Consider the following 57671-nt stretch of genomic DNA (forward strand, 5'->3'; position numbering starts at 1 on the left):
ATTTTTCAGCAATGATCCAACCGTTGCCACTAAAAACTTACCTGCCAATTCGGTGGATAAAGTTCAGGTTTACAATAAAAAATCCGATGAATTTGAATTGTCGGGGATTGATGATGGCAGCTATTCAAAAACCATTAACCTGATCTTGAAAGAAGGTAAAAAAACAGCCTATTTTGGAGATGTAACTGCAGGATACGGATCCGATAACCGTTATCAGGTTGGCGCGAAGTTATTTCGCTTTACTAAAACACATCAGTTCGCTGCTTTAGGAATGTTAAATAATATCAATAAATCAGGCTTTTCATTTCAGGATTATCTTGAATTTCAAGGCGGGCTACAAAGCCTGATGTCAGGCGGTGGCGGATCTGCTCATGTTGGACTGGATGATGATAGTGGCATCCCGGTAAATTTCGGACAAAGTGTAAACGGACTTGTAAACACAGGTGCAGCAGGTTTAAATTTCACACGCGAAGCACGATTAAACAACCGATTTAATATTAGTTATTTGGGTAACGGTTCCAATAAAAAATTGGAAGAATCTACTTATACCCAAAACTTTTCAGAAAACGGAAATTTCATCCAGAACGGTGAATTGGATCAGGATACAAAAAACCGAGTTCACCGGTTGAATTATAACTGGAGAAATCGCATTGACAGCACTCAAAACCTCACCATGTTTGGCGGTGTTAGTTTGAATAATGGGTCGGGTAATAAAAATTCATTTACTGAAAGTTTTAAGGACGATATTCTGATGAACGACCTATCCAGTTTAAGTACAGATAAATCGAACGGAATGAGTGCCAATACCAGGGCAACCTATCTAAAAACAGGCAATGGCAATTGGAAGCTTTTTAAATTCAATGCAAATGTTTCGCACAGCCAAAGTCTTTCTGAAACTGAATGGGAAAATATCACCCGTTTTTTGAGTGTTAACCAACAATCTCTTGATAACCGTTATCAGGAAGATGAAACTGCAAAAACCGACTATTCTGCAAATGTATCCGGAACTTTAAAACTGAGCAGCTTATTGTATTTGGTACCAACAATCGTAACCGGGGTAACCGATGAGTCCATCAATCGTATTCTTGCACTCACTGATGCGGATGATGCAATCGCTGAACTTAGCCCTGATTTTAGCCGAAAATACATGTATTTTCGTCCGGGTCTTTCCTTTAAAAGAAATACGCAGAAAACACAACTGGATGTGACAGCCAGAGTTGAAACTTTGAAATTAAAAAACACCCTCAATACTGTTGTAACAGAGGATAACAACTATTTTTATTTTCTGCCAACTTTCTCATGGCAATACGAATATAGTACAGGTAAAAGACTATCATTCAATTACAATTCCAGTTTGAATACCCCTTCGGCTCGTCAATTATTACCGGTAGCAAATACTTTCAATACGCTGCAACAATCATTTGGAAATAGTAAATTGATACCTGAATACACTAACAATGTGCGTTTTAGTTGGCTGATGTTCGATCAGTTTTCTCAAACCTCGATTTTTGCCAGTGCGAGTGGAACTTATACCCGCGATAAAATTAATTTTTCCAGAACTATACTTGAAAATTTATCACAAAAGATCAATTTAATCAATGTTGATAATGACTACAGGGCCAATGCCAATCTCGATTTTTCAACTCCAATCAGGAAACTTGGGATTGATATTAATGCACGCATAAGTGAAAGTTGGAATCGGGGAATTAGTTATGTGAATGAAGTTGAAAATGTAAACACAAATTTCAGCCACACCTTTAGTCTTACAATTAATAACCGTAAAAAGGAAAAATGGGACTTAATGATTGGTGGTCGGATCCAGATTTCAGACGCAAAATATTCTGTTCAGGAATCATTGAACCGTACCTACACAAATATGAGCGCATATTCAGATTTAGGCTTTAACCCGAGTGATAAATGGCACATTTCATTTTCAGCCGATATCACCCGTTATAATGAGGAAAGCTTTGGAGATGCCGTTAATATTCCAATACTCAGATCAGAAATCAGTCATTATTTCTTAGCTAACAAAAGAGGTTCATTAACCCTTGAAGTATTCGATATACTAGATAAAAACAAAGGATTGGAGCGAATCAGCGAACTAAATTATTTGCTTGAACGTACCACCAACGTGTTAAGAAGATATGCCATGTTGACCTTCAAGTACCGACTCAATAAAGCTGAGAAACCGGATTCAGGAATTCACATCAGAATGAATAGAAGATAGAAAAAAGGCCTTAAGAAATTATAACGGGTGACACCCTGAGGGTGTCACCCGTTTGCCACGTTAATACCCTGTTGTCATCCCGGCCGAAGTGCCGGGATCTTTTTTGTACACTTAGATTCCGGTATTCCGCTTCGCTTCAACCGGAATGACAATCAATATTTATAGTTTGGCATTTCGTTTCATCTCTCCGCTCAATGTTACAAGTTTTTGAATATGTTGTCTTTTTAGACCGACTCCTTTTTATGCACGTTAGTTTATTGATACACCTTCGTAAAATCTAAAAAAATTGTATATTTAGTCCTTCTTTTGCACCAAAGAAATTTTTCTGCCTGATTAATTTAACCTAAATAAAAAGCAATGATTAGAAATTTTTTATTGGTGGCCTTTCGTAATCTCTGGAAAACCAAATTATTCTCACTGATCAATATTCTCGGACTAACAATTGGAATGACTGCCTGTCTTCTGATTCTGGTTTATGTTCATTACGAAAAAAGTTATGATCGTTTTTATGACAGAAGTAGCGAAATTTACAGACTGCGGTATGAACGTGTCAGCGAAACAGGTGAAGCAGTGCGCTTTGCTTCGTGCTGCCCTCCGGCTGCACCAAGAATGCGTGAGCGATTCCCGGAAGTAGAAATTGTTGCACGCTGTTTTACCCGCCAGGCTACTTTCACCTACGATGATGAACATAAGTTTATTGAAGATAATAACTATTTTGTTGAGCAAGAATTCTTTGACATTTTTAATCTTGAATTTATTGCCGGCGATCCAAAAAAAGGGATTAGTGAAGCCAACACATGCTATATTTCCGAATCGATTGCTTTAAAGTATTTTGGCGACCAAAATCCCATTGGTAAAACGCTGAGCCGCGACAATAAACTGAATTTTAAAGTTACCGGTGTATTTAAAGATTTCGCAGAAAACTCCCATATGAAAATTGACATTGCCTTGTCATATCCTAATTTATGGGACGTTTATGGCAGAGATATTGAGAACTCGTGGGGTGATAGTGGATTTTATACTTTTTTCATTTTGGTTCCAGGTACCGATATGGAGGCTTTTAAACTTAAACTTGCCAATTTGGTGGAAACAGAATTCGGGGAGGCTTTACGGCACTACAAACTTACCTGTGAACTAATACCACAAAAGCTTACCGACATCCATCTAAATTCAAACTTTCAACAGGAATTAAAAGTGAATGGGGATAAGCAAACGGTAAATTTTCTTTTCATCATAGCGCTATTCATTATTATCATAGCTTGGGTCAATTATATTAATTTATCAACTGCCCGATCTTTAACACGTGCAAAAGAAGTAGGTCTGCGAAAAGTGGTCGGTGCAGCAAGAGTTCAATTAATGGGTCAGTTTTTTGTGGAAACACTGATTTTAAATTCAATAGCCCTGATATTGGCAGTTGGCTTAATGGAAATTCTTCGTCCGGTATTTAGCCAAACCACAACAATCCCAATAAATTTTATCCTTTTTAACCAAATTTGGTTTTGGATTATTTTAATCATTCTGTTTTTTGTAGGAGTATTTCTTTCCGGATTATATCCTGTTTTGGTACTAAGTTCATTTAAACCAATTTTTGCATTAAAAGGGAAAATTGGCATTTCAACCAAAGGGATCAATCTTCGAAAAGCCTTAGTTATATTTCAGCTCATCATGGCTTTAATATTGATTACCTCAACCCTGACCGTTTTTAAGCAAATTTCTTATATGCAAAATCAAACATTGGGAATTTCGATTGAAAATGTTATTGCAGTTAGGGCTCCTCGAATTAGGGACAATGCAAGTATCGGTACAAAGATGGCTTCGTTCAAGGAGGATTTAATTAAAAACCCAAACATTCGCAAAGTAAGTGTGGTAACGGAAATACCGGGCCGACAAATTTATTGGGATGCAGGAGGAATTATGCCTGCCGGGACACAGGATAGCAAGAATTATCAAATTGTTGGCATTGATTATGATTTTGCGGATCTGTTTGAAGTTGAACTCGCGGCGGGCCGGAATTTTTCAAAAGATTTCGTTACCGACGAAAACCAGGCATTAATTTTTAATGAAACTGCCGTTAGATGGATGGGATTTGCTGATGCGGAAAGTGCAATTGGACAACGGGTTGATTATTGGGGGAACATTTATAATATCGTGGGCGTATTCAAAGACTACCATCAACAATCGCCTAAGCAGGATTATGAGCAGCATATTTACCGATACTTACCAACAGGTAGGGATGTAAGAGGAATGATTGCGATCAAAATCGGGGATCAAAACGTCAAGGAAACAATTAACTATATCCAGAATCTATATGATGAATTTTTCCCCGGCAACCCATTCGAAGTTGTTTTTGTAAAAGATTATTATGAAGAACAATACAAGTCGGAACGCATGTTTGGAACCGTCTTTGGCATTTTTGCAATACTTGCGATATTCATCACCGCCATGGGGATTTTAGGACTGACCTCTTTCATGATTGAACAAAGGACCAGGGAGATTAGTATTCGAAATGTTCTGGGTGCAAGTCTTTCTCGTATCCTGATTTTATTTGGGAAAGAATTTCTGATTTTAATCCTCGTTTCATTCGTAATAGCTGCTCCGCTTAGTTATTGGGGTCTTTCGACCTGGCTTGATGCTTTTAGTACCCGCATGAACCTGGGTTTTGTTTTATTCATTATTCCTTTACTGATCACTTTAATCATTACAGGTGGTACCATCGGATCACTGGTATTTTATGCATCGCGTAAAAATCCTGTAGATACGCTGAAGTATGAATAGAAAGTGGATTGGTGAACTGGTGAACTGGGGGATTGGTAAATTGGTGAATTTGTGAATTTGGTGTATAAATACTAGAATATCACCTGTTTAATGAACTACCCCGCAGCAAAGCTGCGAGATATCCGGAATATAGAATACAGTAGTCAGAAGTCAGAATTTTTTTTTTGATATTTTAATCCCTCTTCTGAATTCTAAATTCTTACCTCGAAGCAGAGCTTCGAGGAATACTTTTGATTAAACCTTTTTTAGAGCAAAATCTAAGGTGTATGCACGGGCAACGTATCCTCCATCCATAAAATAATCATAACTTTGGATGAGATGTCATGGATATTACATAATGACCCTTACATTTGTACTCAGTAGCTAGTAGATTAGTCATTTATATCAAGAGTTAGCATCATAATGACACACATTAAAATAAAACGATCTATGTTTTTAATTTTTTCATTATGAGCAGGCATCATTCACATCTCAATTCAGCGGTGGCCATATTGTCTTCTTATGATGGAACTGTCCCTTTTGCGCAAGCACTAAGGCGTTTTTTTGCAGATCAAAAGAAATATGGTAGTACCGACCGTCGTCAAATCGGGCATTTGTGTTATTGTTATTTTAGGGCACTTAGAATTTTGGCTGACGATATGAGCCTCAACGAAAAAATACTGCTAAGCCATCTTCTTTGCACATCCGAACCTGATGCGTTTATAGAAACATTAAAACCTGAATGGACCCAATACATCGGACTTTCGGTGGACGAGAAGTGTGGCAAATTTGGCTTAGATTTTAATAACATTTTCCCAAATATTGAGGCTGCTGAGGATTCCATTGAGAAAATAAAGTTTAGCTTATCTCATTTCGTTCAACCCGATTTGTTTCTCCGCATCAGACCGGGAGAAGCTGAAAAAGTCAAACAAAAACTGGACAAAGCGATGCTCAATTATCAACAGCTTGATACCGATTGCTTAGTACTGCCAAATAAAACGAAAATTGAAGAACACCTGCATGTCAACAAACAAGTTGTGATCCAGGACTATGCTTCACAAAGAGTTGGCAAGCTGCTCGACAGAGTTAGGAATCTAACCCCTTCTTCGATTGCCAAGCTCAAGGTCTGGGATTGCTGTGCAGCGAGTGGCGGAAAATCTATCCTGGCTATCGACAAGTTGGGTCCAATAAATCTTACCGTAAGTGACAATCGCGAAACGATATTGCACAATTTAAAAACAAGACTTCATCAGGCCAATATCCGGGATTACAATTGTCTGAATATAGACCTGACTGATCAAAAAATGATCGAAGATCTTGATTCATTTGACTTGATCATAGCTGACGTGCCATGCAGCGGTAGTGGCACCTGGAGCAGAACTCCCGAACGATTGCATCAATGTTCGATGAATGAAATAACGAATTTTGCCGCCTTACAAAAACAAATCACATCCAATATTCAATCAAAATTGAAACCCGGCGCTTTTTTACTTTACATCACTTGTTCGGTTTATAAACAAGAAAATAGTGAAATCATCAGCCATTTGACATCTCAACATTGTTTAAAGCTTATTGAATCTCAGATGTTCGCAGGTTATGAACATAGATCAGACACGATGTTTGCGGCGCTTTTGCAAAAAAGTAGCAGTGGTGGAATGGTAAACTGGTAAATTGGTGGATTGGCAGATTGGTGGATTAGGAAATTGGTTAATCACATTAACACGTAAACACATTAACACGATAACACTTAAACACGTAAAAACTTAAACACCTTAGCACCCAAACACATTAACACGATAGCATGTAAACACATTAAATTGTACATATTTCGAATTAATGCTGCGACAATGCAACATGCCTGACGGTATAGTCAGGAATGCCACCTTAGTATAGACTCAAATGATGCTTTTGCCCAAATACTTTACCTAACGAATATTTGTTTTTATTTCTAAATGTAGCTATATTTGACAATAAAAAGAAATAAATGAAATTTCTGGAATTTAAAAAGGCCTTAAAAAATAAAACAATATTCAATAATAGTGATATCCGGAAAATTGCTCCCACTTTCCATCGCAAACGTCTTGTTGATTGGCAAAAAGCCGGTTATATCATAAAAATCAGAAATGGATACTATTGTTTTAAAGAACAAGCTGAAGGGGAACACTTTTTCTGGCACATGGCCAATCAGATCTACAAACCTTCTTATTTGTCTTTAACCACGGCACTGTCGTATTACAACCTTACCCCTGAAGCTGTATTTACTCAATCGTCTATCAGCACACTAAAAACAGCTTCATTTAAAACTGCCTATGGTAATTTCGAATACAAAAATACCAAGCCTGCTTTATTTTTTGGGTATCGCCTAATAAAGCTAAACGGTTTAACGATAAAAATGGCAGAACCGGAAAAAATGATACTCGATTACTGTTATCTTATAAAACCTGAGAGTATTGAACATTTTAAATCCCTCAGAATAGATTGTTCTGCAGCAAGGAAACTAATTGATTTCGACAAACTTGATGCTTACTTATCAATCTACAGTTCCAAAATAATGAACCTGAGGGTAAAACTCTTTAAAACCTATCTCAATGCTTAGCCTCGATAACATAAAAAGCTATTATTCAGAAAACTTATGGGGTTTCGAAAGGTTTATCCTCAGAGAATACCTGCAATATAAAATACTTGAAATTATTTATGATGGTCCCCATGCTTCCAAACTTGTTTTTATGGGCGGAACGGCCCTAAGAATCGTGCATGAAAATACCAGATTTTCAGAAGACCTTGATTTTGATAATTCTGGCCTAAAAGAAAATGATTTTGAAAACATTACACAGGACATCAGCAAAAAAATGCAGTTAGAAGGGTTTGAAGTTGAACTTCGTAATGTATTTAAGGGTGCATATCACTGTTATATCCGGTTTCCACAAATGTTAATGAAATTAGGATTATCCGGACATGGTGAAGAAAGGATTTTGATAAGGCTAGACACAGAAAACCAGCATTACGAATTCAATCCCGAGAGGAAGATTATTAACAAATTTGATGTGTTTACACAAATAGCCATTACACCCCCTGAAATTTTATTGGCACAAAAACTTTATGCAGTCATCAACAGGCCGCGAAATAAAGGACGTGATTTTTTTGACATCGTATTTTTATTGGGCAAAAATATTAAGCCGGATTACGGGTACTTAAAACAAAAACTAAATATTTCAACTGCATCCGACCTAAAGGATAAAATAAGCCATAAACTTAAACAACTAAATATGAAAGAAATGGCAGATGATGTAAAACCCTTTCTTTTTAATCCGACCGATGAAAAAAAAGTCCTGGCTTTTGAAAAATACTTTGAAAGTGTTTTCATTTAATATTTTTGACTTTGCAAAACTTATCAGTAAAATGCCTGTTTTGAAAAAAATGAAGCTCAATTAACCAGTAATTACACAGAATCCTTTCAACATAGCTACTTGATCATTGGTTAGTAAACCTGTGGATTGGTGAATTGGCGGATTGGTAGAATGGTGGAATGGTGGAATGGTAGATTGGTGAAATAAGAAATTGGTTAATCACATTAACACGTAAAAACTTAAACACATTAACACGATAACACTTAAACACGAAAAAACTTATACACGTTAACACCCAAACACATTAACACGTAAACACCAGAACATCCTACATCGAAAATCATTCAACAAAAAAACCCTCACTCAAAAAGAGCAAAGTTGCAATCAGTGCCTTCACAATTAAAATTCATTATTTACTTAAAACCCTCAAGGTTTTGAAAGATTCAGACAAAAATTAATTTCTGAAATTCTTTAAAATTCTGTCTGCAGCTAACTTCCCTGTCAAAATTGACATAGGCACACCTGCAGGACTAAACACCCATTGTCCGGCTTGAAAGATTGAAGGTATTGGAGTCAATACTGAACGGTCGGAGAATTGCATTTTATGTACAACTGGAATGGGGTTTTCAAACGACCAACCTGTGATGGCACCTTCAGAACTACCCACCCTGTTTTTTATGCTTAATGGGGAAAATGAAAATTGCCCAATAACTTTTTGTTTTAGCATTGGATAAATTGAATCTGTAAGAACATTAATCATGCGATTTTCCAGTTCCGTTTTAAATTCCTTATACCAGCCATTTTTTTCTACCCTCTCAAACAAATTATACTCTGCAAGGAAACTGATAATCATACCGGTCTTCCCGGGAGGTACTAAATTGGGGTCTTTTAATCCTGGAATAGATATTTCATAGGTATTAAGCTTGGTAAATTTGTCTAACCATAACATGAGCTCTTCTCTTGTTATATTTTTCCAATTTTCAATCAAATTACTTAGTTCACCCCAATGTGTTTCTCCTAATCCCAATTTTGATGGCGTATAGAAAAAATGTCCATGGGCAATCTTTCTGAAACTCTCCAAAGGTTCATCTAATTCCAGATATAAACTAAAGACCGAATCTCCACCACGTGTTTTCTGCATTTGAGATTTCAGCTTTGAAAAATCATCTATAATTTTAAGAGGCAATCCTGCCGTATTCGTAATACCATAAAGTGTTTTGATATCTGCTGCCCAAATAAGACTTTCGTATCCATATGCCTCCCCATTCTCAACATTTACAGTGCACTCATCGGCAAGTATTTCAATAACTTTGTTTTCTGTTATTATTTCACCATTACATTCTCTTATTTTATTTTCAAGAGCTTTAGCCAGTTGTCCCACTCCCCCAACCGGATAGAAATAATCGAGATACAAGGAAAAATAACTAAGAGCAAAAAAAGTAGGTGTATTCTTAAAGAAATGCTGAGAAATAACATCAATAAGTGAAGGATTTGTTATAATTGTTTTAAGGTAGCCCTCAATTGGCATATTCATTCGGTTTATTTTTCCAACCGTAAAAATAAACTTGGGCAACCATGGTAGGAGCTGTCTAAAAAGGTAGGCTTTATCACGTTTCAAGTCTTTAAAAGCTGGGTTTTCAACTCCATACAAAACATCCATGTGTTTCATTATTTTTCGAATAACTTTTAAAAGCTTTATGATCTCAGCTTCATTTTCCGGAAATAATTTTATGAGCAGGTTTTTGTATTCGTGTAAACTATTTAAATCTTTGATGTTTAGTACTTCGTTTTCAATACCAATTGAAACCGGACTTTTCACCACCTCAAGTTCAATATCCAAATCTTTCAACATTGTGAAAATTATACCTGCGTCTTCCAACGCTCTCACGCCAGCTTCAAATTTAAAACCATTTCGTTGAAAAGTATTTACTAAGCCACCTAGTTCTTTATTTTTTTCAATAAGCAAAACTTTTTGCCCGGCACGCGCCAGATATACTGCAGAAGTTAATCCTGCAATGCCACCACCAACCACGATGCTATCGTATTTCTGTATACTCATTTTTGATTTTTAAAATTTAATTAAGTTGAGAACGTTGTTAAATTAATCAATATTAATTTTGCTCAGTTCCAGGCTTTTTACCCAAAGTTCTTTTGCTACTTCATAATCTAACGCCGGCGGTGCAGGCTCTTCTTCAGTCGTTAAGTTGAAAAATTTACCACTTATGTTTTCAAGGTCTTTTGAAACACCAAGATAATAAAGAGCTTCAGCAGAAATATCAGCCGATTTTAATGCTTTGTCGAAAAAATTTCGTTTAAACCATCGGTAAATGGGACCATTATCCTGCCCAGTCTCAGTTTTGACAGCTCCGGGATGCATCGCATTTATGATTAATCCAGAATCTTTGGTATGCTCCTTAAAAATTAGCATGGATAATAATTGGGCTAATTTAGCTGAGCCATAACTCTTCAGCCCAGAATATGATCTTCTGTCCCAGTTAAGATCATCTATTTTTAGTCCCCAGGCAGCAAACCTGTGTCCTTCAGAATTAACTAGGATGATTCTGGCATTTTCCTGAGCTTTGAGCTTTTTCATCAACACATAATTGATAATAAATGATGAAAGATGGTGAACGACAAATACCTTTTCAAGCCCATCAGAAGTCAGCTCTCTTTTTGTAAGATAAACCCCTGCATTATGAATGATGACATCAATCGGAGTTTCAAGTTCTAACAGTTCATTTGCAACCCGATGAATATCTTCCAGTTTGCTCAAATCCGCAATCTTGTAATCACATTTAACCCCAAATTTTTTTTCAGTTTCCCGATGTAAAGTCTCTGATTTCTCTTTATTTCGATTTATACATAGCAGGTTTGCACCATGAGCAGCATATTTTTGGGCTGTTACTTTCCCTATACCCGATGTGGCACCGGTTATTACAACAAGTTTACCCAAAAAATCCTCTGTGCAAATTTTAGGGGCTAAACGATTGTTTTTTATCATCGCATACACATTAGACCACTGATACTCTTTAAAGTATTTCCAGAATTTTTTGTTCTTCGTCATAAAATTAATCCTAAGATTAAATGTGTAGCTTGCCTCTATAAAATTCGGTGTTCCAAAAGGCATTTTTTGCCTAATCGTGAACAATTAAAGAAATATACCCAATGCAAAAGTATAAGTCTGATTGCGTAACGGCACAGGTTCGCCTCCTTCTGAAGATGGCATCATTAATGTATTCCATCCAATAGTTTGACGATAATCGAAAAAACATTTTTGATTAAATAGGTTAAACTCCATACCTAACCCATAAATAAAACTATAGTCAAAGGTGTCTAATCCATCAGTATTTCCAGACTCAGAAAAAGGCACCTGAACCTGGCCCATATCTATAACTCCATCTACGCTGTATTTTCCGCTGAGTAACATGGAAAGAGCAAATCCACTGCTTCCGAATATTTTAGCATTGCCAATGTTTACAAAGTTGTAACGAAAAATAATTGGGAGTTCAAAATAATTTATATTGTATTCTGAATAGGTACTTATTGGGGGTTGGGTCATTGTAACTTGTTGCCGTGAGCCCTTAGCTGTATAAAGAAATTCCTGTTGTACACTAAATACATCTGTAATTGGAAAGCTAAGAATAATTCCAGTGGTAAATCCATATCTTGCGTCGGAGTCAACATCATAAGGAATATTTGGTTGATTGATCCCATACTGTGTGGCAATATTCATACCAGCTTTAAATCCGAATTCTAGACCAGTTTGGGCAGTTGAAAATTTAGATAATAAAATAAAAAGAATAAATAATGCAAAGAGAGATTTTTTCATAATAGCTTATTTTAGTTCAGTTCATATTAATTTTAAAAAAATGTTTATTATTTTAATAATGGTTATTTAGCCAAATTTTTTCCTCATAAACCTTCTGTAAGCTTTTCCAAACCGAGGAATATTATCAAAAATATCTCCCCATAAATCATAATAATCTCTTTGTTCTGTAATCTTACCATCATCATTAATTGTCAATCGGCTGGAGCCGTACATTATTGAATTGGGGTATTTTTTGAATCCTATAGTCATTTCCCATTCGATGAATACCACACCTTTTTGCATAACGGCTTTCACAATTTTCATCTTAAGATCTTTTGATCGGGTTGCCAGACGTTCAGTCATGGCTTTGAAATCATTCATTCCATGCAGTTCTTGTATTGAATCTCTGAAATAAATATTTTCATCATAGAAAGGAAGTATGTGCGACCAGTCAGGTTTACCTTCAGTATTATAGGTTTGAGACCATAATTCTCTTATAGTCTCAATGCATGTAATTTTTTTGTCTATAATATCTTGTTCTACTGATCCCATTTTATCATTTATTTATTAAGACACCTACTTCTTCAAATATTGAGGATTACAAACCATTGTCGTGTCTTTATTTAACTCGAATATCATTTTATGCTGTGATGGACCAAAGTTTACTTTTGCGTTATTTGAGAATCCAAAACCTTCTTTGGGAATTCCAATCCAATTGATGTCTATTTCCTTATTGTCGTTCTCATCATGAAAATATTTGAAAACATATTTAGCAGGGCTTAAACCTTCTATTGAAATAATGCAGCGATTGTTTACAATTTCTTGTGAAATTCCTTTTATTGTGTTCTTGTTTTCATCTTGCAATTCAAGTAAGACTTTTCCTTTGCTGTTTTTTAGATTATTAATTTCAATATTTAAAGTAATATTTTCTTGAAATGAAATGGATATGATTGATAGAATAATAAGTAATAGTCTTGTTAGCATAATTAAACAATCCTTTAAATGGATATTAATATTTATTAAAGATATTAAATATTTTTTTAAAAAATAAAATTCTTAATATAGTTCTATTAGTTTCAGTATATGGGTTGTTTATTGAGGAAACTCTTGTGGTATATTAGTTATCGTTTTGTCACAAAGGCCTAACAATCTCAAATAGCTTAGATAAAATATTGATAGCAGTTGAATTACTAATCCATTAAATAGTTGACTACATCATTTAATAATATAGTACGTTCAATTATCGGAAAAATCATCCAATCATGCTGCATAGCTTCATATTCTTTGTACAACAATGCAGTATTAGATTCTTCAATCTTAATTTTCAGCCTTCGACAATCAGGAAGAAGTATTTCGTGCGTACCTACAAATATTCCAATATTGTTTAGATTCCCCATATCTCCATATAGTGGAGAAACTATTGGATCCTTTAAATCTAAATCACCTGCAAAATTATACGAACAGATTATCAACGACTTTGGGTCAAGTAGTAAATCCTTCTTTTCTAATTCCAATATTTTGGGATTACTCAATGATATGTCTACCCAGGGAGAAAGAAGAACAATCTTTACAGGCATTTTTATAAAACTTTTATTGCGAAGCGTTTGTGCGAAAGACAAACAAAATCCACCACCTGCAGAGTCTCCAACAAAATAGAAATTGTCATTTGGATAAAATTCATTTAATTTGATATATGCCTGAAATACCATTTCATGTGACTCTTTGTAATTATATTCCGGGGTAAGCGGATAATCAATAAAACTCAACTTAAACGAGGATTTTTGAACTAAGTGTTCCATAAATCTCCAATGACCTGATTGTGCTTCAACGGTATACGCTCCTCCATGGAGGAAGACAATATGTCCACTAACAGACTCGTCCTTGGGCTTAAAAGTTACTACATCTCGATTTTTTACTAGGAAATGATCAGTTAAAAATTTCCTTCTTAACCTTTTTGGATATTTAAATCCATTTGACCTTGCCGGTTTCAGTAGTACTCCCGTAACCATCTTTTTTGCGTTAAATAGCTTTAGTATGAAATGAAGTAATTCAGCAGGTACATTCATGTATAAGGTTTTATTTACTGCCAATCTATTCGGGAAATCAATTCATATAATCTGTGAGTCATTATAGGAATTGATCCATTATTCTCAAAAGGTAAAAATATTATTTCATATGCTTGTTATCTCCAACTAACTCCCAATGGCATAAAGACATTGGAATACATCCCATGCTATTCAGACGATCAAAAAAATCACGTAATTGAAATTCTTTACCTTCTGATTCAAGTTTCTTAGCATAATCTTTCATAGCATCTTCTAGCAAATATTTACCACTTATGTAGCTGGTGCCATAGCCCGGTTGGCGCATATAAAGATGTTGTTCAAACACCTGGAATTCCTTAACTGTTTTCATCCAGCCACGGGGCGTATAATCTGAGTGGATACTGCCGGCTTTAGCCATAGTCATTTCATTAGCCTGAGCATACAGAGAACCTAAGGCCCGTGCTGCCCTTTGAGCAATAAGAATGTATACTATCTCACGCGTACGCGGGGAATCATTATAAAATCCGGCTTGCATGAACATCTCCTCTACCCCGGTTGCAATACCTTCGTTTCTGGAATCAAAAATATTATAGAGTAAAGCCCCTCTGCGTATGATATTTGAGTGAGGATTTCTGTCCATGCGTGCCAACTCCAGCCAATGGTAAAAGTGTGAATACAATGGGCGGGGGTCATGGTGTGCTGTGATCCAGAAAAAATGTCTCTTTTCTTTAGGATAGAATTGCCCCATATGCGCCCTGAAAACCGGTTCAAAATAGTCTTCGATGGTAAGGATATCTTCATCCTTAAGAAACCTCATCATGCTTTGAACCGATCGCTCTGCCAATGCATCATATTCCATCGGACTTTCGGCAGAAACTATTTCTTCCAGCGCTCTGTTACGGTGCTCTTCAAGCTTTAGAAAACTCCATGCCCTGGCAAGTTCTGTTTTCATTAACATAACCTCATCCTCCCAGCTCATGGGTACTAAATGGACATTTTCTAAATACCAAGTATAATTTTCCTTTCCGATACCTGAGGGTCCGTTTTTCAAATCAGCTTCTTTATTAAGCCAATCAACAAAGGCATCTGTTGATCGTATGGCTTTTTGGATGGTCGACTTCAGCTCTTCATCATCCATAACACCGGGCTTCTCAAATATACTTTTAAGATCGTTTGATTGAGTTTCAATATCTCTTATACCTACCTTAAACAATTCCTTAGCATTACCTGCTTTCAAATTGATCATAGCCTGCTCATTCAATGGTGGAATGATCTTCAGATCTTCTATTAACCTAATTCTTTCTTTGGCAGATAAAGGGAAATTATAGGTCCACAATTCAGTTAGAGCATGATGAGTAGGCCCCTCATGTGCCGGCACATCACTGCGCTCTGTCCAGACGGATTTGTAAAAAGCCGGATCCCTTTCCCAGGGTCGCAAAACCCGTGTATTAAAATCATAACCGTTCATTTCTGCCCATATAATATACCAATCTACCTTTTGTTCAATGGTCCATTGGGTTGTATCAAATTGCATCAGTTTGTTTTGCAATGTTTCAAATTCAGCCTTCCTTTCTGAAAAGCCCTGCATGGTGTAATCGGGTGCCCCATCCTTTAATGGCGGACTTTCAAATTCACGCCATTCGAGAAATAAGTCTGTTAATTTCTCGTATGATAAACCCGTGTTTTGAGGAGAGTTATTATCAACTGATTGGCAGCTAATCAAAAAGGATGATACAAGAATGACAAATAATAAAGGAGTGCGCTTCATGGTCTAATATTTAATGAAACTAATATAACAAAAATTGTATTTACTCAAAGTGCGCATGAAAATTACTATTAAGGAATATGACATCCGATTTAAGCGCATAATAATAGGGTGACAAGAGAAAGAAGACGATAGATACACCAGCCTTACTAAATATTACACAATTCAGAATTAAAACAAATACTGAATCAAACTATCACTTGTTAACTCACAATATGTCCGGGAACTGTACAATACATGTAAGTTTTGGTTGTAAATTCAAAAACTACAACACATGTCCGCTTAAGTTCAATGTTTTTATAATTTTTGACTAGTAAGGGTTTGGGGAGGTCACAAAAAAAACGAGAAGTCAAAAAATGACCTCTCGTCTCTCTGGGTACCCCCAACCTGCCTGCGGCAGGCAGGCGGTCAAAAGTTGCAACCATTTATGTAATATTTTTTTAAAAAGTACTTTGACCTCTAACCTAATTTTTAAATTTATTGGAAACGATCTCAAAGAGTAGCTCCAGTTAAGTCTACTTTTGGCAGTATTTTTTAAATAGTCAAATTATCAAATAGACAGATAGTCTAATTCTTAATACAACGAACAGACAACCCCACCTCCTTATATTCGTATGCTCTGTATACATTACTAAGATTGAAGCCCATGCTGCGTATCCAGGCATAATTGGCACTGTATTCGTTAGCACTCCACCAGAAACCGAAGTTGCCAATATTGCCTGATATACCACCAGCATCACGGTTTCCACCCGGAAGGGCTGTAAAGCCTGTTTCGTTGGTGGCAGTCTCATTTGCGGTTCTCCAATGTGTATTGCCTATTTCTTTTAATTTATCTCCCGCATCCAATTCGCCTCCTAAATAATCTGTTAGTTGTAACCATTCGGCATCTGTAGGTACATGCCAACCAGTGGGAGCCAGTTTTCCAGTATTTACGGTGTACCAGTTGTACAATGCCCCATAAGTGGCCTTGTTGTCAATATTATTTTCGTACCAACAATAACCGGGAGTCGAAAGCCCAGACCATGTTATGAAATCGGTAACGTTTGGAATATCGGTACCATCGTTGTATTTGGTGGTTTTTAGGTTTTCGACCATCCATGTTTGGGAGCCAATTGTTACTGTATTGTAGGTGTTGCCGTCAATGTCGGTTACTGTCCCTGTTTCTCCTATTGGGTCATCGTCTTTCTTACAACCATTTGTAAGCATTACTGTTAGTCCCATTAATATTAATGAATAAATCAAAATATTACTGTTTTTTTTCATAATGAATTATTCTAAATACGTTTATATTAATCCAAAGATAATGAATTTAAATAAAAAGTAAAGATTGGATACAGGTAATACCCAATCTATCAGACTCTAGTATCTAGTAATTGTAACGCCTTAATAATTGCTAGCATTTGTGTATGTATTTGAACGATAAAGATAGGTAATCAACTAGGGTTGAGTGAATTAATTATTCAAACGTAAAGAACAATAAAATAAACGTTATATTTTCAAATTAAACGCTCTATTTAAATAATATAAGATTAACAAGTTCACTAGATATATTAAGTCAGATAGCGTTTGACCGAATTGGACAAGAAACAAATAGTTGAAATACAGAGAGAAATGAACGTTGTTTGAACTGGTTGACTAATGGCTGACTAAAATAAAAAATCGTAAACAATTAGATACTAACTATTTACGGCTAACAACGTACCCCCAACAATCAAAAGTTGCAACCTGTTAAGTGTGATTTTTGATTTAAAAAGAGCATGTCAAACTCTAATTCTAAATGGCCGAAGTTCGGGTAAGCCATAATAATACCGATTTGCTTTTCAATAAAAATAGCAAAAGTACCTTAGTATCAAGGTCACACTCCAAAACACAACATAGTACTATTGTAAGATATTGCTATATGTTTAAATATGTGTGATTTATGTAATTTTTTTAAGTAATTGTGTAAGGTTTGTTAGAGTTTACAAACTTACCTTTATTATGCGAAAATCTCATAGCGACTGAAAACTATCAATATCTACTAAATGTAATTGATTTTCAATTGCATACAACTTAATCGAAATATATTATGAGCAAAAGAGAGAAATTGGGTGAATTAATCACTGATAACAAGGATCTTGCCATTCAAAACATATATTAAGAACGAGCTTCCTATGCTGGAAAACCTAGTGGAATATTACAGGAAGTCCGATGGTGCGACCAAAAAGAGGTTACTTGGTTGCATCTTTTCTGAAAAAATCGTTTTTGAGAATGGAAAAGATGCAACCAGTAATTTCACCGAACCAGTTCAACTGATTATGAGTATTAGTAAGGGTTTGGGGAGGTCACAAAAAAAACAGGAAGTCAAAAATGACCTCCTGTCTCTCTGGGTACCCGGGGCGGGACTTGAACCCGCACGAGCGCAATGCTCATTGGATTTTAAGTCCAACGTGTCTACCAATTCCACCACCTGGGCGATTGATTTCAATTAATCAATACCTTTTTGAACGTATTTATTGCCTTCTGTCCACCTCCCGATTCATAAAAACGATGCTTTTATTCTCGGGATGCTCAAAAAACTACAAAATCCAACCTGCCTGTTGGCAGACAGGGATTTTTTGTTTTTTGGCAAATTCCACCACCTGGCAAACTTTCAAAGAAAATCCCGATCGCATCGGGACTCCTGAGCGAAAGACGGGATTCGAACCCGCGACCCCGACCTTGGCAAGGTCGTGCTCTACCAGCTGAGCTACTTTCGCGTTTTTTAAACGGAGTGCAAATATAAACAATTTTGATAAATTGCAATATTTTTTATCGGATTTTTTCCGTCCACTCCCCTGCTATTCTCCCAGTAATTTCTTTATTTCATTCAGTTTCATCAAGGCTTCTACAGGAGTCAAGGTATTGATATTTGTTTTTAAAATATCATCCTTGATTTGATACAATAATGGATCGTCAAGTTGTATGAAACTCAACTGAAAATCATCGGATGTTTTCGACTTTCCTTTTATTTTCCTTGTCTTTTGACTTAAAACATCATTTGAGTGCGATTTCTCCAATTGCTCCAAAAGCTGATCGGCTCTTTCAAGCACTGCAGCAGGCATCCCCGCCATTCGTGCCACATGTATCCCAAAACTATGTTCACTTCCACCCTCTTTCATTTTTCGAATAAACAATACCTGATTTCCTATTTCTTTGATCGAAATATGAAAGTTTTTTATGCGTTTAAAACTTTTGGCCATTTCGTTCAGCTCATGATAATGGGTTGCAAATAAGATTTTTGCTTTAAAAAGTGGATGCTCGTGCAAATATTCGGCAATGGCCCATGCGATCGAAATGCCATCATAAGTACTGGTTCCACGACCGATTTCGTCCAGCAGTATCAAGCTTCTGTTCGAAATATTATTCAGAATGCTCGCGGTTTCATTCATCTCTACCATGAAAGTAGATTCACCCGAGGAGATATTATCGGAAGCACCGACCCGCGTAAATAACTTGTCGATCAATCCCAGTTTTGCTTTGCCGGCAGGAACAAAACTTCCCATCTGAGCCATCAAAACAATTAAAGCGGTTTGGCGAAGTAAAGCCGATTTGCCCGACATATTAGGTCCGGTGAGGATAATGATTTGTTGCGATTCATTGTCCAGATAAACATCATTTGCAATGTACTCTTCACCAATGGGCAATTGTTTTTCGATAACAGGATGACGTCCATCTTTAATATCCAGAATATATGAATCATTAATTTCAGGACGAACATAATGATTGGCCTCGGCAATATTTGCAAATGAAAGTAAGCAATCCAATTTTGCGATTACAGCTGCATCAAGCTGAATGGGTTGAATATAATCAATCAGGGAAGAAACCAATTCGGTATATAGCTGATGTTCAAGTTCGGCAATTTTCCCCTCGGCCCCTAAAATTTTTTCTTCATATTCTTTTAATTCTTCTGTGATATAACGTTCAGAACCTGTCAGCGTTTGTTTCCTGTTCCACTCTGGCGGTACTTTATCTTTATGGGCATTGGTAACTTCCAGATAATACCCGAAAACATTATTAAAGCCAATTTTTAATGATGAAATTCCGGTTTTTTGTAATTCACGTTCCTGAATTTTAGCCAGATAATCTTTACCCGAAAATGCAAGATTTCTGAGTTTATCCAGTTCTTCAGAAATCCCGTCAGCAATCACATGGCCCTTGCTAAGCAAAGCCGGGCACTCAGGATTAATCTCACTTTCTATACGTTCCCGAATTATTTTACAAGGATTTAATTGATCTGATAATACTTGCAATGATTTTAGCTCCTGCTTAAAACAAAGGTCCTTCACTTCATGTACTGCGGATAAAGCATTTTTAAGTTGCAGTAATTCTCTGGGATGTATTTTTGCCACCGCCACTTTTGAAATCAACCGCTCCAGATCATTAATTGCTTTCAGGTGAATAGATAATTGCTGACTAAATTCTTTATCCTTGATCAAAAATCCTACAATTTCATAACGCTCTTCGATCGGGTGTTTATCTTTAAGCGGAAGCGCAAGCCAACGTTTAAGCATCCGAGAGCCCATGGGTGTCAAGGTCTGATCCAATACATCAATCAAAGTTGCTGCTCCGTCATAAGGCGAAAAAAACAACTCTAAATTCCGAATGGTAAACTTATCGAGCCATACGAACTTTTCTTCTTCAATACGCGATACTTTGCTGATATGGCCAACCTTATCGTGATGGGTTTCCGCCAGATAATGCATGGCTGCACCGGCTGCTATGACTGCATTTTTCAAATCCTCAATTCCGAATCCCTTTAACGAATTTGTCCCAAAATGCCCTCTTAAAAGTTCATATGAAAAATCGAGGGTAAATACCCAATCATCAAACGTATTGATATAAAATTTATCGCCGAACAACTCTGTAAACTTCTCCCGTTTATTTCTTTGGATGATGACTTCACTGGGTTTGAAACTTTGAAGCAATTTATCCATGTACTCATATGATCCTTGCGCTACCAAAAATTCACCGGTCGAAATATCCAGAAATGAGATTCCGGAATTCTTCGCATCTAAATGTAAGCTTGCCAGAAAATTATTTTCATTACGTTCCAGAATCTTATCATTGTATGAAACACCCGGGGTTACTAATTCCGTAACACCACGCTTCACAATTGTTTTGGTCAATTTAGGATCTTCCAACTGATCACAAATCGCAACTCTGTGGCCCGCCCTGACCAGCTTGGGTAAATAGGTATCGATGGAGTGGTGTGGAAAACCTGCAAGCTCAATATAAGTCGCCTTTCCATTGGCACGTCTGGTCAAAACAATGCCCAAAATAGCAGCAGCCTTGATGGCATCTTCTCCAAATGTTTCATAAAAATCACCAACCCTGAAAAGCAATAAAGCATCCGGATACTTTGCTTTAATGGCATTGTATTGCTTCATTAATGGAGTTTCCGCTATTTCTTTTTTATCTGTCAAAATGTTTTACTCTTGTTAAAACAAACGAACATAAATTATATTCATAATAATATTCACAAACTTATGAAAATAATTCATGAGAGTTCCCTCTGAAGATTTTGAATTTGTAAATAATGTCCAAAATTTAAAATCTTCAGAGGAAAGTTAAAATTGATTTTTGATTAGTTAATCCCTTTATTAAAATTTACTTGTAATTTTACTTCTTCTAAAATCAATCAAATGCGTAAAGTTTTAAGCAGTGAATTAAATCGGCTAAGCATTGAAGAATTTAAAACAAGCAATAAAATTCCCCTCATTGTTGTTTTGGATGATATCCGAAGCTTGATGAATATTGGTTCTGTGTTTCGTACTTCGGATGCTTATCTAGTTCAGCAAATTCATTTGTGCGGCATTACTGCTACGCCTCCTCATCGCGAAATCCAGAAAACTGCCTTAGGAGCAACAGAGTCGGTTGATTGGGTTTATTTCAAAGATATTACTGAATCGGTTATTTTGTTGAAAAACCAAGGATTTACGATCTATGCCATTGAACAAGCCGATGATAGTATTTTGCTTGAAGATCTTAAAATTGACGCTTCAGATAAAATTGCGGTGATTTTTGGGAATGAGATCAAAGGAGTATCCGATTCTATTTTAAACGACATCCATGGTTGCATCGAACTGCCCCAATTTGGCACGAAACACTCATTAAACATCTCGGTTTGCGCCGGAATTGTTATTTACAATCTGTTTAATAAACTTCATTTCAATCCAAGAAATCAAGCCTAAATCGCATTATTGACAATTTATAAAGGTAACACTATATCGTTCCTTTAAATGTATTTCGAATCCATACATATAAAAATTGACACAATAAATTGGGAATGTGCCATAAAAAAATTTATATTTGTATTAAATCTCTGAAATCAACCAATTAATTAACATACATCATTATGAAAAAAATTTATCTATCTATTTTAAAAACATTGCTTGCTTTGTTTATGGTTTTGAGCCCTGTTTTATTTTATGGACAAAATGCCAGAATGTGGCGTCAATCTAACAGAATTGATATTATAGCAACAGTACCAACATTTGCCGAAAAGGGTGGAATGGTAGAAGTTTCATTTGAAATAGTTATACCGGGCGGATATTTTGCTAAAAGCGCTGCCATGTATGTGCAACCTGAACTCAGGTACAAAGATGGAACTACACTGTTAAAACCCCTTACCCTTAAAGGTGAAAATGTCACAGGTGATGGCATTACAATCAATCACAAAGAAGGTGGGTCATATACTTATACTGATAATATAAAGTATGATCCTAAATTTAATTGGTCGGAGTTATATATTATAGCTACCGTTTATTCAGGTAAAGATGGGACCATCGCATCGATTGATGAAATTATGGACAACCCATATTCTTATCAGCTATGCGAAGTTTATACAGCTAAAGGCGTAATCTATACTTCCGAAAGGCTTCTTAAAAAGATGGCTTATACGATAGCTGCCGATCTTGGATATGAACCTAAAGAAGTTATCAGCCCAAAAAATGCTGTAGTATACTTTGCTGTTAACAAATTTGATGTCAATTGGAACTTGCCTCTAAATAGAAATGCAAATACTGAAGCGAAATTCCATCAACTAACTGACTTTGCAAAAGAAGGATGGAAAATCAAAACGATTAGTATTGATGGTTGGGCATCTCCGGAAGGAATCGCCGTGAATGATAAACTGTCTGAAAACAGAGCTAATGTTATTTATGCCGAAGTAATCAAAAAACTTGATCAATTATTAAAAGAAGGTGGCAATTTTAGCTTTTCCAATCCATCACAAGATTTAGAGTATTTATTTAGTTTCAGAGGTTCTGACTGGGATGGTTTTTTAAATGCACTCGAAGCATCTAACCTTAAAGATAAAAAGGTAATTGCCGAATCTATTAACAATGCCGCAACCGAAACTGCGAAGGACCAGGCATTGAGAAGTGCAATGTACAAATATGCCGGTGTACGTGAAATTTTAGCTCCTCTCAGAAGAACTGATTTAGCAATCAATTATATTGAACCATACAAAAGTCAAAGTGAAGTTTCTGAAACTGCACTGAACGATCCAGGTTCATTGGAATTAAAAGAACTTTTATATGCAGCTGCAAATGCTGAAGAAGATCAAAAATTGGGTATTTATGAAGTAGTTATCGAGAAATTCCCTAAATGCTGGATCTCTAAAAATAATGCCGCTATAATCTATATGCAAAAAGGAAATTATGCAAAAGCCGGTGAATTATTGAACAGTGCACATGAAATGTATCCCGATCAAGGAACCGTTAATGCCAACCTTGGTGCCTTAGCTGTATATCAAGGTGATTTCACAAAAGCTGCTGAATATTTTGCAAAAGCAAAAGAACAAGGAGTTGATGTTGACAATTACAACCTTGGTGTAATGGAAATTGTTAAAGGTGATTACAAAAAAGCTGCTGAACTTTTAGATGGACATGCATGTGACTATAATGCAGGTTTAGCTCAATTACTTGCAGAAGACTATCAAAAAGCTGAAGCAACTTTAAAATGCACAAAAGATCTTCCATGTCAGGCAGCTTACCTTATTGCTGTAATTGGAGCCAGAACCAATGATACAAACAAAGTTTTGGAATATTTAAAGAAAGCTTTTGACCTAAACCCTGCACTTAAAGCTCAGGCGATGTACGACCGTGAATTTCAGAATTACAGAAATTCAGAAGCATTTAAGGCTCTCGTAAACTAGTACCTAAACAATAAATAAAAAAGCGCCCTGAAAATTCAGGGCGCTTTTTTATTCTAATGTAAATCGGTGAATCCCTTTTTTGTGTTCACGGTTGATGATTTCCAGGATTTTATTATAATCACATTCATTCTCTACAAAATCGATGTGGTTGGTGTCGATAATTAAAATCCGCATATCCCGCTGTTGCCTGATATATTCAAAATACCCCGTTTGTATTTTTTCCAAATAATTGTTTTCAATCTCCAACTCGTACGATCTACCTCGTTTTATTATATTTTTTTTCAGATTCACAACATCCAGATATAAGTAAACCAACAAATCAGGTTTGGGTAAGGATGCATTGATGATATTGAAGAACCTTGAATATAAAGCCAATTCATCCCTTTGCAGGGTTTTGCCTGCAAATATGAGGGATTTATTGATAAAGTAATCGGAGATGGTGAATGGCTTAAACAAATCCTGCGTTGATAACTGATCCTTCAATTGCTGAAATCGAGAGGCTAAAAATGACATTTCCAACGGGAACGCATATTTATCAGGCTCCAGATAAAATTTTGGCAAAAATGAATTATCCTCGAACTGTTCTAAAATCAGTCGGGCATTATATTGCTCGGAAATTCGGGTTGCCAGGGAAGTTTTCCCGGCCCCTATCGTTCCTTCAATGACAACATAATTATATCTCATCTATAACAAAAATAAGAGATAAATGAATCCCTACGGCTAACGTATAAACTTTTTTACCCACAATTTATCCTGACATTCATCCAACAATTTGTGAATTGATTTTTTTGAGATAGGATGAACGAAATCCGGCAAGATTTCATTGAGAGGGATTAAGATAAATTTTCGCTCCTGAATTCTTGGATGGGGTATTTGTAATGCTTCTTTATTAATTATTTTATCATCAAAAAACAAAATATCCAGATCAATTGTTCTTGACTCATAGGCACCTGAAACTCGAATCCGGCCTAAATCGTTTTCAATTTTGAGAATTATTTTCAGTATTTCTTCAGGCATTAATTCCGTTTGAAAACTCAGCACCTGATTCAAAAAAGTATTTTCTGATTTAAAACCCCATGATTCGGACTCAAATATGGAAGACTTAATCAGAATGTCACCTATTTCATGTTGCATTTTTGAAATTGCCGTACTCAACCGTAAAGTTCGATTTCCTAAATTACTACCCAACGAAATAATGGCTTTTGGCATGGTGATTAACTTTAGGTAGCAAAACTAATAAAAATACATGGGTATGAGGAGCAAAAACGTGTCCTAAAGTGAATACAAATCTTTTAAAAGTCGGTCAATTTTAAAATTATACTGAGTGTCCTGGGCCCACTTACCAGTTAGCTCCTGCACAGTTTGAGCCGAACCCCTTTTAATAAACTTGAAACGGGTATCTACCAACTCAGTCATAATCTCTTTTTGGTCGGCATAGGCTTTTAAATGCTGGATATGTGCCCGAATTCCAATACGCACGGAACTAAACTCGTCACCTCTTTCAAATTCATTGGTAGCACCCAAACCACAAAAATTATTCTGATCTGGCCTAACACTGCCCGTGTATTTCAAAAAACCTGTTTCATGGCACATCTGAGTGAATGCAATATCGTGATTTACACCTTCCATTTTGGCTTCTTCAATGTAAATTTGGGCTAAACTTAAGGCTTGTCGATTATCTATCTTCTTATTATTTTTAGTTAAGAAATATGCAAGAAACTTTTCTGATCGTTTTCCTTCTGTCATGATTTTGGCAGGAAGATTTGAGGTACGCACTTTCCATCTTTCAATATCATCCTGAAAATAGGTGTTAAGTTCATAAACTCTGATTCCATGAACATTTGTAGCTACAAATAACGGAAGGGAGCTGAACACATTTCTCTCAATAATTAAACTGGATTTTTCGGCTGAATAGGTGAATACCAAACTGATTTGCTGAATAAGAAGAATCAGTATTAGCAATCCAGCTTTTTTTGATACGATTTTCATAATTTACAGCATGAAACAATCCTAATGTTCATACAAATATCATATCAAAACGATTATGTATTATTTGCTCAAATTTTTGTTATTCACATTATTGTGTTAATACCCTGCCTAATTCATTTTTTCATACTTTTACAGATAGGAAATAGGATCTGTCATTGAGTGTTCGATCATTTATTTTATAGGTTATTTCAAATACCATCTCAAAAACAATACTACTATGAAACAATTTTTCAAATTTATGTTTGCCTCAATGTTGGGCTTCTTTATTGCTTCTTTAATTCTTTTCTTTCTGACACTCGGACTCATTAGCTCCTTGCTTGCTTTTGCCGAAAAAGAAGTGGTAACAGTTAAGGATAACACCTTATTACAGATAAAACTTAACCAAACCATCTTTGAACGAACTTCAAATAATCCGTTTTCAACGTCCAGTTTATTTTCTTTTGCACCCACCAACTCCCTTGGGTTGAATGATATTTTAAAAGCGATAGATAAAGCCAAAAACGACGATAAAATCAAAGGGATCTATTTAGAGTTAAGTTATATTCCTGCTGGTATTTCAACCATTGAAGAAATCAGAACGGCTCTGGAAAAATTTAAGGAATCCGGAAAATTTATTGTTTGTTATGGGGAAATATTTTCTCAAACTGCTTACTATATGGCTACTGTAGCAGATGAAATTTATCTTAATCCGAAAGGAATGATGTTGTTTAAAGGATTGAATGCTGAGGTGATGTTTTATAAAGGTTTGTTTGATAAGCTTTCAGTAGAAGCTCAGATTGTGCGACATGGAAAATTCAAGAGTGCCATTGAGCCCTATTCCGAACAGAAGATGAGTTCAGAAAGCAAAGAACAAACCAAAAAATATCTGGATGATGTATGGAATTTAATGTTATCCTCCATCTCAAAAAGCAGAAATATTAGTGTTGAAGAGCTAAATGCAATCGCGGATGAACTTAAAATCAGGCAACCGGAAGATGCTTTGAAATATAAGTTTGTCGACAAATTACTGTACAAAGATGAAGTGTTGGCGCAGCTGCGTGAGAAACTAAATTTGACAGAAGATCAAAAAATCGAATCACTCAGTTTGTACAGTTATAATAACAGCCCAACCTTAGGTCGTACGCTAAGTCGAAATAAAATTGCGGTAGTTTACGCAAGCGGCACCATAATAAATATGGAAGGTGATGACCAGGTTGTGGGAGCTCAAAAAGTTTCAAGGGCAATACGACAAGCCAGAACTGACAAATCTGTTAAAGCAATCGTCTTTCGCATTAATTCCGGCGGAGGTGATGTATTGGCTTCTGAAATCATAAGAAGAGAAATAGAACTGGCAGCCGCGTCTAAACCCTTGGTTGCGTCTTATGGAGATTTGTCGGCATCAGGTGGATATTGGGCCACTTGCAATGCCACCAGGATTATGGCCAATCGTTCATGTTTAACAGGATCAATAGGGGTGTTTGGTATCTTCCCTAATATCCAGGGATTGTTAAATGATAAACTGGGCATTACCATAGATAATGTAGGTACTAATAAGAATTCAGGTTATATCAGTGCAACTAGAAAACTCACTCCATTTGAAAGGGAGATTGTAACCTCAATGATTGAAAATACTTATGATACCTTTATAGCACATGTAGCAGATGGAAGAAATTTAAGAAAAGAATTTGTGGACAGCATAGGCCAGGGTAGAATTTGGAGTGGTGAAGATGCCATAGAACTTGGATTAATTGATCAATTTGGAGGACTTACAGAGGCAATAGAATTGGCAAAAGAGTTGGCCGATCTTCCGGATTTTCGTATTCAGGAACTTCCGGTTCAGGAAGATTTTCTGGTGACTATAATGAAACAAATTACAGGTGACGTTCAAGTATCTGCCATTGAAAGAGAATTGGGCAATGATTATGGTTTTATCAAGCATTTAAAAGCTTTAAAAAACAGCAAAGGGTTGCAGGCGATTTTGCCGTTTGAAATAAAGGTAGAATAAATTGCAGATTGTCAATTGTCAATGTTCGATTTATGGCTTTTTTGTTCGGGTTGTAATTATTGTCTTGTGAAAAATGGCAATCAATTCTCCGCATTCTTTTATTAAATCATCATTAAATTTGGCCTTTTTATTTAGTTGCGCCTGTTTGATAATTTTTAAACTTATTTGAGTTTCCCTTAATTCTTTTAATACAATGCTTACTTTATGCGCAAAATCTTTTCTGGATTCAGCCCCTTGCGCCTCACCATAATTTAACGCAGAGCTAGTTGATGATCTGATAATTTGCGCAGATAGGTGTTCTGAAACAAACTCCTGATTTAGATTTCTACAAAGATTAATTATAGAAACAGAAAGATTTATTAAGCGATTTTCAATCTCAATTCTCATGGCATCAATTTTCTCTTTAATACCAAATAGTCTAATTTGTCCAAATCTGAACTTTGTCGTTTTCAATTGAAAATCGAATATTGACAATCGAAAATCGACAATTGAAAATCCTTAAAATCCTTCAAGCCCTTCCTTCAACTTCCTTAACTTCTCTTCCTTAGGCAAATTTTCATAATTCATTAGTGCATCAATCCACGCTCCATACATGGCATTTGGAAGTATGATGAATTTTTTTCCAAATTCATCTTTTAGGTCGATCACATTTTGATGTCTTTCGGCAATTGAATTTGCTTCAAACAAATCGGTAAAATCATTCAGGTTATCTCCCATTAAAATAACAATATCATGGGTTTCCATAACCTTTTGCCGGCGTGCTTCTTTATTTGATTCAGTTGACCTGAGCAAGATATGAGCTTCATCAACATGAGGAAAACCTTTATCCTTAAGGTTTTTCATCGTGGCATCATGAAATTCCACTTTTCGGTTGGTAATATAAAATGTTTCCACACCTTTCGACGAAGCATAATTCAAAAACTCAACTGCGCCGGATAAGGCTTTTGCATTGGACAATTCTATCCACTCTTTCCAATAAGTCGGGTAATCACTGTTTTCCAGGATCGATTTTGCTTCAAAAGGGCTGTTATCCAATACGGTTTCATCCACATCTACAACAACGGCCAATGGTTTCTTATAAGTATTATTCTCTAAAATTTGGTTTAACCTTAACTCAGCAATATTGTATGCCTGATAACAAAGTGCTTCAACTTCCGCTGATTTTTGCTGATAAATGGTGGCCATTAATAGGGAATCATTATTAACAGGTTGCTTTTCAGGAACCATGTTGCAGGCTACAAACAAGCTGAACAAAATCGTTAGGGTGATAAGTTTTATCGTTTTCATAACTGCTTTGATTTTAATTGTGTTCATACCCCCCCGCTCACTTCGTTCGAGCTGGACCACTATTAATAGGGGGACTAAAGGGGGTTTCTTTTACTTCAAATTTTATTTAATAAAAAGCCGCCCCGAAATTTCGGGACGGCTATAAATATACAAATTAATCGCTTTTCAATTTAGTATTGCTGCTCGGCTAAACGTTTGTAATTATTGTAACGCCATTTAGCATTATCCTCTGCAATTTTATCAAGGGTTGCTGCTTCACCGGGGAATGATTTCTTTAATGATGTATAACGTACCTCACCATTTAAGAATCCCTGGAATTTGCTCCAATCCGGTTCTTTTGAATCCAGAACAAAAGGATTTTTACCTTCAGCCTCTACCTGAGGATTATAACGGTATAAATGCCAGTAACCTGATTCAACTGCTAAATTAGATTCTTCCTGTGTTTTGCCCATACCTGCAAGCAAGCCATGGTTAATACAAGGAGAATAAGCAATGATCAAGCTTGGTCCAGGGTAAGCCTCAGCTTCTTTCAATGCTTTAAAAAATTGAGCCTGGCTTGATCCCATTGCAACCTGTGCAATATAAACATAACCATAGGTCATTGCCATTAAACCAAGGTCTTTTTTACGGGTCTTCATACCTGATGTAGCAAATTTGGCAACAGCTCCAACCGGAGTTGCTTTAGAAGCTTGTCCACCTGTGTTTGAATAAACCTCAGTATCCATAACCAGCACATTTACATCTTCACCTGAAGCTAGAACATGGTCCAACCCACCGTATCCGATGTCATAAGCCCAGCCATCTCCACCAAAAATCCACATTGATTTTTTAGCAAGATATTGTTTAAGTGCAAGGATTTCTTTGGCAATGGGTGCACTTTCTTTCTCAAGTAAAGGCAATAATTTGTCAGTAGCTTCCTTCGATTTAACCCTATCGTTTACGCCTTCGATCCATTCATTCATGGCAGCTTTGGTTTCTGCCGAAACTTCACCGTTTACGGTTTTCATTTTTATCAGGATGCGTTCGCGCATTTTGTTAACTCCGGTTGCCATTCCAAATCCATATTCGGCATTATCCTCAAACAATGAATTTGCCCAAGAAGGACCTTGTCCGCTTTCTTTGTGTTTACAATAAGGGGTTGAAGGTGCTGAACCGCCATAAATTGAAGAGCAACCTGTTGCATTTGCAACCATCATTTGCTCACCATATAGTTGAGTAATTGTTTTAATATAAGGTGTTTCACCACAACCGGCACAAGCTCCGGAAAATTCGAAAAGTGGTTGGGCGAACTGACTATTTTTAACCGATTGGAATTTATCAACAACCTGATCTTTGTATGATACGTTTGCACTAAAATGATCCCAACGTACAATTTCAGCTCCCTGACTTTCAAGAGGCTCCATTACCAAGGCCTTTTCTTTTGCAGGACAAACATCGGCACAATTACTACAGCCGGTACAATCTAATACGGAAACCTGAATTCTGAATTTCAGAGGGGCAAATTTGCCTTTGGTCTCAATTAATTTTGTTCCCTGAGGTAAATTAGCTTCTTCAGCTTCGTTTACAAGGAATGGACGGATTGCAGCGTGAGGGCAAACATAGGCACATTGATTACACTGGATACAATTATCAGCTTGCCATTCAGGAACTGTCACAGCAATACCACGTTTTTCAAAAGCAGTAGTACCCGACGGGAATGTCCCATCTTCACGACCTAGGAAAGCACTTACGGGAAGATCATCACCTTTTAGGCTATTTACAGGCTCAGCTAATTCTGAAATAAAAGCAGGGACATTTCTCTTAACAACAATATCAATACCATCAAGTTTTGCCCATTCTTTAGGTACTTCAATTTTGGTTACCGCATCACCTGCATCAACCGCTGCATTATTCATTTTTACAATCGCTTCACCTTTTCGACCAAAGTCCTTTAGGATTGCTTTCTTCATTTGATTAATGGCTAAATCATAAGGAATAACCTCTGCAATTTTAAAGAAAGCCGACTGCATGATGGTATTGGTTCTATTTCCTAATCCAATTTCATCTGCAATTTTTGTTGCATTAATGATATAGAAATTGATTTCATTTACAGCTAAGTATTTCTTCATTGAATTTGGTAGCTGATTTTTGGTTTCTTCAACATCCCAAATAGAATTTAATAAGAAAGTACCACCCTTTTTTAACCCTTTCAGCATATTGTATTTGTTCAGGTATGAAGGAACGTGGCAGGCAACAAAATTTGGAGTTCCTACTAAATAAGGTGCTCTGATTGGAACATCGCCAAATCGTAAGTGAGAAACGGTAATACCACCTGATTTTTTAGAATCGTAAGCAAAATATGCCTGACAATACTTATCCGTATTATCCCCGATAATTTTAATTGAGTTTTTATTTGCACCTACAGTACCATCAGCACCTAAACCATAAAATTTTGCTTCGTAAGTTCCCGGTGCGGCAATACTGATTTCCGGCAATAATGGTAATGATTTGAAAGTAACATCATCAACGATACCCACTGTGAAATAATTTTTTGGCTCCTTCATTTTGAGATTTTCAAAAACTGAGACCATCATTGCAGGTGTGGTATCTTTTGAACTCAAACCATAACGACCACCAACAACCAAAGGTTTGTCAGCTTTTTCATAATACATTTCACGGATATCCATGTACAATGGCTCACCATTTGCACCCGGTTCTTTAGTTCTGTCGAGAACAGCGATGCGTTTAACTGACTTGGGCATTACCTTTAAAAAGTACTTTTCAGAGAATGGTCGGTACAAGTGAACTGAAACGAGACCAACTTTTTCACCTTTTGCATTCAAATAATCAACAACCTCTTTAATTGTCTCAGTAATTGAACCCATTGCAACAATCACATTTTCAGCATCTGTTGCACCGTAATAGGTAAATGGATGGTATTCACGACCTGTCTTCTTTGTAATTTCTTTCATGTAATCTTCAACTACATCCGGAATTGGGTCATAAAATTTATTGGCTGCTTCGCGTGATTGGAAATAGATATCCGGATTTTGAGCAGTACCTCTTGTAACAGGGTGCTCAGGGTTTAATGCATTATTACGGAAAGTTTGTAATGCATCCCAATCTACCAAATCTCTTAAGTCATCATTCTCAAAATATTCAACTTTTTGAATTTCGTGAGAAGTCCTGAAACCATCAAAGAAATGTAAGAAAGGAATTCTTGTTTTTATAGAAGCAAGATGAGCAATAGCTCCTAAATCCATCACTTCTTGTACACTGCCGGTAGCCATCATGGCAAAACCTGTTTGACGGGTTGACATAACGTCGCTATGATCACCAAAAATAGAAAGTGCCTGAGCGGCTAAACTACGGGCACTTACATGGAAAACACCAGGTAATAATTCACCTGCAATTTTATACATATTAGGAATCATCAACAACAATCCTTGTGATGCGGTGAAAGTTGAAGTCAAAGCACCTGATTGCAAACTTCCGTGTACCGCACCAGCAGCTCCACCCTCCGATTGCATTTCAACTACCTTTACCTGCTCACCAAATAGGTTTTTACGTCCAAATGCGGCCCATTCATCAATATACTCGGCCATAGTTGAAGACGGAGTAATTGGGTAAATAGCAGCTACCTCGCTGAACATATAAGCCACATGAGCTGCGGCATAATTTCCATCACAGGTGATAAATTTTTTGTTTTTTTTCATAATCAATTTATTTTAAGGTCTTTATATAATATTTCTCGACGCCCGATCAAAATCTGCACAAAATTAGTTATTTTACCTCTGACACTTATTACTTTAACCCAAAATTCGACAGCAAAACACATAATTTATATTGAATTTAGATTGGGAATAAATTGAACTTTTTTTAATATATTTGTGATAAGTAGGATTAGTACAATCCTAATTATTTAATTAACTTAAAAAACTATCGTATGAACTTGAAGACAAAATATCTGGGACTTGAACTTAAAAACCCAATCATCATTGGAGCAAGTAATCTTGTAAAAGACCTTAATATACTTAAAAGACTTGAAGATGCCGGTGCCGGCGCAATAGTATATAAATCGCTATTTGAGGAACAAATTCAATTAGAAAATCTGCAACAATATCAAACGGAAGAGGATTATGGTGCCCGTCATGCTGAGATGACTTCGGGCATGACAAATCTGGAAGATGCAGGGCCTGAAGAGTTCTTATTTCATTTAAAAAAAGCAAAGGAAGCTGTTCAAATTCCCCTTATTGCAAGTTTAAATGCTGTATATGAAGAAAGTTGGATTGAATATGCACAGAAAATAGAGCAAACCGGTGTTGATGCATTAGAATTGAATTTTTATTCAACAAACTATGAATTTGATATCCACGGCAAAGCTATTATTCAGGAACAAATTGACATCCTTGAATCAATTGTTAAAAGTGTAAAAATTCCTGTAAGTGTTAAACTAAGCCCTTTCTATACAAATCCGTTGTACATCATTAATGAAATGGACAAGATTGGCGTTGATGGATTTGTGCTTTTCAATCGTTTATTCCAACCTGATATTGATATTGAAAAAGAAGTACATCATTTTCCATACAACCTAAGCCATCATGAGGACAATCGTTTGGCATTGCGTTATTCCGGACTATTGTATGGCAACATAAAAGCAGATATCTGCAGCAATACAGGAATACTCTCCGGATCCGATGTTATAAAAATGTTGCTTGCAGGAGCCAATTGTGTTCAGGTTGTTAGTGCTGTATATCAGAAAGGGCCAAAACAAATAAGTAAAATGCTTGAAGAGCTTGAAGTCTGGATGAAACACAAAGGTTATAAATCAATCAGTGACTTCAGGGGCAAACTTGCAAAGAAAAACATGACAGATATTTATGCCTACAAACGTGCTCAATATGTTGACATTCTGATGAAATCGGATGAAATATTTAAAAAATATCCTATCGCCTAATTTGGAAAATTAAAAAGGGACCGGAAATTCAGTCCCTTTTTTATTTCACCATAATGATTCATTCCAGGATTTTCTAAAAATCAGATGTGCCGTATCATTTTCTGCAGTATACCCATTTTCCCCATTATAAATATAAATCAGCGACAATTTCAATTCCGGATTTCCATAATTTGAATCATAATACTCGGCTATTTCATTGGCCGTTATAAATGGTTTTCCAAACATACTGCTAAGTGGGAACAGGTTACTATTTTCATATGCCCTATAAACAAGTTCGGTGCATGCAATCTCAGTATCTGTTGAAAAATCAAAATTATAATCATACGGTTTAGAAACAAATCCGAATGTTTTATAAATTGCTTCAGCAACTTCTCTCTTGGATATTATCGGACGTAAAACAACAATTCCATCTTTTTGTGCCCCTTCAGTAAAAGATGATAAAATAACACCTTCACTTTTTGCTTCGATGATATTTTTTTCATTTCGCTTATCTCTATTTGCCTCATAAATCAAATCGAATTTATGTTGTAATAAATCTTCCAGATTGCCTGAAGGTACTCCGCATGTTTTTACCCAATCAGCACAAGCAATATCATTATTAAATAATTCTTCTCTTTCTTTAGTTGTTCCAATGTAAAATCCGGCATGTGTCCAAAAGCCCGGGATGCCAATATTCGAAATATAATAATCGCTTCTGTTCAGAAAAATATCTCCCGGCCGAATCAAATTACGCAACCTTTTAAGTTCAATCTTGCTAATGGTATTGGTTGATGATTCTATGACTTTTGTGTCGCCTGCCCAGGCAAAAACCCAAGCCTTAAATGGGTAAACATTTGGATGAAAAAAAAATCTTTTTATTACTGCCGAAACGACAACTATAATGATTAGAATACCTATAATTCGCCAAACTCTTTTCATTTTATCGAATCGTTATTTCATCCACAAAAATCCAGGCTTTATTACCGGCTCCGACGTGCCAATCGGGACAAACCTCAATATTTTTTGCAAATACTTTGATGTAACGTGCTTTTTCATTCACGTATTTTACTCCAAACTCTTTAACAACTCCTCCATCTATCTTTTGGTCAACATCGTTTTCGAGCTTTGATATCTTCTTAAAATTTTGCCCGTCATCGGAAATAAAAAATTCAACAAACAACGGCATCCAAATCCAGGAGTTTTGTTCCTGATGAAACCCGGCTGAAAGTTCACTGATTTGTTGAGATTCACCTAAATCAACCAATGCCTCAAAATCAACCCCATAATATCCTTGCCAGGCACCCGTTCTAAAGTTTTCTCCTCCACGAATAAAATCAAGTAATGCTTGCTCTCCGCCAGCGGTGTATTGTGGGCTATAGGCATTCTTCATCCTAACTTTTCTACCTCCTTGAATTTTATTGTATTCAGCATTTGCAACTTTTGATGGTACGCCATTCAGATAGGCAACTGCTTTAAAATTGGTGCCCTTAAAAATTGTAATCGGACCCTCATATTTTTTAGTATTTTGATTTGGATCGTTTCCATCAGTTGTATAAAATATTTCTGAATCCGGATCTATAGAAGCCAATTCAACGACCAATTCATTGGTAAAAGTCCTGGATTCAGATTTGAAATAAGGAACCGGAGAAATCAGATGATCAGTAATTGAAGATGTTGGACAATCTTCAGCCTTGGTTCCCCAATCGGAAGGCGTTGAACCCATTACATATAAGAATTCACCACCTTCCATCAACATTTCGTGGGTGAAGAAAGATTTTGAATAATCCGCGCCATTATATTTTATGGTTTGAATATAGCTGTTTTCCTTACTCAGATTTTCAGATTTGATAGTGAGTTTTTTCCCATTTTCAAGATTAAGGCTGATTTCATCAAACAAGGGAGTACCAATAATATACTGATTATCGCCGGGACAAACAGGATAAAACCCTAAAGCACTCAAAACATACCAGGCCGACATCTGACCGCAATCTTCATTGCCGCACAATCCGTCAGGCTGATCAGTATAAAGTTCATCCATGATTTTTCGAAGCACCTTTGCTCCTTTGGCAGGAGCTCCAATATAATTGTATAAATAAGCCATGTGATGACTGGGTTCGTTGCCATGGGCATATTGTCCGATTAAACCCGTAATGTCCGATTGCTGACGCCCGGAAAGTCCTTCACTTGAATTGAAAAGCTCATCCAGCTTAGCTTCAAATTGATTTTTTCCTCCCAGCAAATTGATCAAGCCATTCACATCGTGCGGGACAAAGAAATTATACTGCCATGTATTGGCCTCTGTCAACATAAAATTTACCTGTGTCGGATCAAATGGGCTAACAAATGCTCCATTAATTTTGCCCCTCATAAATCCGGTTTCTTTATCAAAAATATTTTTATAAAACTGTGCACGTTCAATGAATTCCAAATAAATATCTTCCTTCCCCAAATCTTTTGCCATCATTGCAATGCACCAATCATCGTAAGCATATTCCAACGTTTTTGAAACCGATTCGCCTTCTTTTCCTGCCGGGATATAGCCTTCTTCTTTTAGAAATTTCAAGCCGAATTGATCGGCATGTGCACTGGCAACCATTGCTGCCAATGCTTTTTCAACATCATAATCACGAATACCCTTTTTAAAAGCATCGTATATGACCGAAATGGCATGATACCCAATCATGCAATTGGTTTCATTCCCCGCCAGTTCCCAAACAGGTAACAATCCTCCTTTATCATACATATCCAACATCGAAACGATGAACTCATTGGTTCTTTTCTGTTCAATCATGGTAAACAAGGGATGTGCTGCCCGAAAAGTATCCCATAAAGAAAAAACAGTATACATCTTATATTCCCCTTTATGTTTTTCGCCATCATGCCCACGATATTCTCCATTGATGTCCGAAAAAAGATTGGGGTTCAGCAAGCTGTGATAAAGTGCGGTATAAAAAGTAGTTTTTTGTGCATCGGTGCCACCTTTAATTTGAATTCTGGAAAGTTGCTCCATCCATGAATTTTGTGCATTCATCCTAATATTCTCAAAATTCCATTCGGTGTTTTCACCTAAATTCAGTTTTGCATTTTCACTACTGACCGCACTAATTCCAACTTTTACATAAACAGCCTCATCTTTTTGGGTTTCGAATTGAACAAATGCTTTCAGGTTTTTTGATGTAATTTCCTTATTTAACTCTTCAATACTGATCCCTTCCGATAGCATTCCGAAATCCTTAAACTCCTTTGAAAATTCTAAATAAAAATATATTCGTTGATCTTTGGCCCAACCCTGAGTTTTCCGATAACCTACAATACTTTTATGATCAAGGATTCTAATTCCCAAATCATTGATTTTATCACTGGTAACAGCCTCTGTCAAATCAATGATAACGTTCGCTTGGTTAGTTTCCGGAAAAACGTATTTATGAAATCCAAACCTTTCACCAACCGTTAATTCCACCCTAATATCGTAATCGTCGAGATGTACCGAATAATAACCTGGACTTGCTATTTCGCTAATATGAGAGAATCTTGATCGATACCCAGATGAAGGATTCTTTTCTTCTCCGGGGAAAAGCTGAACTTCACCAACAGTTGGCATTAATCGAATATCGCCATAATCACCAACCCCTGTTCCACTCAAATGGGTGTGGCTAAATCCCATGATCGTCGAATCGGAATAATGATACCCCGAGCAAGCATCCCAATTATCTTTTCGGGTATCCGGGCTCAGTTGAACCATCCCAAATGGCAGGGCTGCACCCGGGTAGGTATGGCCGTGTCCATCCGTTCCAATAAATGGATTAACGTATTCAACAATTGTCTTTTCCTGTTGGGAACATGAAGGTATCATGACAGATATCATTAAAACTCCAATAAGATTTAACCTGTTCATCACATCAATGTTAGTTAATGATTATTTCATCTGCAAAAATCCAAGATTTGCTTCCCGCAGCCGGATGCCACTTTGGACAAATTCCAATATTCTTTGCAAAAACTTTTAAATACCTAACAGAATGATCTCCGCTGCTAACATAGATATAATCTTTCCGTTGGGCTTTTTCATCTTTCAACGAAATTTCCGTTGGGATATTTGCAAGCTTTTTAAATTCCTTGCCATCATCTGATATATAAATATCAACGTATTCGGGAAAGAAAATCCAACTTGACTGTCGTTGAAAAAATCCGATTTCAATCTTATTGAAGCTTGTAGGTTTCCCAAAATCAATTACAGCCTCCAAATTATCTCCTTGAAAACCTTGCCAGAAACCATTATTGTGCTTTTCACCCCCTTTAATTCCATCCAAAAGAGCATCCTCACGTCCACCCGTATAAAGGTTGCTAAATTGCTGCTTTAAAGTTATTTTCTTACCCAATGCCTTATGAACAAAAACCTCTTGCCTGCTTATTTTTTCTTTTAATATTCCGTCAACAAATATTCCTGCATTTATGCTGCACGATTTCTCAATTTCGAATGGATTCCTGTAAAAAATTGAGCTTGTATCAGGAGTACTTCCATCTATCGTATAATAAATTTTTGCTTCCCAAATCTCAGATTCAAGTTTCACTTTTGTAGTCCCCAAAGTATCAGTTTCTGTAACAAAATCTACCTTATAAGAACCCTTGGAGTAATTAATATCTTTGTGATCCAAGATTTTAAAATGTTCCTGAAGTCGGCGATTAAAATGGTTGAAATCCCTTTTCTTTTTCATGGTCCATGCAACTTCAGCCAGAGCCAGCATTCTTGGGACTGCCATGTATTCAGCATGTTCGGGTGTAGCAATATATTCGGTCCAGATATTGGCCTGAGTTCCCAGCACGTGTTTTGCTTCTTCTTCCGATAATTCGGGAGTAACAGGTTCAAACGAATACACTTTCTTTAAAGTAGTGAATCCGCCAATGGCGACAGGTTCAAATTCGGGATCGGCCTGATAATAGTCAAAATAACAATGTGAAACCGGTGTCATGATCACGTCGTGCCCTTGTTTTGCAGCATCGATGCCACCCTGCATGCCACGCCACGACATGACCGTTGCTTCGGGAGCAAGACCACCTTCTAAAATTTCATCCCACCCAATTATTTTCTTTCCTTTAGAAATAACATACGCCTCAATCCTCTTAATGAAATAACTCTGCAGTTCAGCCTCATCTTTCAATCCTTCTTTTTTAATCCGGGCCTGACATAATTTACATTTTTTCCATTCGGTTTTATCAGCTTCATCCCCGCCAATGTGAATATATTCTGACGGGAATAGCTCAATCACTTCATCCAAAACACCTTCCAGAAATTTAAAAGTTTCTTCTTTTCCGGCACAAAAAATATCTGCATTTGGCCAATAAGATCCCGGGATAACCGTCAACTTTTTACCGGTACATGATAATTCGGGATAAGCCGCAAAAACTTCACGGGTATGACCCGGCATCTCTATTTCAGGAATTATGGTAATGTAACGATCCTGCGCGTATTTGATGATTTCTTTAACTTCTTCCTGGGTATAAAAACCACCATAAGTTGCTTCTTCTCCTGGCTTTTGAAGTTCCCTTTCACGCCAAGGAAAGTTTTCCCTATCTACTCGCCATGCAGCCACCTCGGTTAAAAGCGGATATTTTTTAATTTCAATTCGCCACCCATTATCATCAGTTAAATGCCAGTGAAAAGTATTGAATTTATAGGTAGCCATGAGGTCGATGAATTTCAGGATAAATTCTTTCGGAAAGAAATGCCTTGACACATCTAAATGCATTCCCCGGTAGGTAAATCTTGGGCTATCATTCAGATTGACGCCCGGAATTTCGAACCGCCCGTAATTTTCAGCAGTTATAACTTCAATCGGGATCAATTGCAAAAAAGATTGAATTGCGTAAAACAAACCCTTTCCGGTTCTGGATTCCAAAATATAATTTGAATTCCTGTAAGCAATCTGATATGCTTCATCACTCTCATTATGCATACTTGTATGCAAGAGAACGATATCGCCATTTACTTCCCTTGCTTCATCATAAAGAATAACCGGAAGTTCCAGACCACTTATTTTACGAAGGGCCGAAGCGAGATATCCACCCAGCATCCTCATTTCATCATTATCAACCTGCAACACGATTTTAGTTTCGTCATTGACTTTAAAGTAGGAATTAGCCATAAACAAATTCGATGGCCTGGGAATAATATTGACCTCAGAACTGATTGGTTGTTGTTCGCAGGATGTGTAAAACAAAGCGAACAGCATGATTACTGGAAAAATAAATAGCCTTTTCATCTGTTTATAATTTTTATTTTCATTTGTCAGATGGAACTCCCAAAAAGTTTGCCTACACACGAAATGATGTCAGATATTATCATCATTTTCGTGAATGCTAAACTTTCATTAAGGTCGTTTCATTTTTTATGATTTTAGATAACTATCCGAATCAATTAAAGTATTCTTATCATTTTGATATAGCGCGTAATTAAATCCCGGGTGGATGCAATAAGATCCAACTTCTGCCGATTTATTGATTGCCAAATACCCTACTTGAAATTCCTTGTAATTTTTCAATTTAGTCACAATTCTTTTTACCGCCTCCTCACAGGCTTCCTGTGGGTTCATTCCATTGCGCATCAACTCGACTACAAGAAAAGTACCCAACGTTTTCATCACCAACTCACCTTGTCCTGTAGCAACAGCACCTCCAACTTCATTATCGATATATAATCCGGCACCTATGATTGGAGAATCACCTACCCTTCCATGATATTTAAAAGCCGCACCGCTGGTTGTGCAGGCTCCGGCTATATCGCATGCCTCATCAATAGCCAACATTCCGATCGTATCATGATTTTCTGCATTAATTTTAGGAAGATATTTTGAGTTTACTTTCCATTCTTCCCATGCTTTTTTTGCCTGATCGGTCAATAAGTTTTCTTTCACAAAACCTTGATCAAGCGCAAACTGCAATGCACCTTCACCTGAAAGCATTACATGCGGGGTTTCTTCCATCACTTTTCGGGCAACAGAAATCGGATGTTTGATGTGTTGAAGAAAGGAAACAGAGCCACAATCCCCATCTTTATTCATGATACATGCATCGAGGGTTACATGTCCATCACGATCGGGAAAGCCTCCATATCCAACCGACATTACGTTTGGATCAGCTTCAGGTATTTGTACTCCTTGCTCTACTGCATCCAGCGAATTTCCTCCCGTTGCAAGCACTTTCCATGCAGCTTCATTGGCCGGGATCCCATGATTCCAGGTTGAAATTACCATGGGTATCATTCCCTTTTTTGCTTGTGAATCTTCTTTTGTCAAGCCTTTAACATTTGCAAATACCGGTTTCACCATAGCACCTAAAGCAACTGCGGATGATGCGGCAATAAATTTTCTTCTGCTTATCATAATTAAATTGATTTTTCAGATTTCAGAATATATCCTTTTAATCCATAAAAGGCAATATACAGATAACAAAATATTGGAACAATAAATGAAAGATGAACACCATAGGCATCTGCCATCATTCCTTGAAATACCGGGACCAAAGCACCGCCAAGAATCGCCATAACGAGCAAGGATGAGCCCTGGCTTGTATATTTACCTATACCTGCTATTGCCAAAGTAAAAATATTCGACCACATAATTGAATTGAACAACCCTATCCCGATTACCGCCCACATGGCAACTACGCCGTTCGTTAGTAAAGCGGTTACCAATAATATTACCGAGATAAAGGCAAAGACAAAAAGGGTTCGGTTGGGCAATGATTTCCCAATTAAAAATCCGATAAAATTGATCATAAGAAAGATTGAATAGATAGCGGCTGTTCGAAGATCATTAAAATAAAGAATGACCAAAAACGCAATGACCGGAATTCCTATCATGCTTAGGTATTTTAGGGCTATATTTTTCATTTTACTCAATGAGATTGCTCCCATAAATCGCCCAATCATCAATCCACCCCAATAAAAAGCCACAAACTTACTTGCCTCCGACGAATCTAAACCTGCAATATTTTCCAATCCTAAATAACTGATTAAAATACTGCCAATACTCACCTCTCCTCCAACATACATGAATATGGCAATAATTCCAAATATCAAGTGTTTGTGCTTTAAAACACTGAGCCCTTTTTCAAGCGTTTCATCTTTAGTGAGCCGAGGTAAATCAGACAGTTTTATTAAAACTGCCAATAAAATAAATATTCCTGTAAAGAATAAGTAAGGAACCTGAACTGCATCTGCTCCATTAATATCACCTCCGACAAAATACTTAAAAATTAAGTATCCACCAATGAGTGGCCCGATGGTTGTTCCAAGAGAATTAAATCCCTGTGAAAGGTTCAACCGGCTTGAAGCCGTTTTTTCTGATCCCAAAATAGCCACATAGGGATTAGCAGCAATCTGCAAAATTGTAAATCCTAAGCCCATCACAAACAATGCTGACAGAAAAAATCCATATATCAAAAAATGAGCTGCTGGATAAAATAGCGCACTACCTGTTGCTGAAATCAGCAATCCAATTATAATCCCGTTTTTATAGCCAATCTTGCTAATCGGATCGCCATAATTCACCGAAATGATAAAATAAATAAGCGAGCCAATAAAATAGGCACCAAAAAAAGCAAACTGGATAAACATGGCCTGCGTGTGATTTAAATCAAAAACTCCTTTCAAATATGGAATGAGAATATCATTTAAAACTGTCATGAAACCCCACATGAAAAAGAGTCCGGTAACAATAATAAAGGCTGCTGTATGATTCTTATTTTCGTGCATAGTTAGTAGTTGTTATACTTTATGATATTAATTACTTATTAAATTAGATATAGGTCGAATACGGAATTTAAAATTATAAGGTGCAGCAAATAGTTGATATTGATCGTGAGGCCTAGCCCCCCAACTATCATCACCTCCCACACCCATTTGTTTATAATCTAGATTTAAGTATGTTTCTTCCCTTGGATTTAAATCATTCAGATGTTTGTAGTTTTGCTTCGTCAACTGATCCAAATCATCAATTGAATAATGTAAAGCTGAAAAACCCAAAGTTGGCTCACCGATAAATTCAATTCCATAACCCCGATCATTTACTATTTTAATGGACCGAACATCCGTTTTATAACCATTCTCCTGCGGTCGTACATAGGGGAAATATTGTTCGGTAACATTGCTTTTATAATTCCCAACAAAGGCTGCCGTATTTCGGTCGCAGTAATTCTCCTGAGGACCTCTTCCATAATATTCAATTAGTTCGGAAGCCACAGGCAAGATCATTTTCATGCCAAAGCGTGGCAATTCAGTCAATCCTTTAATGCCGGGCATAAATGAATTTTCAACCATTATTTCTCCGGAAGGAGAAATAATATACGATGTCGTTAATTTAGATTTCACATCCAGTAACCCAAACTCATATGTTATTTTATAATCGGATGTATTTACAGAGGTTATTTGTGCATCGATCAGCAATCGATGTTCACCGGCATTTCGCCATACCGCACATCGTTGATCCATGCGGTTCCCAAAATCATTGTCGTTTGGAGCTCTCCAAAAATTTGGTTCCGGACCGCTCCTAAATAATTCCTTCCCATTGATGACATACGAACGAAGTTTCCCTTCAAGGTTATCAAAAGTAATGGTAAAGTTTATTCCCTGAATAATAAGATCATCTTCGGTTCGACTAGCTACCAACTTTTCGGCTGAAGGTTTTGAATGGTTTGTATATTGTCCAAAAGGCAATAAAAACTGAGCTTTTGCAACTTCATGATTTAAAGGTACTAATTCAGTGGCGATGCTTGTCAGTGCATAGAAATTTATGAAGTATTCTTTGTCTTTCCTGAATTGAATTTTATCAAAATTTATATTTAGAGCAGATTCAGACCCAGGGTTCAGGCCTTTAACCTCGAAATTACCTTCTTGTATTTTCAGACCATTTTCAATGATTTCCCATCTGAAAATATGCTTATCAAGAGTGATAAATGAGAACTTGTTTTTGACAAAAAATTTGCCTTTTGAAGCATCCTCAAGCCTAAACCCAATATTTTGATACACTTTTTTTACCTCCCACAAGGCTGGATGAGGTGTCCGATCAGCAGAAACGATACCATTGATCACGAAATTGCCATCACTGGGAACATCTTCCGGACCATAATCTCCACCGTAAGTCCAGTATTTAAGCCCATTTTTATCGATTTCGGCCAATCCCTGATCAACCCAATCCCAAATAAAGCCACCCTGAAGCCGATCATATTTTTCGATCACATCCCAATAGTCCTGCAAATTCCCTGTGCTATTCCCCATCGAATGGGCATATTCACATAAGATCAGGGGTCGATCAGTATAAGTTTTTGCGTACTGTTCAATGGATTGAATGGATGAATACATCGGACTGTAAATATCAACATGTTTGTTCAATAATGCCCGCTCATAATGAACCGGACGCGATGGATCAAACTCATGAATCCATTCTGAACATTTTACAAAATTTACGCCATCGCCGGCTTCATTTCCCATTGACCAGATGATGATGGACGGATGATTTTTATCGCGGTGAACCATTCTTTGAACCCGATCCAAATGAGCCATTTCCCAAAGCGGATTATTTCCAAGTGTCCTTTCAGGACGATAACCCATGCCGTGTGATTCGATATTGGCTTCATCGATAAGATAAATTCCATACTGATCGCATAGTTCGTACCAATAAGGATCGTTAGGGTAATGGCTGGTACGAACTGCGTTAATATTGAATTGTTTCATCAATTGAATGTCTTTAAGCATTGATTCTTTTGAAATCACATGCCCGGTAAATTCGTCGTGCTCATGACGGTTTACCCCTTTCAAGTAAATTGCTTGGCCGTTTATCAATAGCTGACCATTTTTTATCTCAGATTTTCTAAATCCAATTTTACAGGCGGTTTGTTCAATAACTTTGCCTTTACGATCTTTAAGCTGCAATCCCAAAACATACAAATTCGGATCTTCGGCACTCCATCTTTTAACCTTACCCATCTCTATTTTGATGTTTAAGCTATTTTTTGGGCCTTCTCCCTGAACAAATCTTTGATCTGAACTTTTAACCAGTTTATTTGATTGATCGTAAACCAATGCTTCTATGACATACTCTTTGCCAGTATTGGTATGTATTTGATTGAATACCTCCACATCCAGATTTAAAATCCCATCCTCATAATTTTCAGCTAAAGTAGCATTTGCAAAAAAATCACGGATATGAACTTCCGGGATTGCATATAAAAAAACATCCCTTTCTATTCCACTGATCCTCCAAAAATCCTGACATTCTAAATAGCTCCCATCCGACCAGCGGTAAACTTCCACAGCAAGCGTATTTACTTCCTTTTGCAAATATTGGGTAATATTGAATTCGGCCGGTAATTTACTGCCCTGACTATACCCAACCATTTTGCCATTAACCCAGATATACATAGCCGATTTTACGGCACCAAAATGAAGAATAACCTCTCTTCCTTTCCAATCTTTAGGGATGCTAAAACTTGTAAGATAAGAACCCACTGGATTATTATCATGAGGAATTTGAGGAGGTTTTGGATCCGTAGTAAATTCATATGGTTGATTAACATATATGGGAATCCCATAGCCTTTCAACTCCCAGTTAGCGGGCACATCGATTTCGTCCCAATTAGAAATATCAAACCCGGTTTTATAAAAATCAAGCGGTCGATCGGCCGGTTTCGGTGACCATTTGAATTTCCATTTCCCATTCAGCGATTTATAATAGGCCGATCCTTCATGATCTAATTTTAATGCTTTTTCCAGTGACTCAAATGGAACAAAAAATGCATGAGGAGCCAATTTATTTTTACCAATAACCTGAGGATTTTCCCAATCAGGTGATTGCTCTTGAGCGAAGCATATCAGAAATGACGGGATTAATAAGATGGTTAAGAACTCTTTTTGCATGACCTTGATTTTTTGAAGCTTATTACTTAAAAATATGATTCTATTATGTTTATTAATTCTTCTTCATTTTTTAATAAATCAGCAAGCAATGCAAATTGATTTCTTGCCCTTACCAGATTGTGTTCGTCGTAAGCGGTTTTAAAATAAACATCATTCTCCAGATAATCAGTCAGGAAGCGCAAACCGATTATGAGGATCATGTATTTTGCCCCATTAATCAGCTGGTTCTTCTCTGTTATTGTCAGCACATTTGATAACTCTGATAGGTAACCTCTGCTTAAAGCAGAAAACACTTCTTTACGGAGGATAACTTTAGAGCTGTCTGTTTCGTCTTCAGGAACAGGGCTCGTAAAAGTCCTGACCATATCGCCAAAATCATAAAGTACCAATCCGGGCATTAAGGTGTCCAGATCAATCACGCAAATTCCTTCCCCCGTTTTCGCATCAAGCAGCACATTATTTAACTTGGTGTCGTTGTGCGTAATGCGCTTAGGAAGCTCCCCTGAAATAGTTAAATCAGTGATTAAATCCGAAATTCTACGCTGGTCCTGTACAAATAAAATTTCTTTATCGGCATTTTGTCGTCTTTCTTTTTTTGACAATTCCAGCACTTTATCAAACTTCAGATATCTTTTGTTTAAATCGTGAAAATCGGGGATGGGATCAAAAAAATCATTAGTATTCAGATCGAGGCAAAGCCTTTGCATTTTACCGAAAGCTTTTGCTGCCTGAAATGCATGCTCTTCCTTTTCGATTACAAAATAGGAAATTGAATTTTCAATATAATTATACATGCGCCAAAAATCCCTATTCTCATCAATGACATAAGGTTTCTCATCCGACGTTTTAAATGTTTTTAATTGAAATTCATTTTTTTGATGAAGGTGATTTAAATACAACTCTATGTTATGAACAACATGTTCAGGGGTTTTAAAAACATTTTTATTGATTTTTTGAAGTATGAATCTTTTGTCACTTTCCGCAATCCCGATCAAAAAAGTATCATTAATATGCCCACCGCCATATGATTTAGCTGATTTGATATTTTTATTTGGCAAAAATAAAGATGCTATTTCAATGACTCTTTTGTTATCCATCCTCTTATCTCCACAAATTATCCGGATAAATATTTTGATTTACCAATTCGTTAATGCTTTCGATCACAAAAGCTTTATCTTCCTGATAAGTTACACCAAACCACTTTGCATCGCTCTCCAAAACTTTCACTCGTGCTTGATTGGTTTTTATTAAATGGGTAACCTCTGTTGGGATAAAGTATTCAGATTTAGGAACATTAATCTGTTCACTTAAAAACTTTACGAATCCTTTTTCAAGAAAAGAGAAAAACCCGGGTGTGAATCCCCAGATATTCATTGAAACTGTTGTATTTGCATGAAGCTTTACCCAATCTGTTTCATCTTCATAATATCCGATTGCATCATGGGTTTTTTGAATTTTTGTTTGCTCATCAACCCTCAACAAAAAATTATCCTTATCAACAATACATACGCCTCTCGAAACGGAACCATGCTCGGTGATGGTATTTCCCAATTGATATCCAACCATGCAATATTCATTACTTTCAGGACTGATTTTCTTGAAATAATCAATTACGGTTTTATATGCATTTGCTCCATAAAAATCATCGGCATTGATCACGGTAAAAGGTTCATTGATCTTATCTTTTGCAGCTAATATCGCGTGAGCCGTACCCCAAGGTTTTTCTCTATCAGCCGGACAAATAAATCCATTGGGCAATTTTTCAATCTCCTGAAGAACATACTCAGTTAGTATCTTTCCTTTCAGTTTTGGTTCAAAAATCTCGATAAAATCTCTTTCAATTTTTTTATTGATCACAAAAACCACCTTTCCAAAACCGGCTCTGATCGCATCAAAAATTGAGTAATCAATAATGCTTTCACCTGAAGGACCAATTTTATCCATCTGTTTTATGCCACCGTAACGACTTCCCAATCCGGCAGCAAGTATTAATAGTGTTGGTTTCATTTTTATATTGATTAATTATTTTTAAAAGAGAATTAAGTGACTAAAGTACTTAAAGTGCCTAGAGTACTTGGAGTTTGTTCTTTTTGATTCATCTCATAATTCCTTTTTTTATTTTAGGCACTTTAAACTTTAGTTCTCTTTAAGTACTTCTACTTTTTACTTTAGGCACTCCAAACTTTAGTTCTCTTTAAGTACTTCTACTTTTTACTCTAGGCACTCCAAACTTTAGTTCACTTTAAGTACTTCTACTTTTTTACTTTAGGCACTCCAAACTTTAGTTCACTTTAATTACTTCTACTTTTTTACTTTAGGCACTTCAAACTTTAGTTCACTTTAAGTACTTCTACTTCTTACTTTTCCCAATCAAATGACCTTTTGTTGCAAAATATAAAATGAATAAATAACATGGAATCAATAATAAATAAGCTTTTTGTGCTCCAATCGCAGGCATATCTGATAATGTTCCATAAAGCAGAGTCAAAATCGCTCCTCCAGCTATTGCCATGATCAAAAATGCAGAACCAATTTTTGTGTATTTCCCAAGTCCGGCAATAGCCAAGGGCCAAATTGCGGGCCACATGATGGCATTTGCAAATCCGAGCAATGCAATTGCTGTAACAGAAATATACCCGGAAGATAGTATGGCTGCAATCGAAAATAAAACACCCAGTATGGCAGAATATTTCAAAGCTTTTTCCTGCTTCAAATATTTAGGTATTAATAATATTCCTAAAATATATCCAAACACCATTCCTCCCAAAGTAAATGAGGCAAAGAATTTTGCTGTGGAAAAATCAAATCCTAGAAATTTACCATACCCAATTAGGGTATCAACAGCTATTACTTCTGCACCAACATATAAAAATAAGGCCAATACACCAAGCCATAAATAGGTGTGTTGAAATATGCTTTCTTTTTTCCTGGTTATATCTTTAACTTCTTCCTCTTCATTAATATCAGGCAGAGCGATAAATTTTAGAAGGATTGAAAGCACTACCAATACAATTGCCATTATTATATAAGGAAGAATCACCCTTTCGGCAAGTTGATCCAGTTCAATTGCTTTTTCGGAAAGAGTCATTACCTTAAGGTTTTCAACCAGATTATCTATCCCGTCTAAAACAATTACCCCCAAAATGAGTGGACTTATAATGCCTGCAACTTTATTGGCAATACCCATAATGCTGATTCGTTTAGCGGCACTTTCAATAGGCCCTAAGATGGTAACGTATGGATTTGCTGCTGTTTGAAGTATTGACAGTCCGGTACCTTGAATAAAAAGACCCGTTAAAAACAAACCATAGGTTCGCGACAGTGCAGCAGGAATAAATACCAATGATCCAATGGCCATTACAAACAATCCAAGCGACATCCCATTTTTAAAACCAATCTTTTTTAAAACCCATGAAGATGGCAATGCCATCACAAAGTATGAAATATAAAAAGCAGAGGTAACCAAATAGGCTTCTGCATCTGTACTTAATTCGCAGGCAATTTTCAAATAGGGAATCAAGGTTGCGTTCAACCAGGTTACAAATCCAAAAATAAAGAACAATGCCCCTATAATTGAAATTGATAAAACATATGAATTCTTGTTTTGTTTGATGTTGCTCATTTCTTACGGGTTAGGTTAATGATTTATTTGAGTTTATATTTTGCAAAAACTTCAATGGCCTGATACTCTGCCATACCCAGTTTATCATACATTTCAGCGGTTGCGTGATTTCTGTCTTCAGCTCTTTTCCAAAATTCACGGGCATCGTGACCCGGGTATAGAGGGCGATCTTTTTGCGATTGATGCTTGAAAATAGCCCTTCTTTTGATTACTACTTCATCGGGGCTCAGAGGCACGGCCATATCAACCTGATCAATATCCCATTCCTGCCAAGCACCACGATATAACCAGACATAGCATTCTTTCATCCACTTTTCATTTTTGAGTCGATCGATGGCTTCCATAATGGCGTTCATACATACCCTGTGCGTTCCATGTGGATCGGATAAATCACCGGCCGCGTATATCTGATCGGGTTTAATTTTTCTGATGATATCCATAGTTAATCTGACATCTTCCTCACCAAGTGGTTTTTTCTTCACCTTTCCGGTTTCATAAAATGGCATATCCAGAAAATGAATATTTTCATCTAAAATTTTTGTAAAACGACAAGCAGAGCGTGCTTCACCTCTCCGGACTGAAGCTTTGACATCCTGAATTTCTTTAGAGTCAACTTGTCCGGGGGCCTTATTTAAAATAAAATTTAGGGTCTTATTATAAACATCATCTGATTTACTACAACCTACTTCAAAAATTTTGTCATAATCGCGAACAAAATCGAGATAGCGAATGGCATCATCATCAAAAACAGCAATGGATCCGGAAGTTTGGTAAACAACATGAACCTCATTCCCTTGTTCAACAAGGCGGGATAAGGTTCCTCCCATCGAAATCACGTCATCATCAGGATGCGGACTAAAAACCAAGACCTTTTTTGGAAACGGCTTGGCTCGTTCAGGACGATTTGAATCATCAGCGTTTGGCTTGCCACCCGGCCAACCGGTAATGGTATGCTGTAAATCATTAAATACTTTGATGTTGATATTATACGCAGGTCCATGCTTGGTTACCAATGCCCCCATTCCATTATCATTATAATCCCTGTCGGTGAGCTTCAGAATCGGTTTCTCTAATATTTGACAAAGCCAAACAACAGCCTTACGGATCAATTTATTGTTCCAATCGCAATCCTCAACCAACCAAGGGGTTTTTATGCGTGTTAACTCAGCTGCTGCTGCTTTATCAAGAATAATTTGAGCATTGGGATGTTCCTGTAAGAAAGTTGCAGGGATGAGTTTTGTTATTTCTCCCTCAACCGCCTTTTGAATGATGTACGACTTGGCTTCTCCCCAGGCAAGTAAAATGATTTTTTTAGCTTTCATGATACTTCCAACACCCATGGTAATAGCTGTTTTTGGAACATATTGTTCGCCATAGAAGTCGGAAGCCGCATCGGTGATGGTCAGATGATCGAGCGTAATCCGGCGAGTCATTGAATTGATCGGGGATCCTGGTTCGTTAAACCCAATATGTCCGGTTCGTCCAATTCCAAGTAATTGAATATCTATTCCGCCATAAGCATCAATTTTTGCCTCATAATTTTTACAATATTCATAAACATCATCCTCTTTTATTGTTCCATCAGGAATATTAATATTTTTTGGGTCGATATCGATATGGTCAAAAAGATATTCGTGCATAAAGCGCACATAACTTTGCAATGCTTTCGGGTCCATTGGATAATATTCATCCAAATTAAAAGTGATTACATTTTTGAAGCTTAATCCTTCTATTTTATGTAATCTCACCAATTCGGCATATATTCCTACAGGAGTTGATCCGGTGGCCAAACCCAGAACAATTGTCCTGCCCTCTTTTTGCTTTTCAATAATTGAATCACCGATTTTTTTTGCAATTCTAACCGAAGCCTGATAGGCATCTTCAAATATTTCGGTTGGAATTTTTTCAAATCTGCAAATTAATTCATCATCTTTCGTCATGATATCTTCATTGATTTTTTGTGCAAATTTTATCTATAAACCTTGATTGTTGTTTGTGTATTTTGAGATCAATGTCTTCTTTAATTTTTCATACATCACCATAGTTTGATTAACTCTTGAATTTGAATAATCCGTAAGAAATTGTTTCGCTCTCTTTGGATTCTTTCGATGTATTTCAAGTGCTTCCATCTCAATTTTTGCCTGCTCATCAAAAAAACTTTGTTCCAAGGGATCGCGCACTGCATGTAAATCCTTTACAGCATCTTGCCATCTCAAACCTAAAAGATTATCGACAAAATCAACGGCCCAACGAAGTGATTTTTCATCATAATTATTGGGATCATAAGTATTGATATAAGGTGAAACATCTATTGCCCCTGCATAAATTGGAATATATGTACTTACATATTGATTATCCACATAGTACCAATATACGCCACCAATATCATCAGGCAACCAGTTTCGAAGCTGGGTAACCATTCCATAACCTCCACGAGCTACCATTCTGCGGTAAGTGATACCCAATAATTCTCGCTGAGCTTTAGTAGGAAATGGCGTGGCAAGTGGGCTTTTCACATATTTACCGTCATTTCCGGCAACCATCCAGTTTTTATCATTGGTCATATCATAAATAGTTCCTTCATAAAGTTCACGCTGAAAAGCAATTACATCCTGTACAGATAATTTTTTTTCGGGCTTAACAGAAAACGGGAACATGGATAATGGTTCAATATATTGATGATACGAATCGCTGCCGGCATAAACGGAATGTGCGGTTTTATCGGGCCACTCTTTCAAATTTGGCGCGTATTTACTGTAGAATAACCAAAGCCTGCTGACTGCCCACTCTCTCGGGATGGGTGCATATACCTCTTGCCAAATAAATGGTTTTCCGCTTTTTGGGTCCCACCAACCATGATCAATAGCCACTTGCTTATAATTTGATGAAGCCATAAATTCATCAGGTTTTGAAAGATCAATTTCCTTAATGATGCTCCAATTTGGAACGATGGCAATATGATCATCAGGGACTCTTTGAGCAGCCCAAATTGCACCGGCCTCACCACTTTCAGGGTCCCAATCCGGCCCAATGCTGAACACTTCTAAAACCCATGCTTCATTAGCATCGGCAATACACAAAGCTTCAGATTCCGGACCGCAAGATGTTTGAAACCCATATTTATCAACTAAAAAAGTAATAAGCTTAATAGCCTCTCTGGCAGTTTTGCACCTTTGTAATGCAAATGCCTGAGCCTGCTCAATGGTCATGATTTGCTTTCCGGTTTCAATACTAACCTGAAGCTCCTTTTTTTGGCTCATGGTACTTTCGGCAATGGCCAATTGAAATTCATTAATATGTGAATATCCGGAATGAAAATAGGTATAGGTTTCAGCTACCTGAGGGATATATCCAATGATTTTACCGTATTCATGCAAGGGTTTGTCCACATCTTGTAAGCCATAGTAAACCGGTGCCATATCACCAATTTTAAACCTTTTTCCGGGAATAATATGTACCCGACATTCAGGGGCAGCATCGGTATGAGATGTGATGACTGATCCATCAATGGTGGCTTTTCGCCCCACAATGATGTCGGTACAGGCATAAGAATTTAATGCGCCGCTGATTAATGCAATAAGCATTATCCTAATTAATTTATTTGTTTTCATCTCTTTATTGTTTGTCTTTCGGGAAATTCATAAGTAATATCAATATCAAGCCATTCCTCTAACTTTTTAAACATTTCTTCTCTGGTTTCTTTCGGAAAATTTCGGATACGGGTTGAATGCGATCCGCCGGGTAAAACATATTTTGCAGCGTCACATTCTCCTGTCAGCTCAACCTGTTGCGAAGCATAAGGATCAAATCCTCCATAAATGTAAAGAAAATGATCCCCTTCTTTTTGTAAGTAATTTTTAACCTTTTGCATCAATTCAGGATGATAGGTGATCTTTGTATTTTCAGGAAGAACAAAATCATAATTGTGCTCTTTTACCACATCAAGTAAGCCTTCAAATTCGGTAAGATCATAACCATAATAACCGAAATCTTTCATGGCCTGAACCATAAAGGTATAATCTTCTCGCACTTTTGATTCGGTTAAATAACCATAAGGGACAATTTTTTCGAAATGCCTGTAAACCGAATCCATGCCCACCGATTCGTTGGGGATTGAATCACAATGAGCTCCCCATTGCCAAAAAGAAAAAGGATATTCCAATACCATGTATTCATATCCAAATTCATAACCCGGGCGATAGGTATATCCAGCCTTTTTATTTCCCTCAATAAATTTAGGCAACAATTCTTTTTTCTTTTTAAGCAGTAATTCCTGATAATTATGAATTGCTGCTCTGCATTCCGCAGTTCCCACCGTGTCAAAATAATGATAAAAGCGAGGGTCATCTCTTGAAAACATCAAAGGGCCGACATAAGGTACGGAAGCATCAACATCATTGGGAAAATAATAACGATGATACATGGTGGTTTGACCTCCTTTACTAATTCCGGTATTGATCCATTTTCCGGTAAAGTATGGCTTTAATAATTCAACCACACGATGATGATCATTAGCAGCCTGCTCGATGGTTAAATAATCATAATCGGTGCTATCAGGAAACGAAGTGCCAAAATACCGATGTTCAACGAAAACCTGATTGGCATCCAGTATTTGTGTGATTTCTTCGATATAATCCTTTCGGGCAGCACGATTTGCATTATACCCTTCAGTTACCAATACAACAGGTTTAGATTTATCCTTTAGGGACAAAAAAATGCGTTGCTTAAAAGTTTTGCCATTGGCATTTTTATGATCAAGCAGCTGGGTTAATTCCAACTGATAAAATTCTTTGAAATTTTTCCCGTTTTCTTTTTGGATGATAGTCAAACCGGGTATAGTCTGCAGATACCTTAAAAGGTCCGAATTTTGCGCAAATGCAATTTGTGTCAGAAAAATAAAAGACAGACTGAGTTTAATAATTCGCATCATATACTTATTAATTATTTGATTATCTAAAAATAAATCCTTTCACTAGTGGATCCTCCGGGTCAAAATAGAATTTATGCTGACCGGTTATGTAAGCGTTTCCATTTACTTCGGGAATTACTGAATGATGGCCCCCAAAATCAACTTCTTCCACAACTTTTACTTCAAAACAGGTATCCAAAATACTTTCGATGCGGATAGATTCTCCGGTTTTGATTTCATTTCGAAAGTAATGAATGGCTGCCCTGGCGCTTACTCCGGTTCCGGTTGGTGAACGGTCAACTTCCCCTTCGGCAAACACACAAACATTTCGACTGTGATTTTTTGGATCGTTGGCCTTACCGGTAAAAATAGTTCCGTATAAAAAACTTAAATCTTCTTCGAAAGGGTGCTTGATCTCGAAATTTTGCATTACCGTATTTTTAATGCGCTTGCCCCAATCAATAATTTGGTTGTAATCCGTAACCTGCAAACCCAATCCAATGTTGTCGGCATCAACAAAGGCATAAAAAGCCCCGCCATAAGCAATATCAAATTTCACTTGTCCGATTCCTTTAACTTCAATTTCCTGATCTTTCATTAATACAAATGAAGGGACATTCCGAAATGAAACAGAATCAAATTTCCCATTGATACGTTTTACTTTCGAAAGAATCCGTCCGGCAGGTGCATCAATTTTCAGCTCAAATTCCTCTCCTTTTTTTTCTACTATCCCAATTTCGGGCAGTATTTTCGACAAAGCTATGATCGCATGGCCACACATGGTGCTATAACCTTCGTTATGGATGAAAAATACGCCAAAATCACCATCGGATGTATTAGGCGGGATAAGAATTGCCCCGTACATATCAGCATGACCACGGGGTTCAAACATGGTTGAAGTACGCAAATGGTCGTAGTTTTCCCTAAAATATCTTCTTCGCTCTAAAACAGAACTCCCTTTTATTTCGGGAAGCCCTTTGATGAAAATACGCAAAGGTTCTCCGGCTGTATGTGCATCAATGGTTTCAATACATTTCCAATGATCCGGTGCAATCCAATTTAATTCCATTTGGTCGAATAATTTGCTAGTTCAAATTAATGAAAAATGGAGGAGAATTGCTAATGAAATCAGTTCGATTTCATGTTATTTGTTTAGGGTGATTGTTGAGAACGTGTTTATGTGTTATGGTGTTTGTGTGTCAATGTGTTTGCGTGATTATGTGTTTACGTGTTTATGTTTTGAAATTTCAATTGTTCAAAGGTTCAAAACCCGGATGTTTCTTACGGATTATTCCTCTTAGCTGCTTTCACAAACAATATAATTCTATATTAGAATTTAAGACGATTTCTTTAAGCAACCCTTAACGCATTTTTTACATCTATATAACATTCATATATAGCGAATTAAAATAAATTTTAAAAGAGTTATCAAAAAACAGAGTGACTTTTTCGTTTTTTCGGAATAAAGAAGTGTAGTTAACTTAATTCATAAACGTAAATTTTTATTAAAATGAGAAAGAAAAAAAAGAACAGCATTAAAACAAGCTTAATTGCAATTGCTTCATGTTTGGTTCTATTACTCCCGTTTTCGTGCCAAGAGAAACCGGATGCCATCCCCAAAAATGAGTTCCAAATTGAAACCAACGAATTTTTTATTGCTGAAAATTCAGCAAAGATGGTTGCCGAAAATTTTGCTAAAGGATTCGGTTCTAACACTCCTAATTCATTGAAAACCCAAAAAACGTATTCGTTAAATAATTTTTTGGATGAAGAAAATGGAGAAGCATTATTGTATATTGTAAATTATGATGAAGGTGGGTTTATAATTATCCCTGCCGATAACAGGGTTTATCCAATCTTGGCACATTCCGAAGAAAGCTCTTTTGTAACAGTAGAATCTGAGATCCCAGATGGCGTTAATCTTTGGGTACATTATACTAAAAAAGCCATAAAAAAAGTGAAAAGGGAAAACAAGAAACAAAATCTTGAAATGGAAAAAATCTGGAAAAGACACCTTAAAGTGACTAGTTTAAAAGTCTATGACCCACCTGGTCCTTGTGAAGATGAAACTATCAATGTTGGGCCGTTTTTACAAACAGTATGGCATCAATGGGTTGGGTTTAATGATTCACTTGACATTCTTTCAGGGTGCACTGAACTTCCTTATAATGGTAGAGCTTTTGTTGGATGTGTTACTGTTGCCATGGCACAGGTGATGAAATACCACCAACACCCAAGCTCCTATTCCTGGAGTAGTATGCCTAATATTTACGGAACAAGTGCTACTCATCTCTTAATAAGAGATATTGGAATATCAAATAGCATGGATTATCTTTGTTCTGGCTCAGAGACAAGTACACAAACCTATGTCGTCCCATCTCTAGTAAACGACTTTGGTTATTCCTCATCGGCCACTTTTGTTAATAATTACAACTACATAACTCTTAAAAATGAGCTTAGTAATAATAGACCTGTACTAATGAGAGCCGATGATGATAATGGACTTGGAGGGCATACTTGGGTTTGCGATGGTTATCAATCAAGATTTTACTGCGACTCAGGAGGTTCTTATTTATATTTTCGTATGAACTGGGGGTTTATTAATGGACTCTGTAATGCTTATTACTATTCATGGAATAGCAGTTTTGACCCTTTAGAATTTGAGTTTAACACAAATCTAGGAATGGTTATAGGGATTAAACCATAAAAGTATTATTTGGGAATGCCTATAATTGTACAATTGAAATATACATGCTTATAGGTATTCCCTTCACTTAATAAAATTTAATCATGAAATTAAAATCATTGTATATGAAAAATCTATTTTTTATTATTCTAGTTTTAGTCCTCATATCCTGCAAAAGGGATGACCAACCTGGAATCGAAGGTAATTTGAAGGTTAATCCCATAAATAGGATGGAAGTTAGTTATG

General features: G+C 36.7%; 37 protein-coding genes, 2 tRNA genes and 1 pseudogene (2 of these 40 cut by a window edge). 11 read left to right on the forward strand and 29 right to left on the reverse strand.

Going from position 1 to position 57671, the window contains the following annotated elements:
• From KKG99_11680 to KKG99_11700, 5 genes are all read left to right on the forward strand, one after another.
• Window positions 1-2227 carry the 3' portion of an outer membrane beta-barrel protein gene (locus tag KKG99_11680; protein ID MBU1013659.1) on the forward strand. The gene continues 533 nt to the left of window position 1, outside the view, so 2227 of the gene's 2760 nt are visible here — the last part of the coding sequence; the start codon falls outside the window, past its left edge; it ends in the stop codon at window positions 2225-2227.
• Window positions 2228-2584: 357 nt separating this feature from the next.
• Window positions 2585-5002: an ABC transporter permease gene (locus KKG99_11685; GenBank protein MBU1013660.1), complete on the forward strand. Its 2418-nt coding sequence runs from the start codon at window positions 2585-2587 to the stop codon at window positions 5000-5002.
• 449 nt (window positions 5003-5451) lie between these two features.
• Window positions 5452-6651, forward strand: a complete 1200-nt coding sequence (locus tag KKG99_11690; protein ID MBU1013661.1) for an Fmu (Sun) domain-containing protein — start codon at window positions 5452-5454, stop codon at window positions 6649-6651.
• A 314-nt stretch (window positions 6652-6965) separates the two neighbouring features.
• Window positions 6966-7577 (forward strand): hypothetical protein, encoded by a 612-nt coding sequence (locus KKG99_11695; GenBank protein MBU1013662.1) that lies wholly within the window; start codon window positions 6966-6968, stop codon window positions 7575-7577.
• Window positions 7570-8349 carry a nucleotidyl transferase AbiEii/AbiGii toxin family protein gene (locus KKG99_11700; GenBank protein MBU1013663.1) on the forward strand — a complete coding sequence of 260 codons (780 nt, stop codon included), beginning with the start codon at window positions 7570-7572 and terminating at the stop codon, window positions 8347-8349. The genes KKG99_11695 and KKG99_11700 overlap by 8 nt, the downstream gene beginning before the upstream one ends.
• Before the next feature lie 433 nt (window positions 8350-8782).
• On the opposite strand, the gene KKG99_11705 is transcribed toward KKG99_11700, so the two are convergent.
• The 11 genes from KKG99_11705 to mutS all read right to left on the reverse strand — a co-directional run bounded on the left by KKG99_11705 (window position 8783) and on the right by mutS (window position 21354).
• Window positions 8783-10387, reverse strand: a complete 1605-nt coding sequence (locus KKG99_11705) for an NAD(P)/FAD-dependent oxidoreductase (protein ID MBU1013664.1) — start codon at window positions 10385-10387, stop codon at window positions 8783-8785.
• A gap of 42 nt (window positions 10388-10429) precedes the next feature.
• Complete coding sequence (locus KKG99_11710) at window positions 10430-11392, reverse strand: SDR family NAD(P)-dependent oxidoreductase (protein MBU1013665.1); 963 nt, start codon at window positions 11390-11392, stop codon at window positions 10430-10432.
• Between the two features lie 84 nt (window positions 11393-11476).
• Window positions 11477-12157 carry a PorT family protein gene (locus KKG99_11715; protein MBU1013666.1) on the reverse strand — a complete coding sequence of 227 codons (681 nt, stop codon included), beginning with the start codon at window positions 12155-12157 and terminating at the stop codon, window positions 11477-11479.
• Window positions 12158-12223: 66 nt separating this feature from the next.
• Entirely contained in the window at window positions 12224-12688 is a 465-nt protein-coding gene (locus KKG99_11720; GenBank protein MBU1013667.1) for a nuclear transport factor 2 family protein, read from the reverse strand.
• A gap of 24 nt (window positions 12689-12712) precedes the next feature.
• On the reverse strand, window positions 12713-13120 hold the full coding sequence (locus KKG99_11725; GenBank protein MBU1013668.1) for a DUF2141 domain-containing protein: 408 nt from the start codon (window positions 13118-13120) through the stop codon (window positions 12713-12715).
• A 206-nt stretch (window positions 13121-13326) separates the two neighbouring features.
• Window positions 13327-14202 (reverse strand): alpha/beta hydrolase, encoded by an 876-nt coding sequence (locus tag KKG99_11730; GenBank protein ID MBU1013669.1) that lies wholly within the window; start codon window positions 14200-14202, stop codon window positions 13327-13329.
• Window positions 14203-14302: 100 nt separating this feature from the next.
• Complete coding sequence (locus KKG99_11735; GenBank protein ID MBU1013670.1) at window positions 14303-15949, reverse strand: DUF885 domain-containing protein; 1647 nt, start codon at window positions 15947-15949, stop codon at window positions 14303-14305.
• Window positions 15950-16513: 564 nt separating this feature from the next.
• Window positions 16514-17209, reverse strand: coding sequence for a fibrobacter succinogenes major paralogous domain-containing protein (locus KKG99_11740; protein MBU1013671.1), 696 nt, complete (start codon window positions 17207-17209; stop codon window positions 16514-16516).
• Between the two features lie 1107 nt (window positions 17210-18316).
• A tRNA-Leu gene (locus tag KKG99_11745) sits at window positions 18317-18401 on the reverse strand.
• 210 nt (window positions 18402-18611) lie between these two features.
• Window positions 18612-18684 (reverse strand) — tRNA-Gly (locus KKG99_11750).
• A gap of 81 nt (window positions 18685-18765) precedes the next feature.
• Entirely contained in the window at window positions 18766-21354 is a 2589-nt protein-coding gene (gene mutS, locus KKG99_11755) for a DNA mismatch repair protein MutS (protein ID MBU1013672.1), read from the reverse strand.
• A gap of 255 nt (window positions 21355-21609) precedes the next feature.
• Here mutS and KKG99_11760 point away from each other — a divergent pair, with 255 nt between their 5' ends.
• Both KKG99_11760 and KKG99_11765 read left to right on the forward strand, forming a co-directional pair.
• Window positions 21610-22158 carry an RNA methyltransferase gene (locus KKG99_11760; GenBank protein ID MBU1013673.1) on the forward strand — a complete coding sequence of 183 codons (549 nt, stop codon included), beginning with the start codon at window positions 21610-21612 and terminating at the stop codon, window positions 22156-22158.
• Between the two features lie 164 nt (window positions 22159-22322).
• The gene (locus KKG99_11765; GenBank protein ID MBU1013674.1) at window positions 22323-24125 is read left to right on the forward strand and encodes a tetratricopeptide repeat protein; all 1803 of its coding nucleotides are present in this window, start codon (window positions 22323-22325) and stop codon (window positions 24123-24125) included.
• A gap of 48 nt (window positions 24126-24173) precedes the next feature.
• Here KKG99_11765 and folK read toward each other — a convergent pair.
• Both folK and KKG99_11775 read right to left on the reverse strand, forming a co-directional pair.
• A pseudogene (gene folK, locus KKG99_11770) lies at window positions 24174-25334 on the reverse strand (2-amino-4-hydroxy-6-hydroxymethyldihydropteridine diphosphokinase).
• A 63-nt stretch (window positions 25335-25397) separates the two neighbouring features.
• Window positions 25398-26114, reverse strand: coding sequence for a glucosaminidase domain-containing protein (locus KKG99_11775; GenBank protein MBU1013675.1), 717 nt, complete (start codon window positions 26112-26114; stop codon window positions 25398-25400).
• A 217-nt stretch (window positions 26115-26331) separates the two neighbouring features.
• Here KKG99_11775 and sppA point away from each other — a divergent pair, with 217 nt between their 5' ends.
• Window positions 26332-28098: a signal peptide peptidase SppA gene (gene sppA / locus KKG99_11780; GenBank protein MBU1013676.1), complete on the forward strand. Its 1767-nt coding sequence runs from the start codon at window positions 26332-26334 to the stop codon at window positions 28096-28098.
• A 30-nt stretch (window positions 28099-28128) separates the two neighbouring features.
• On the opposite strand, the gene KKG99_11785 is transcribed toward sppA, so the two are convergent.
• The 3 genes from KKG99_11785 to nifJ all read right to left on the reverse strand — a co-directional run bounded on the left by KKG99_11785 (window position 28129) and on the right by nifJ (window position 33080).
• The gene (locus tag KKG99_11785) at window positions 28129-28494 is read right to left on the reverse strand and encodes a four helix bundle protein (protein ID MBU1013677.1); all 366 of its coding nucleotides are present in this window, start codon (window positions 28492-28494) and stop codon (window positions 28129-28131) included.
• A gap of 102 nt (window positions 28495-28596) precedes the next feature.
• Window positions 28597-29385, reverse strand: coding sequence for a 5'-nucleotidase, lipoprotein e(P4) family (locus tag KKG99_11790; protein ID MBU1013678.1), 789 nt, complete (start codon window positions 29383-29385; stop codon window positions 28597-28599).
• A gap of 170 nt (window positions 29386-29555) precedes the next feature.
• Window positions 29556-33080 (reverse strand): pyruvate:ferredoxin (flavodoxin) oxidoreductase, encoded by a 3525-nt coding sequence (nifJ, locus tag KKG99_11795; protein ID MBU1013679.1) that lies wholly within the window; start codon window positions 33078-33080, stop codon window positions 29556-29558.
• Between the two features lie 230 nt (window positions 33081-33310).
• Here nifJ and KKG99_11800 point away from each other — a divergent pair, with 230 nt between their 5' ends.
• A complete protein-coding gene (locus KKG99_11800) occupies window positions 33311-34321 on the forward strand; it encodes a dihydroorotate dehydrogenase-like protein (protein ID MBU1013680.1) in 1011 nt (336 codons plus the stop codon).
• 45 nt (window positions 34322-34366) lie between these two features.
• Here KKG99_11800 and KKG99_11805 read toward each other — a convergent pair whose 3' ends face one another.
• From KKG99_11805 to KKG99_11865, 13 genes are all read right to left on the reverse strand, one after another.
• Complete coding sequence (locus KKG99_11805; protein ID MBU1013681.1) at window positions 34367-35239, reverse strand: hypothetical protein; 873 nt, start codon at window positions 35237-35239, stop codon at window positions 34367-34369.
• A 1-nt stretch (window position 35240) separates the two neighbouring features.
• Window positions 35241-38195 carry a GH92 family glycosyl hydrolase gene (locus tag KKG99_11810; protein ID MBU1013682.1) on the reverse strand — a complete coding sequence of 985 codons (2955 nt, stop codon included), beginning with the start codon at window positions 38193-38195 and terminating at the stop codon, window positions 35241-35243.
• Window positions 38196-38205: 10 nt separating this feature from the next.
• On the reverse strand, window positions 38206-40557 hold the full coding sequence (locus tag KKG99_11815; protein ID MBU1013683.1) for a family 20 glycosylhydrolase: 2352 nt from the start codon (window positions 40555-40557) through the stop codon (window positions 38206-38208).
• Window positions 40558-40683: 126 nt separating this feature from the next.
• Complete coding sequence (locus KKG99_11820) at window positions 40684-41676, reverse strand: N(4)-(beta-N-acetylglucosaminyl)-L-asparaginase (GenBank protein MBU1013684.1); 993 nt, start codon at window positions 41674-41676, stop codon at window positions 40684-40686.
• Between the two features lie 2 nt (window positions 41677-41678).
• On the reverse strand, window positions 41679-43049 hold the full coding sequence (locus KKG99_11825; GenBank protein ID MBU1013685.1) for a sugar MFS transporter: 1371 nt from the start codon (window positions 43047-43049) through the stop codon (window positions 41679-41681).
• Window positions 43050-43076: 27 nt separating this feature from the next.
• Complete coding sequence (locus tag KKG99_11830; GenBank protein ID MBU1013686.1) at window positions 43077-46208, reverse strand: DUF4981 domain-containing protein; 3132 nt, start codon at window positions 46206-46208, stop codon at window positions 43077-43079.
• Between the two features lie 26 nt (window positions 46209-46234).
• Window positions 46235-47305, reverse strand: a complete 1071-nt coding sequence (locus KKG99_11835; GenBank protein ID MBU1013687.1) for an aminoglycoside phosphotransferase family protein — start codon at window positions 47303-47305, stop codon at window positions 46235-46237.
• A gap of 4 nt (window positions 47306-47309) precedes the next feature.
• The gene (locus KKG99_11840) at window positions 47310-48215 is read right to left on the reverse strand and encodes a nucleotidyltransferase (GenBank protein ID MBU1013688.1); all 906 of its coding nucleotides are present in this window, start codon (window positions 48213-48215) and stop codon (window positions 47310-47312) included.
• 343 nt (window positions 48216-48558) lie between these two features.
• Window positions 48559-49830, reverse strand: coding sequence for a sugar MFS transporter (locus KKG99_11845; GenBank protein ID MBU1013689.1), 1272 nt, complete (start codon window positions 49828-49830; stop codon window positions 48559-48561).
• A 23-nt stretch (window positions 49831-49853) separates the two neighbouring features.
• On the reverse strand, window positions 49854-51770 hold the full coding sequence (gene nagB / locus KKG99_11850) for a glucosamine-6-phosphate deaminase (protein ID MBU1013690.1): 1917 nt from the start codon (window positions 51768-51770) through the stop codon (window positions 49854-49856).
• A gap of 33 nt (window positions 51771-51803) precedes the next feature.
• Window positions 51804-53441, reverse strand: coding sequence for a C69 family dipeptidase (locus tag KKG99_11855; protein ID MBU1013691.1), 1638 nt, complete (start codon window positions 53439-53441; stop codon window positions 51804-51806).
• Window positions 53438-54760 carry an aminopeptidase gene (locus tag KKG99_11860; GenBank protein MBU1013692.1) on the reverse strand — a complete coding sequence of 441 codons (1323 nt, stop codon included), beginning with the start codon at window positions 54758-54760 and terminating at the stop codon, window positions 53438-53440. The genes KKG99_11855 and KKG99_11860 overlap by 4 nt, the downstream gene beginning before the upstream one ends.
• A gap of 19 nt (window positions 54761-54779) precedes the next feature.
• Window positions 54780-55808, reverse strand: a complete 1029-nt coding sequence (locus KKG99_11865) for a proline racemase family protein (GenBank protein MBU1013693.1) — start codon at window positions 55806-55808, stop codon at window positions 54780-54782.
• A gap of 441 nt (window positions 55809-56249) precedes the next feature.
• On the opposite strand from KKG99_11865, the gene KKG99_11870 reads away from it, so the two are divergent.
• Both KKG99_11870 and KKG99_11875 read left to right on the forward strand, forming a co-directional pair.
• Window positions 56250-57446 (forward strand): C10 family peptidase, encoded by a 1197-nt coding sequence (locus KKG99_11870; GenBank protein ID MBU1013694.1) that lies wholly within the window; start codon window positions 56250-56252, stop codon window positions 57444-57446.
• A 104-nt stretch (window positions 57447-57550) separates the two neighbouring features.
• Window positions 57551-57671, forward strand: partial view of a hypothetical protein gene (locus KKG99_11875; GenBank protein MBU1013695.1) — the 5' portion only. It continues 320 nt past the right edge of the window; only the first 121 of its 441 coding nucleotides appear in the window; its start codon is at window positions 57551-57553; the stop codon falls past the right edge of the window.

This window comes from Bacteroidota bacterium (genome assembly GCA_018816945.1).
In the GTDB taxonomy this organism is placed as follows: domain Bacteria; phylum Bacteroidota; class Bacteroidia; order Bacteroidales.

Bases quoted from the DNA above. Each gene is read 5' to 3' on its own strand.
- sppA (MBU1013676.1), top strand. From the start codon at position 26,332: ATGAAACAATTTTTCAAATTTATGTTTGCCTCAATGTTGGGCTTCTTT.
- KKG99_11860 (MBU1013692.1), bottom strand. From the start codon at position 54,760: ATGATGCGAATTATTAAACTCAGTCTGTCTTTTATTTTTCTGACACAA.
- KKG99_11870 (MBU1013694.1), top strand. From the start codon at position 56,250: ATGAGAAAGAAAAAAAAGAACAGCATTAAAACAAGCTTAATTGCAATT.
- KKG99_11840 (MBU1013688.1), bottom strand. From the start codon at position 48,215: ATGAAACCAACACTATTAATACTTGCTGCCGGATTGGGAAGTCGTTAC.
- KKG99_11855 (MBU1013691.1), bottom strand. From the start codon at position 53,441: ATGAAAACAAATAAATTAATTAGGATAATGCTTATTGCATTAATCAGC.
- KKG99_11715 (MBU1013666.1), bottom strand. From the start codon at position 12,157: ATGAAAAAATCTCTCTTTGCATTATTTATTCTTTTTATTTTATTATCT.
- KKG99_11700 (MBU1013663.1), top strand. From the start codon at position 7,570: ATGCTTAGCCTCGATAACATAAAAAGCTATTATTCAGAAAACTTATGG.
- KKG99_11735 (MBU1013670.1), bottom strand. From the start codon at position 15,949: ATGAAGCGCACTCCTTTATTATTTGTCATTCTTGTATCATCCTTTTTG.
- KKG99_11835 (MBU1013687.1), bottom strand. From the start codon at position 47,305: ATGGATAACAAAAGAGTCATTGAAATAGCATCTTTATTTTTGCCAAAT.
- KKG99_11690 (MBU1013661.1), top strand. From the start codon at position 5,452: ATGAGCAGGCATCATTCACATCTCAATTCAGCGGTGGCCATATTGTCT.
- KKG99_11815 (MBU1013683.1), bottom strand. From the start codon at position 40,557: ATGAAAAGGCTATTTATTTTTCCAGTAATCATGCTGTTCGCTTTGTTT.
- KKG99_11830 (MBU1013686.1), bottom strand. From the start codon at position 46,208: ATGCAAAAAGAGTTCTTAACCATCTTATTAATCCCGTCATTTCTGATA.
- KKG99_11805 (MBU1013681.1), bottom strand. From the start codon at position 35,239: ATGAAAAGAGTTTGGCGAATTATAGGTATTCTAATCATTATAGTTGTC.
- nagB (MBU1013690.1), bottom strand. From the start codon at position 51,770: ATGACGAAAGATGATGAATTAATTTGCAGATTTGAAAAAATTCCAACC.
- KKG99_11720 (MBU1013667.1), bottom strand. From the start codon at position 12,688: ATGGGATCAGTAGAACAAGATATTATAGACAAAAAAATTACATGCATT.
- KKG99_11775 (MBU1013675.1), bottom strand. From the start codon at position 26,114: ATGAAAATCGTATCAAAAAAAGCTGGATTGCTAATACTGATTCTTCTT.
- KKG99_11685 (MBU1013660.1), top strand. From the start codon at position 2,585: ATGATTAGAAATTTTTTATTGGTGGCCTTTCGTAATCTCTGGAAAACC.
- nifJ (MBU1013679.1), bottom strand. From the start codon at position 33,080: ATGAAAAAAAACAAAAAATTTATCACCTGTGATGGAAATTATGCCGCA.
- KKG99_11710 (MBU1013665.1), bottom strand. From the start codon at position 11,392: ATGACGAAGAACAAAAAATTCTGGAAATACTTTAAAGAGTATCAGTGG.
- KKG99_11760 (MBU1013673.1), top strand. From the start codon at position 21,610: ATGCGTAAAGTTTTAAGCAGTGAATTAAATCGGCTAAGCATTGAAGAA.
- KKG99_11820 (MBU1013684.1), bottom strand. From the start codon at position 41,676: ATGATAAGCAGAAGAAAATTTATTGCCGCATCATCCGCAGTTGCTTTA.
- KKG99_11740 (MBU1013671.1), bottom strand. From the start codon at position 17,209: ATGAAAAAAAACAGTAATATTTTGATTTATTCATTAATATTAATGGGA.
- KKG99_11725 (MBU1013668.1), bottom strand. From the start codon at position 13,120: ATGCTAACAAGACTATTACTTATTATTCTATCAATCATATCCATTTCA.
- KKG99_11730 (MBU1013669.1), bottom strand. From the start codon at position 14,202: ATGAATGTACCTGCTGAATTACTTCATTTCATACTAAAGCTATTTAAC.
- KKG99_11845 (MBU1013689.1), bottom strand. From the start codon at position 49,830: ATGAGCAACATCAAACAAAACAAGAATTCATATGTTTTATCAATTTCA.
- KKG99_11705 (MBU1013664.1), bottom strand. From the start codon at position 10,387: ATGAGTATACAGAAATACGATAGCATCGTGGTTGGTGGTGGCATTGCA.
- KKG99_11810 (MBU1013682.1), bottom strand. From the start codon at position 38,195: ATGAACAGGTTAAATCTTATTGGAGTTTTAATGATATCTGTCATGATA.
- KKG99_11695 (MBU1013662.1), top strand. From the start codon at position 6,966: ATGAAATTTCTGGAATTTAAAAAGGCCTTAAAAAATAAAACAATATTC.
- KKG99_11800 (MBU1013680.1), top strand. From the start codon at position 33,311: ATGAACTTGAAGACAAAATATCTGGGACTTGAACTTAAAAACCCAATC.
- mutS (MBU1013672.1), bottom strand. From the start codon at position 21,354: ATGAAGCAATACAATGCCATTAAAGCAAAGTATCCGGATGCTTTATTG.
- KKG99_11825 (MBU1013685.1), bottom strand. From the start codon at position 43,049: ATGCACGAAAATAAGAATCATACAGCAGCCTTTATTATTGTTACCGGA.
- KKG99_11865 (MBU1013693.1), bottom strand. From the start codon at position 55,808: ATGGAATTAAATTGGATTGCACCGGATCATTGGAAATGTATTGAAACC.
- KKG99_11765 (MBU1013674.1), top strand. From the start codon at position 22,323: ATGAAAAAAATTTATCTATCTATTTTAAAAACATTGCTTGCTTTGTTT.
- KKG99_11790 (MBU1013678.1), bottom strand. From the start codon at position 29,385: ATGAAAACGATAAAACTTATCACCCTAACGATTTTGTTCAGCTTGTTT.